At 58.7% G+C, this 56,918-nt stretch carries 52 protein-coding genes and 1 pseudogene (1 of these 53 running past the window's edge); 28 read left to right on the forward strand and 25 right to left on the reverse strand.

Annotated features, from left to right (window positions below; translation table 11 throughout):
• Together AC1D1M_RS27105 and AC1D1M_RS27110 are read right to left on the reverse strand one after the other, a co-directional pair.
• The coding region (locus AC1D1M_RS27105; RefSeq protein ID WP_477778049.1) for a VCBS domain-containing protein at positions 1-1,740 on the reverse strand (1,740 nt) is incomplete at its 3' end.
• An 89-nt stretch (positions 1,741-1,829) separates the two neighbouring features.
• Positions 1,830-2,117: a PilZ domain-containing protein gene (locus tag AC1D1M_RS27110; protein WP_477778050.1), complete on the reverse strand. Its 288-nt coding sequence runs from the start codon at positions 2,115-2,117 to the stop codon at positions 1,830-1,832.
• A 204-nt stretch (positions 2,118-2,321) separates the two neighbouring features.
• On the opposite strand from AC1D1M_RS27110, the gene AC1D1M_RS27115 reads away from it, so the two are divergent.
• From AC1D1M_RS27115 to AC1D1M_RS27125, 3 genes are all read left to right on the forward strand, one after another.
• Positions 2,322-2,987: a LuxR C-terminal-related transcriptional regulator gene (locus AC1D1M_RS27115; protein WP_477778051.1), complete on the forward strand. Its 666-nt coding sequence runs from the start codon at positions 2,322-2,324 to the stop codon at positions 2,985-2,987.
• 229 nt (positions 2,988-3,216) lie between these two features.
• Complete coding sequence (locus tag AC1D1M_RS27120) at positions 3,217-3,702, forward strand: adenosine-specific kinase (RefSeq protein ID WP_477778052.1); 486 nt, start codon at positions 3,217-3,219, stop codon at positions 3,700-3,702.
• Complete coding sequence (locus AC1D1M_RS27125) at positions 3,660-4,097, forward strand: hypothetical protein (RefSeq protein WP_477778053.1); 438 nt, start codon at positions 3,660-3,662, stop codon at positions 4,095-4,097. Before AC1D1M_RS27120 ends, AC1D1M_RS27125 begins: the two co-directional genes overlap by 43 nt.
• Before the next feature lie 106 nt (positions 4,098-4,203).
• On the opposite strand, the gene AC1D1M_RS27130 is transcribed toward AC1D1M_RS27125, so the two are convergent.
• From AC1D1M_RS27130 to kynU, 3 genes are all read right to left on the reverse strand, one after another.
• Positions 4,204-5,613, reverse strand: a complete 1,410-nt coding sequence (locus tag AC1D1M_RS27130; protein ID WP_477778054.1) for an amino acid permease — start codon at positions 5,611-5,613, stop codon at positions 4,204-4,206.
• Positions 5,614-5,698: 85 nt separating this feature from the next.
• Positions 5,699-7,012, reverse strand: coding sequence for an OprD family porin (locus tag AC1D1M_RS27135; protein ID WP_477778055.1), 1,314 nt, complete (start codon positions 7,010-7,012; stop codon positions 5,699-5,701).
• Between the two features lie 102 nt (positions 7,013-7,114).
• Entirely contained in the window at positions 7,115-8,365 is a 1,251-nt protein-coding gene (gene kynU, locus AC1D1M_RS27140) for a kynureninase (RefSeq protein WP_477778056.1), read from the reverse strand.
• A 208-nt stretch (positions 8,366-8,573) separates the two neighbouring features.
• On the opposite strand from kynU, the gene AC1D1M_RS27145 reads away from it, so the two are divergent.
• A complete protein-coding gene (locus tag AC1D1M_RS27145; RefSeq protein WP_007971266.1) occupies positions 8,574-9,047 on the forward strand; it encodes an Lrp/AsnC family transcriptional regulator in 474 nt (157 codons plus the stop codon).
• Positions 9,048-9,059: 12 nt separating this feature from the next.
• Here the strand turns inward: AC1D1M_RS27145 and AC1D1M_RS27150 are convergent, their stop codons facing one another.
• Positions 9,060-10,073 (reverse strand): AraC family transcriptional regulator, encoded by a 1,014-nt coding sequence (locus AC1D1M_RS27150; protein WP_477778057.1) that lies wholly within the window; start codon positions 10,071-10,073, stop codon positions 9,060-9,062.
• A gap of 375 nt (positions 10,074-10,448) precedes the next feature.
• On the opposite strand from AC1D1M_RS27150, the gene antA reads away from it, so the two are divergent.
• The 3 genes from antA to antC are packed head-to-tail and all read left to right on the forward strand — an operon-like array spanning position 10,449 to position 13,372.
• Positions 10,449-11,840 carry an anthranilate 1,2-dioxygenase large subunit gene (antA, locus tag AC1D1M_RS27155; RefSeq protein ID WP_477778058.1) on the forward strand — a complete coding sequence of 464 codons (1,392 nt, stop codon included), beginning with the start codon at positions 10,449-10,451 and terminating at the stop codon, positions 11,838-11,840.
• A complete protein-coding gene (antB, locus tag AC1D1M_RS27160; protein ID WP_477778059.1) occupies positions 11,840-12,331 on the forward strand; it encodes an anthranilate 1,2-dioxygenase small subunit in 492 nt (163 codons plus the stop codon). The genes antA and antB overlap by 1 nt, the downstream gene beginning before the upstream one ends.
• A gap of 18 nt (positions 12,332-12,349) precedes the next feature.
• Entirely contained in the window at positions 12,350-13,372 is a 1,023-nt protein-coding gene (gene antC, locus AC1D1M_RS27165) for an anthranilate 1,2-dioxygenase electron transfer component AntC (protein ID WP_477778060.1), read from the forward strand.
• On the opposite strand, the gene AC1D1M_RS27170 is transcribed toward antC, so the two are convergent.
• Together AC1D1M_RS27170 and AC1D1M_RS27175 are read right to left on the reverse strand one after the other, a co-directional pair.
• Positions 13,353-13,928 carry a cyclase family protein gene (locus AC1D1M_RS27170; RefSeq protein WP_477778061.1) on the reverse strand — a complete coding sequence of 192 codons (576 nt, stop codon included), beginning with the start codon at positions 13,926-13,928 and terminating at the stop codon, positions 13,353-13,355. The genes antC and AC1D1M_RS27170 overlap by 20 nt on opposite strands.
• 215 nt (positions 13,929-14,143) lie before the next feature.
• Positions 14,144-14,305 (reverse strand): DUF2986 domain-containing protein, encoded by a 162-nt coding sequence (locus tag AC1D1M_RS27175; protein WP_477778062.1) that lies wholly within the window; start codon positions 14,303-14,305, stop codon positions 14,144-14,146.
• 400 nt (positions 14,306-14,705) lie between these two features.
• Here AC1D1M_RS27175 and AC1D1M_RS27180 point away from each other — a divergent pair.
• Together AC1D1M_RS27180 and AC1D1M_RS27185 are read left to right on the forward strand one after the other, a co-directional pair.
• Positions 14,706-14,876 (forward strand): annotated as a pseudogene (locus AC1D1M_RS27180) (GDCCVxC domain-containing (seleno)protein); the annotation flags it as partial.
• A gap of 240 nt (positions 14,877-15,116) precedes the next feature.
• Positions 15,117-15,257, forward strand: coding sequence for a hypothetical protein (locus AC1D1M_RS27185; protein WP_477778063.1), 141 nt, complete (start codon positions 15,117-15,119; stop codon positions 15,255-15,257).
• A 197-nt stretch (positions 15,258-15,454) separates the two neighbouring features.
• On the opposite strand, the gene AC1D1M_RS27190 is transcribed toward AC1D1M_RS27185, so the two are convergent.
• The 5 genes from AC1D1M_RS27190 to AC1D1M_RS27210 all read right to left on the reverse strand — a co-directional run bounded on the left by AC1D1M_RS27190 (position 15,455) and on the right by AC1D1M_RS27210 (position 27,229).
• Positions 15,455-16,306, reverse strand: coding sequence for an urea carboxylase-associated family protein (locus tag AC1D1M_RS27190; protein ID WP_477778064.1), 852 nt, complete (start codon positions 16,304-16,306; stop codon positions 15,455-15,457).
• 14 nt (positions 16,307-16,320) lie between these two features.
• Entirely contained in the window at positions 16,321-16,986 is a 666-nt protein-coding gene (locus AC1D1M_RS27195; protein ID WP_223456322.1) for a GntR family transcriptional regulator, read from the reverse strand.
• A gap of 17 nt (positions 16,987-17,003) precedes the next feature.
• The gene (locus AC1D1M_RS27200; protein ID WP_477778065.1) at positions 17,004-18,512 is read right to left on the reverse strand and encodes an amino acid ABC transporter permease/ATP-binding protein; all 1,509 of its coding nucleotides are present in this window, start codon (positions 18,510-18,512) and stop codon (positions 17,004-17,006) included.
• 83 nt (positions 18,513-18,595) lie between these two features.
• Entirely contained in the window at positions 18,596-19,450 is an 855-nt protein-coding gene (locus AC1D1M_RS27205) for an ABC transporter substrate-binding protein (protein WP_477778066.1), read from the reverse strand.
• 1,032 nt (positions 19,451-20,482) lie between these two features.
• On the reverse strand, positions 20,483-27,229 hold the full coding sequence (locus AC1D1M_RS27210) for a cadherin-like domain-containing protein (RefSeq protein ID WP_477778067.1): 6,747 nt from the start codon (positions 27,227-27,229) through the stop codon (positions 20,483-20,485).
• A gap of 236 nt (positions 27,230-27,465) precedes the next feature.
• Here AC1D1M_RS27210 and AC1D1M_RS27215 point away from each other — a divergent pair, with 236 nt between their 5' ends.
• The gene (locus tag AC1D1M_RS27215) at positions 27,466-28,569 is read left to right on the forward strand and encodes a helix-turn-helix transcriptional regulator (RefSeq protein WP_477778068.1); all 1,104 of its coding nucleotides are present in this window, start codon (positions 27,466-27,468) and stop codon (positions 28,567-28,569) included.
• Between the two features lie 478 nt (positions 28,570-29,047).
• On the opposite strand, the gene AC1D1M_RS27220 is transcribed toward AC1D1M_RS27215, so the two are convergent.
• Positions 29,048-29,389 (reverse strand): winged helix-turn-helix transcriptional regulator, encoded by a 342-nt coding sequence (locus AC1D1M_RS27220; protein ID WP_477778107.1) that lies wholly within the window; start codon positions 29,387-29,389, stop codon positions 29,048-29,050.
• 97 nt (positions 29,390-29,486) lie between these two features.
• Here AC1D1M_RS27220 and AC1D1M_RS27225 point away from each other — a divergent pair, with 97 nt between their 5' ends.
• On the forward strand, positions 29,487-29,813 hold the full coding sequence (locus AC1D1M_RS27225; protein ID WP_477778069.1) for a nuclear transport factor 2 family protein: 327 nt from the start codon (positions 29,487-29,489) through the stop codon (positions 29,811-29,813).
• A 273-nt stretch (positions 29,814-30,086) separates the two neighbouring features.
• Complete coding sequence (locus AC1D1M_RS27230; RefSeq protein WP_477778070.1) at positions 30,087-31,298, forward strand: patatin-like phospholipase family protein; 1,212 nt, start codon at positions 30,087-30,089, stop codon at positions 31,296-31,298.
• Positions 31,299-31,471: 173 nt separating this feature from the next.
• On the opposite strand, the gene merR is transcribed toward AC1D1M_RS27230, so the two are convergent.
• On the reverse strand, positions 31,472-31,867 hold the full coding sequence (merR, locus tag AC1D1M_RS27235; protein WP_477778071.1) for an Hg(II)-responsive transcriptional regulator: 396 nt from the start codon (positions 31,865-31,867) through the stop codon (positions 31,472-31,474).
• Between the two features lie 194 nt (positions 31,868-32,061).
• Between merR and AC1D1M_RS27240 the strand changes: the two genes are divergently transcribed.
• The 5 genes from AC1D1M_RS27240 to AC1D1M_RS27260 all read left to right on the forward strand — a co-directional run bounded on the left by AC1D1M_RS27240 (position 32,062) and on the right by AC1D1M_RS27260 (position 35,761).
• A complete protein-coding gene (locus AC1D1M_RS27240) occupies positions 32,062-32,256 on the forward strand; it encodes a GDCCVxC domain-containing (seleno)protein (RefSeq protein ID WP_477778108.1) in 195 nt (64 codons plus the stop codon).
• Positions 32,257-32,705: 449 nt separating this feature from the next.
• The gene (locus AC1D1M_RS27245) at positions 32,706-33,488 is read left to right on the forward strand and encodes a transporter substrate-binding domain-containing protein (RefSeq protein ID WP_477778072.1); all 783 of its coding nucleotides are present in this window, start codon (positions 32,706-32,708) and stop codon (positions 33,486-33,488) included.
• A gap of 56 nt (positions 33,489-33,544) precedes the next feature.
• Complete coding sequence (locus AC1D1M_RS27250) at positions 33,545-34,273, forward strand: ABC transporter permease (RefSeq protein ID WP_477778073.1); 729 nt, start codon at positions 33,545-33,547, stop codon at positions 34,271-34,273.
• Positions 34,270-34,980 carry an ABC transporter permease gene (locus AC1D1M_RS27255; protein WP_046031502.1) on the forward strand — a complete coding sequence of 237 codons (711 nt, stop codon included), beginning with the start codon at positions 34,270-34,272 and terminating at the stop codon, positions 34,978-34,980. The genes AC1D1M_RS27250 and AC1D1M_RS27255 overlap by 4 nt, the downstream gene beginning before the upstream one ends.
• Positions 34,981-34,996: 16 nt before the next feature.
• Complete coding sequence (locus tag AC1D1M_RS27260; RefSeq protein WP_477778074.1) at positions 34,997-35,761, forward strand: ABC transporter ATP-binding protein; 765 nt, start codon at positions 34,997-34,999, stop codon at positions 35,759-35,761.
• Positions 35,762-35,828: 67 nt separating this feature from the next.
• Here AC1D1M_RS27260 and AC1D1M_RS27265 read toward each other — a convergent pair whose 3' ends face one another.
• Entirely contained in the window at positions 35,829-36,317 is a 489-nt protein-coding gene (locus tag AC1D1M_RS27265) for a VOC family protein (RefSeq protein WP_477778075.1), read from the reverse strand.
• A 290-nt stretch (positions 36,318-36,607) separates the two neighbouring features.
• Between AC1D1M_RS27265 and AC1D1M_RS27270 the strand changes: the two genes are divergently transcribed.
• The 3 genes from AC1D1M_RS27270 (at position 36,608) to AC1D1M_RS27280 (ending at position 39,439) form a co-directional block, all read left to right on the forward strand.
• A complete protein-coding gene (locus AC1D1M_RS27270) occupies positions 36,608-37,552 on the forward strand; it encodes a chromate resistance protein ChrB domain-containing protein (RefSeq protein ID WP_477778076.1) in 945 nt (314 codons plus the stop codon).
• Positions 37,545-38,903, forward strand: coding sequence for a chromate efflux transporter (gene chrA / locus AC1D1M_RS27275; RefSeq protein WP_477778077.1), 1,359 nt, complete (start codon positions 37,545-37,547; stop codon positions 38,901-38,903). The genes AC1D1M_RS27270 and chrA overlap by 8 nt, the downstream gene beginning before the upstream one ends.
• A gap of 83 nt (positions 38,904-38,986) precedes the next feature.
• Positions 38,987-39,439: a chromate resistance protein ChrB domain-containing protein gene (locus AC1D1M_RS27280; protein WP_477778078.1), complete on the forward strand. Its 453-nt coding sequence runs from the start codon at positions 38,987-38,989 to the stop codon at positions 39,437-39,439.
• 115 nt (positions 39,440-39,554) lie between these two features.
• Here the strand turns inward: AC1D1M_RS27280 and AC1D1M_RS27285 are convergent, their stop codons facing one another.
• Together AC1D1M_RS27285 and AC1D1M_RS27290 are read right to left on the reverse strand one after the other, a co-directional pair.
• Positions 39,555-40,691 (reverse strand): nickel/cobalt efflux protein RcnA, encoded by a 1,137-nt coding sequence (locus AC1D1M_RS27285; protein ID WP_477778079.1) that lies wholly within the window; start codon positions 40,689-40,691, stop codon positions 39,555-39,557.
• A 7-nt stretch (positions 40,692-40,698) separates the two neighbouring features.
• Positions 40,699-40,992 (reverse strand): metal-sensing transcriptional repressor, encoded by a 294-nt coding sequence (locus AC1D1M_RS27290; protein WP_477778080.1) that lies wholly within the window; start codon positions 40,990-40,992, stop codon positions 40,699-40,701.
• A 411-nt stretch (positions 40,993-41,403) separates the two neighbouring features.
• On the opposite strand from AC1D1M_RS27290, the gene AC1D1M_RS27295 reads away from it, so the two are divergent.
• From AC1D1M_RS27295 to AC1D1M_RS27305, 3 genes are all read left to right on the forward strand, one after another.
• Positions 41,404-41,739, forward strand: a complete 336-nt coding sequence (locus AC1D1M_RS27295) for a hypothetical protein (RefSeq protein WP_477778081.1) — start codon at positions 41,404-41,406, stop codon at positions 41,737-41,739.
• A 255-nt stretch (positions 41,740-41,994) separates the two neighbouring features.
• On the forward strand, positions 41,995-42,627 hold the full coding sequence (locus AC1D1M_RS27300; RefSeq protein ID WP_477778082.1) for a dihydrofolate reductase family protein: 633 nt from the start codon (positions 41,995-41,997) through the stop codon (positions 42,625-42,627).
• Positions 42,628-42,756: 129 nt separating this feature from the next.
• Positions 42,757-43,554: a glycosyltransferase family 2 protein gene (locus AC1D1M_RS27305; RefSeq protein ID WP_477778083.1), complete on the forward strand. Its 798-nt coding sequence runs from the start codon at positions 42,757-42,759 to the stop codon at positions 43,552-43,554.
• 82 nt (positions 43,555-43,636) lie between these two features.
• On the opposite strand, the gene sorB is transcribed toward AC1D1M_RS27305, so the two are convergent.
• From sorB to mqo, 3 genes are all read right to left on the reverse strand, one after another.
• Complete coding sequence (gene sorB, locus AC1D1M_RS27310) at positions 43,637-44,281, reverse strand: SorB family sulfite dehydrogenase c-type cytochrome subunit (protein WP_477778084.1); 645 nt, start codon at positions 44,279-44,281, stop codon at positions 43,637-43,639.
• Between the two features lie 10 nt (positions 44,282-44,291).
• Positions 44,292-45,533, reverse strand: a complete 1,242-nt coding sequence (gene sorA / locus AC1D1M_RS27315) for a SorA family sulfite dehydrogenase catalytic subunit (RefSeq protein ID WP_477778085.1) — start codon at positions 45,531-45,533, stop codon at positions 44,292-44,294.
• A gap of 475 nt (positions 45,534-46,008) precedes the next feature.
• Positions 46,009-47,652 (reverse strand): malate dehydrogenase (quinone), encoded by a 1,644-nt coding sequence (gene mqo, locus AC1D1M_RS27320; RefSeq protein WP_477778086.1) that lies wholly within the window; start codon positions 47,650-47,652, stop codon positions 46,009-46,011.
• 429 nt (positions 47,653-48,081) lie between these two features.
• On the opposite strand from mqo, the gene ilvD reads away from it, so the two are divergent.
• Positions 48,082-49,764, forward strand: a complete 1,683-nt coding sequence (gene ilvD / locus AC1D1M_RS27325) for a dihydroxy-acid dehydratase (protein WP_477778087.1) — start codon at positions 48,082-48,084, stop codon at positions 49,762-49,764.
• A gap of 207 nt (positions 49,765-49,971) precedes the next feature.
• Here the strand turns inward: ilvD and AC1D1M_RS27330 are convergent, their stop codons facing one another.
• On the reverse strand, positions 49,972-50,622 hold the full coding sequence (locus AC1D1M_RS27330; RefSeq protein ID WP_477778088.1) for a DUF2238 domain-containing protein: 651 nt from the start codon (positions 50,620-50,622) through the stop codon (positions 49,972-49,974).
• Positions 50,623-50,780: 158 nt separating this feature from the next.
• Between AC1D1M_RS27330 and AC1D1M_RS27335 the strand changes: the two genes are divergently transcribed.
• Positions 50,781-51,212, forward strand: a complete 432-nt coding sequence (locus AC1D1M_RS27335) for a nuclear transport factor 2 family protein (RefSeq protein ID WP_477778089.1) — start codon at positions 50,781-50,783, stop codon at positions 51,210-51,212.
• Positions 51,213-51,343: 131 nt separating this feature from the next.
• Here the strand turns inward: AC1D1M_RS27335 and AC1D1M_RS27340 are convergent, their stop codons facing one another.
• Entirely contained in the window at positions 51,344-52,159 is an 816-nt protein-coding gene (locus tag AC1D1M_RS27340; protein WP_477778090.1) for a helix-turn-helix domain-containing protein, read from the reverse strand.
• 133 nt (positions 52,160-52,292) lie between these two features.
• On the opposite strand from AC1D1M_RS27340, the gene AC1D1M_RS27345 reads away from it, so the two are divergent.
• A complete protein-coding gene (locus AC1D1M_RS27345) occupies positions 52,293-52,811 on the forward strand; it encodes a carboxymuconolactone decarboxylase family protein (RefSeq protein WP_046040389.1) in 519 nt (172 codons plus the stop codon).
• Positions 52,812-52,989: 178 nt separating this feature from the next.
• On the opposite strand, the gene AC1D1M_RS27350 is transcribed toward AC1D1M_RS27345, so the two are convergent.
• Entirely contained in the window at positions 52,990-54,078 is a 1,089-nt protein-coding gene (locus AC1D1M_RS27350) for a polyamine ABC transporter substrate-binding protein (protein WP_477778091.1), read from the reverse strand.
• Between the two features lie 54 nt (positions 54,079-54,132).
• Positions 54,133-55,434 carry an NAD(P)/FAD-dependent oxidoreductase gene (locus AC1D1M_RS27355; protein WP_477778092.1) on the reverse strand — a complete coding sequence of 434 codons (1,302 nt, stop codon included), beginning with the start codon at positions 55,432-55,434 and terminating at the stop codon, positions 54,133-54,135.
• Positions 55,435-55,597: 163 nt separating this feature from the next.
• On the opposite strand from AC1D1M_RS27355, the gene AC1D1M_RS27360 reads away from it, so the two are divergent.
• Together AC1D1M_RS27360 and AC1D1M_RS27365 are read left to right on the forward strand one after the other, a co-directional pair.
• Positions 55,598-56,485, forward strand: a complete 888-nt coding sequence (locus tag AC1D1M_RS27360; protein WP_477778093.1) for a LysR substrate-binding domain-containing protein — start codon at positions 55,598-55,600, stop codon at positions 56,483-56,485.
• Between the two features lie 381 nt (positions 56,486-56,866).
• Positions 56,867-56,918: the 5' end (the start) of a DUF6531 domain-containing protein gene (locus AC1D1M_RS27365; RefSeq protein ID WP_477778094.1), read on the forward strand. Its footprint extends 1,529 nt past the window's final position; 52 of the gene's 1,581 nt are visible here — the first part of the coding sequence; it begins with the start codon at positions 56,867-56,869; its stop codon lies beyond the right edge, outside the window.

Genomic DNA, 56,918 nt, shown 5'->3' on the forward strand with positions numbered 1-56,918 from the left:
ATTGGCATTTACCGTCACGCTATAGGACGATTTCACCTCGAAATTGGGCGATGCGCCGACATAGCGCAGTTCGTTGCCGACTATCGCAAACGAAGCAGCATCGGCCCCACTCAGGCTGAGCGTTTCTGAACCCAGTGCATCGTCGGTAATGGCGATATCGGCAACCTTGATACCCACGCCAACCACGACGTTTTCATTGATCGCTGTTGTGGTGTTGCTGAAGCTGACTGCCGTGGGGGCTTCGTTGACGTCGTTGATATTCAAAGTCACGGCCTTGCTGTCGCTCAAATCACCGTCGTCAGTGACCACTACGTTGAAGCTATAGCTCGACTTGGTTTCATAGTCTGCCGAGGCATTTAACGTCACCTCACCCGTGCTGGAGTTGATGTGGAGTAACGATGCATCCGTGCCTGTCAGCGTCCAGGTCTTGCCGTCACCTGCATCCGGATCAGTCGCCGTTGCGGCGTACACCACAGTGCTGGCCAAGGCATTTTCCGCCACGCTTGCCGTCGCCCCAGAGGTTACCGTGGGGGCATCATTATCGCCGGTGATGGTGATGGTCACGTCCTGRGTGACGGTGTCGCCGTTCTGGTCATTGATGGTGATGGTGTGGACTTCATGCACCGTCTGGCCGGCGGCCAGCTGCTGCGCCGCCGCGTTGTCGATGGCATAGGTCCAGGTCACGACCCCGCCGAYGCCGGCGCCGGTGGTGTCGGTGGTTTCCACCACGCTGAAGGTACCCATCGCCGTGCTGTAGTCACTCGACTTSGGCGCCGCGGTCACCAGGTGATCGTCGGTCAGGTCGACATCGGTGAAGTCCACCGTGCCGCTGGCCTGCGCGGTGCCATCTTCTACCACCTCGCCGCTGTCGACCGCGCCACTGACCAGCACTTCGTCGTTGCTGCCGGTGATGGTGATGGTCACATTCTGCGTTGCCGACGATCCATGACCATCGCTGATGGTGACCAGGTAAGTTTCGGTTACTGTCTGTCCCTGGGCCAGGTACTGCGCCGCCGCGTTGTTTAGGTTGTACGTCCATTGCACCGAACCGTCGGCCGCGTTCGTTGCTTCGCTTACCTCCAAGAGCTCGAACGTACCAAGATGAGTAGCGTTGCCCTTCACCGGTGCGGACGTCGCCATGTGCGTGTCGCTCAGGTCGATGTCATTGAAGGTAATCGTGCCGCTGGTCGTCAGCGAGTCGGTCGCGCTCGCAGTGGTGTTGGCGTCTTCGGTCACCGTGCCGGCCTGCGCGCCGCTGCTGATCGCCACACCATCATTCACGCCCGAAAACTGCACCGTCGCGGTGGCCCAACTGAGCGTTCCGTTGCCGAGACGAATCGCATAGGTAAAGCTGTCCGTCAGGAACTCGCCAGTAGCAAGCGCCTGGATTTGTGCCTTTAAATCAGGCGAGAAAGAAGCGGCGTCATAGCCGACCTTACCGTCCGAGGTGATCCAGATCTTTGCACCTTTCAAACTGGTGTCAGAACTCAGCCCCTCAGCCCTCGCCGTATCCTGGGTCAGGAGGTCGGCCGGAGCATAAGCCTTGGTGGCAGTAGGATCGCTCACCGCATTGTCGAGTGACCAGAGTGTCTTCGCGCTACCGCCGAGGTCATTGGACATGACGTCCCAATACCTGACCCTCAACAGATTTTCAGTGATGGTAAAGACGTCATCCTTCGCCTGCGGCGTGTTGGAAAACGAGGTAACGGTTCCGCCGCCGGTAGTTGTAGTGCTAGCCATGTCTTTCTCCCTAAGAAGTCACCCTGAGCAAAAAACCGCTGTGGGCCGCTAACAGCCACAAGCCGATTCTTCCTCACCCCACGAACACCTCACTCCACCGGTACCAGCCGGCTGGCCAGCAGCTTCACGCCCGCCCCGATCCTGCCGCCCTGTGGCTCAATGCGCACGATTTGTCCTTGCGCCTTGAACTTCATGGGGCCGCCGGGGGTGTCGAGTTCGATCTCGAAGTCAATCAAGCTACCCACCTGCTGCTCGCTATCGGTTTCGAAATACAAACCGGAGGCGCTGATGTCACGGATGACACCACTGCCCCCGCCGATCAGTTGCAGCGACAGGGTGACTTGTTCTCGGGGCTCAATTCGGTGTGCGTCTTTCATGACTGCAGTCTAAAAACGGCCGCGGTTTTTTACATGAGTGCGCTATCCCTTTTTTTCTGGGAGTCAATCCCCCATGAAAACAGTGTTTTACGGGACAAATGTCATGGGAGGGGGTGCCTGAAGCGCCATAGAAAAAAGCTACGGGCTGCAACGATTGCTATCATGATCAGCTAACACAACCCGTCTAAAGAGGCAGCGGCCTGCATGCCAATTCAAGTCCTGTTAGTAGCACTACCGCTCGTGGCCTGGGGTCTTGAGCGTCTGGTGGAAAGCGCTCAACCGAGGTTGATGCTGGCGGGCTCGGTGTCGTCGGTGGCGCAATACCTGCTTTCACTGCACCAATACACACCAGATGTGGTGGTACTGGACCTGGACAGCGAGGACTGTATCGAGTCGCTGGCCGACTTGCACAGCCAGACCAAAGCCAAGATTCTGGTAGTGACAGGGTCAAGCGACGTGGCGCTGCATGACAGTGCGGTGCTGGCGGGCGCACGTGGCGTGGTGGATAAGCGGGAGTCGGCATCCGCATCGACATTGCTCAAAGCCATAGAAAAAGTGCATGAAGGCGAACTCTGGATTGACCGCAATGCGACCAGCCGTATCTTCCTTGAACTGGCGCGCAAGAAAGCCGAGCGCGATACAGACCCGGAGCAACACAAAATCGCCAAGCTGACGCGTCGCGAGCAGCAAACCATTGCATCACTGGCCAGCGACCCCTCAGCCCCTGGCAAGTTGGTGGCCGAGAAGCTGCATATCAGCGAGCACACGCTGCGCAACCATTTAACATCGATCTACAGCAAGCTGGGCCTGACGAACCGCGTAGATCTCTACGCCTACGCACACAAGCATGGGCTTTCCACAGTCGACTGAGGGCTCCTCTGACAGCCTGGTGAAACCAGAGAGGAATTCGTAGGCGTCCGATGAGCCGTGCCCAATAAGAGCAGATAGAGTCTGCCGCCTGCTTTCGGCTGCTATTGGTCCTTCCTGACAGGCAGCACCCGGCCAGAAACCGTCAGAGGACGAAGCAATAACCAATGAGTAGCTATGCTTGGTTTGTTGCCAGACTCTGGTAGCAACATCGTCAAAGGAGGCGTTTGAGATGCAACTCATCACGTTGAAAATCGATAAGCCGGATGTGACGAACTTCATTTTGGGTCAGACCCACTTCATCAAGTCTGTCGAGGACATCCACGAAGCGCTGGTTAATGCCGTGCCAGGTATCCAGTTTGGCGTGGCCTTTTGTGAAGCCTCTGGCAAATGCCTGGTGCGATGGTCCGGCACCGATACCTCAATGATTGAACTGGCACAGAAGAATGCGAAAGCCATCGCCGCAGGCCATAGCTTCATCATTTTCCTGGGCGACGGTTTCTATCCGCTGAATGTGTTAAACACCATCAAAATGGTTCCAGAGGTATGCCGTATTTTTTGTGCAACAGCCAATCCAACCGAAGTGATTCTCGCTGAGACGGAACAAGGGCGAGCAATCCTGGGCGTAGTGGACGGCTTCTGTGCCAATGACATTGAAGGCGATGAAGACATCCTGTGGCGCAAGAATTTTTTGCGGCAGATTGGCTACAAGCTGTGAATTGCGGAGCGAGCATTTCGTGGGAAAGGGGCTGGTTTGATTTCGTCTGGCTGAACATCTGCGAAGTGTCGATTGCAGCTGGTCTGCCAGCAAAAATGATTGATGTGCCACTGCCGTCCAAGGCCCGGCGCATTGCGAATGATTTCCACGGCGCAGATTGGCAACAAGCTGTACATCGGTGTGTTGGTCGAGGCCGCCGGCAGTGTCGGTATCCTCTACAACCTCAGTTGGGGGGGGGCTGGGACGCCAAGGCACCTGATGCGCTCAACCGCACCACCTTGCAGCTTCAGACCCTGAACGCGGCCTGGACCGGCAACGCCGACACCAACGTGGCCTTCATCCAGCCCAAGGCCATGGCCATTGTCAGCCAGCTGACCTTTACGACAGGGTCATAACGGCAAGGCTTGCCTGGCAGATTGAAGAATGCCCGTATCGTGAGATACGGGCATTCTTTATGGGGCCTGTATTTTTCGCTCTCGACGAGCAGACACGACCTTCATTCTAGAGTTTGGGCTGCGCACTCAGCACCGTGACCGCCCGGGGTTTCCTGAAGAAAATACCGTAGACAATCGACAGCACCAGCAGGAACGGCACCCCGAATACCAGGGTCATCTTGAAGGCCTCAGTGAAGTAGGTGGTGATCATCACCGCCCCCATCAGTACCAGCCCCAGCAATGTGCTGTAGGGAAACAGACGCATGCGGAACGACAGTTTGCGGTTGCCATTGCGTTCGTGAAAACGACGGAAACAGAAGTGCGTGAGGAAGATCATGAACCAGGTAAAGATCGCGCCGAACATCGAGATCGCCATCATCAGGGTGAACGAACTTTCCGGGTACAGGATGTTGAGCAGCGTCGCCAGGGCGATACCCGAACTCGAGAGCAACAGCGCGTTCAACGGGATCCCGGTCTTGCTCAATACACCCATGGATTTTGGCGCGTAGCCGGCACGGGACAGGCTGAACATCATGCGCGTGGTGATGTACAACTGGCTGTTCATCGCTGACAGCGCCGCAATCAGGATCACGAAATTCATCACACCGGTGGCGCCAGGAATGCCGATGGCTTGCATCACCGTGACGAACGGGCTCTGGGCATGACCGGCCTGGACCCAAGGCACGATTGCCAGCATCAACGCCAGGGTCAGCAGGTAGAACACCACCAATCGCACGATAGTCCCGCGAAAGGCTTTCTTCACCGCTTGCTCCGGGTCTTTTGCCTCACCGGCAGCCACCGCGATCATCTCCACGCTCAGGTAGCTGAAGATCGACACGATCACCGCGATCCACATCCCTTGCAGACCATTGGGGAAGAAACCGCCGTGAGCGGTGTAATTGTGCACGCCGTATTGCGGATTGCCCGAACCGAACACCACATACACCGCCAGGATGATGAAGCCGACAATCGCGCCGATCTTGATGGTCGAGAACCAGTACTCGAAGGTGCCGAAGGTCTTCACGCTGATGGCATTGAGCACGATCAGCACGCTGGAGAACGAGACGATCCAGATCCACTCCGGCACGTTGGCAAACCAGTACTTCATGTACATCGCCACCGCCGTCACTTCCGTGCCCACCGCCAGCACAATCGCCGCCCAATAGGCATAGCGCACCAGAAACCCGGCCAGCGGGCTGACATAAAATTCGGCGTAGGCACCGAACGAACCCGAGGTCGAATGGGCCACGGTCATTTCCGCCAGGCAGCCCATCAGCAGCAGCGTGATGATTGCGCCAATCGCATAGCTGAGTAATACGCTCGGCCCGGCATAACCGATGGCATAGGCGCTGCCCATGAACAGCCCGGTGCCAATTGCACCGCCAATGGCGATCATGCTCATCTGCCCCGACGTCAGCTGACGCCGCAAGCCGTGTTCACGGTTGGATATCGTTTCGAAACCGGAGTTATCGGTCATTTTTATGTCCTCTGGATTTTGTCTTTCTTGAAGAGCACGTCGTGGGTTTAACGGTGGGGATCAGCCACACACAGCAGGACACGGATCAGAAAATACTCAGTGGATACTCGATGATCACCCGGACTTCGTTGTTGTCCGTGGTGTCGGCACGGGCGACCTGCGCGGTGGAACGCACACTGGCCTGACGCACGCGGATTGAAAGATCCCTGGCCTTGCCCGATTGCACGACGTAGCGCGCCTCAATGTCGCGCTCCCAGCGCTTGCCGTCATCGCCATAACGTCCATAGGCGCCATTGGGTCCGCCGTCGTAATGGCTGTCATCGATGTGGTCACCACTGACGTAACGCGACATGAAGCTCAGGCCCGGCACACCGAAAGGCGCCATGTCCAGGTCATAACGCAGTTGCCAGGAACGTTCGTTGGGGGCGTTGAAGTCGAGGACCTGAATCGAGTTGGCGAGAAAAATCGAGGTGCCCGGTTGCTGATCGAATCCCAGGTAATCGAACGGCTCATCGCCATCGACCCGCTGGTACGCCAGGGTCAACCGATGGGCACCGAATTTGTACGCGGTGGACAGCGACCAGGTGGTGTTGTCGATCTTGCCGGCCAGGCTCTGGCCGCTGTCGTTGGTGCGGTAGAGATTGAAATCCAGGTTCAGCGACTGGCCTTCACCAAGGGCATAGGTGTAGTTGGTATTGGCGTAGTACTGCCGCCAGATGTCGGTGAACTGCGAACCGTAGAGGCTGACACTCAGTTGATCGCTCAGGGCGTAACTGCCGCCCAGATAATCGACGCTGCGGGTTTCCACACCGGCGTACAGCGCTTTAAGCGCGCCATCGGCATTGGTCGAATTACTGTCGTTGCCGGCGGTGAAGTGACCAATGTCCAGTTGCAAAGCCTTGAGTTCATTGCTGGTCAGCTGAAAGCCGGTGGCACTGCTGGTGAACAGTCGCGCATTGCCAGTGCCGAACACCGGGTTGAGCGGGGTCAGGTTGCCGTATTTGAGTTCGGTCTGGGAAATCCGCGCCTTCACCGCGCCGCCTGCTTCGGAGTACTCATCCTCGGGACGGCCATCGGCATCGACCGGCAGCAAACCCGTGCCCGTGCGTCCCTTGCCACTGTCGAGCTTGAGGCCTAATTGCGCATAGGCATCGACCCCGAACCCCACCGTTCCCTGGGTGTAGCCAGAGCGGTAATCAAGCATGATCCCGTGGGCCCACTCGTCCCGATAGTTCTGCCCGCCCGGGTTGTTGAGGTTATTGCGGTAGAAATAGAAGTTACGGTTAGTCAGGGTCAGGCTGCTGTCTTCGACAAATCCGTTGTCAGAAGCGGCACAGGCCATTTGGCCAAAGCAACTGGAGATGGCGAGCGGCAAGGCAGGCCAGAGGGACAGTTTCATTCTGCGTGCTCCTTATTATTGTGATTGCAGAACTGGTGATTACCGGCGACCGATACCCTGCCGCGGGGGAAATCCCGCAGCAGGACACGGACGCCGCAGGGTTCAGGTCACGCTGTGGCGAACCTGGAATTGCGCTTGCGACCAGGTGTTCTGATCGAGAATCTCGCCGAGAATCTGTACCGCATCCCAGACTTCGGTGAAGGTCGTGTACAGCGGGGTGAAACCGAAACGCATGATGCGTGGCTCGCGGTAATCACCAATCACGCCACGCTCGATCAGGGCCTGGATCACCGCATAACCTTCCGGGTGTTCGAAGCTGACGTGGCTGCCTCGCTTGGCGTGCTCACGGGGTGTGATCAACTTCAGTTCGTGAGCCGCGCAACGCTGCTCGACCAATTCGATGAACAGGTCCGTCAGGGCCAGGGATTTGCGGCGCAGGCTGGCCATGTCGGTCTGGGCGAACACGTCCAGGCCGCACTCGACCATCGCCAAAGAGGTAATTGGCTGGGTGCCGCACAGGTAGCGCGCGATGCCGCTGCTCGGCTCGTAATGCGACTCCATGGCGAACTGCCGCGAGTGGCCGAACCAGCCGGACAGTGGCTGCGGCACCAGATCGCACAACTGCGGCGAAACCCAGACAAAGGCCTGCGAGCCCGGCCCGCCGTTGAGGTACTTGTAGGTGCAGCCGATGGCGTAATCGGCACCCGCCTGGTGCAGATCGACCGGCACCGCGCCGGCGGAATGAGCCAGGTCCCAGATGGCCAGCGCGCCACACTCGTGGGTCAGCGCGGTCAGGGCCTGCATGTCGTGCATGTAGCCGGTCTTGTAATTGACGTGGGTGAGCATGACCACCGCCGTGTCCTGGTCGATCGCTTGCGGCAACGCTTCAGGACTGTCGACCAGGCGCAGGGTGTAACCCTGTTGCAGCATCTGCGCGAGGCCTTCGGCGATGTACAGGTCGGTAGGGAAATTACTCGATTCGCTGACGATCACCCGCCGCTGCGGCGACCTGGTGGCCTGTACGCGCAAGGCGGCGCTCAGCACCTTGAACAGGTTGATCGAGGTGGTATCGGTCACCACCACTTCACCCTCCCCCGCACCGATCAAGCCCGCCAGACGGTTGCCCAAACGCTCGGACAACTCGCGCCAGCCAGCGCTGTTCCAGCTGCGGATCAAGCCATTGCCCCACTCCTCTTCGACCACCGCTTGAGCCCGCGCCAAAGCAGCGACCGGCCGCGCGCCCAGGGAGTTGCCATCGAGATAGATAACGCCTTCGGGGAGCGCAAATTGCTGGCGCAGGGGTGCCAGCGCGTCCTGGGCATCAAGCGCCAGGCAACTGTTTCTTGTCGTCATCGGGTGTCCTGTTTTTTTTATGCGACGCCATCCGGGCAGGTTGCATCAGCCGGTTCAGGCGCCCTGATTCAAGGCGATTCGCTTGCCTTTCGGTGGAGAGATAATGAACGAACCTTTGAAGAATTTTCGTGCAAAGTAACCGGTCATGTAGTAGTTATTTCGCAGGATATTCGAATCAAACCACAATAAACGCGGATTTATTCAAACCATGAATCTTGACTCGACAGACCTGCGAATCCTGCATCAATTGCAACAGGATGGCCGTATCAGCAATCAGGAACTGGCGGAGAAAGTCGCCTTGTCACCGTCGGCTTGTCTGCGCCGGTTGCGCCTGCTGGAAAGCGAAGGAATCATCACCGGCTATCGCGCGGTGCTGAATGCCGAGCGGCTGGGCATTGAACTGGAAGCCATCGTTCATGTGTCGCTGCGACAGGATGTCGAGGACTGGCACGAGACTTTCATCAAGAAGGTTCAGCAGTGGCCGGAAGTGGTCACCGCGTATGTAATCACCGGGGCGAGCAACTATGTGTTGCGGGTCCAGGCCCGCAACCTCAAACACTTCTCGGATTTCATCGTCAACCACCTCAACCGCACCGCCGGCGTCACCGATATACGTTCGGAAATCGTCCTGCAAAAAATCAAGGAGCGCGAGCAATTGCTGGATCTGGTGGTACGCAAGTAATGACGCCGACCTTCAAAGCCCGTGCAGGCGCCGGGCTTCGTTGCGCTGCAAAGTCATGCTCGGGGTTTCGTCGAACAGCTTGCGGTACTCGGTGGAAAAACGCCCCAGGTGCATGAACCCCCAACCCATGGCGATCCCGGAAATATTGCGTGCCGAGCCGTGCTCAAGAATCTCCTGGCGCACGGCGTTCAAGCGGTACTTTTTCAGGTAGACCATCGGCGACATGGCGAAGTACTTCTTGAACGCATCGAACAATTTGAAGCGCGAAACGCCGGCAGCGGCCTCGATGTCCTCCAGGTGCAACGCTTCGCGGGCGTTGTCGTGAATGTACTGTCGAGCCCTGATCAGGTAGTGCGGCAACTTCACGCCCAGCACATCCCGCAGCTCCTGCGAATAGTTGTTGGGCTGGGCGAGGATCAGGCCTTTGATCAGCGAGCTTTCAATGTCCCGGGTGAAGGCCACCTGTTCGAAGAGTTCGCTGCTGCGCTCCAGCTCGTCGATGAAGTAACGCGCCATGCGCCACCACGACGCCGATGCGCCATCGATCGCATCCATTACCGGCTCGAAGCGCAGCGGCGCGTCCAGAGGCCGTTGCAACATCCCCTCCAGAGCTTCGCTCATCGCGATACGCGTAATCACCACCTGAACCTTTCGACAGTCACCGGAGATCGCCAGCAGCTGGTTTTCGTTGGGCGAAACGATGACCCCTTGATCGCGGTCGGACCTGACCACGCTGCCATCCTTGCTCAGCTCCTGTTGGCCCACCAACGGCAAGCTCAGGCTGTAGCTGCTGAAGTGCTCGGCGTCTTCGATATCGATGGTGACATCGGTTCCGTATTCGATAGTGCCCAGGGTGGTGGCCATCGATTTGAACATGTTGGCGTTGTGATGAAAACGGATGCGTTCGGGGGTCGCGCTCACCAGCCGATGGGGTCCGCAGATACCGGACATCCAGCTTCTGGCGGCCTCCAGGTCATCGCTGTCGACGCGTATGTCGCGAAACTGCGGATCCACTTTGCTGCTCATCACGGTGCACTCACAGGCAATTTTTTCGGCGCGCTCTGACGGCGCGTACCAGGCTGGAAAGGAGCAACTTCCACGCCATAAAACACCAGCGCCCACTTAATGGATAGTGATCGGCAACTAAGCGGATAAGGCATGGCTGGCGAAGCCGGAAAAACACTCGATTCGCACTCGACGTATTGCAAATACAGTATCTGATTGCCGCAAACAGGTGCAGCCGTTTATCACCTGGTGCGGGATTTGTGTCATCGCTGCCCAACCAACTGTTACCTGCCCCCCAATTTTACGGACTGCCTTCGTCAACTTATCGGATAGACCGCCACCCGCCCCGCTTCTCTAATGGGCACACCGATTAGCCCAATAAAAAAGGTGCACACCATGAGTGGCGAAAAAAACGTCGAGCAGTGGAAAGCGTTTATCCAAAGCTGCCTGGATTTCCGCCCGGCAGAAGGCGTATTCCGCATCGCCCGGGACATCTTCACCGAGCCGCAGTTGTTCGATCTGGAGATGGAACTGATCTTCGAAAAGAACTGGATCTACGCTTGCCACGAAAGTGAGCTGGCCAACAACCACGACTTCGTGACCATGCGCGCCGGCCGCCAGCCGATGATCATCACCCGCGATGGTGACGGTCAGCTCAATGCGCTGATCAATGCCTGCCAGCATCGCGGCACGACGCTGACCCGCGTCGGCAAGGGCAATCAGTCGACCTTCACTTGCCCGTTCCATGCCTGGTGCTACAAAAGCGATGGTCGCCTGGTCAAGGTCAAGGCACCCGGCGAGTACCCGGAAGGCTTCGACAAAGCCACCCGCGGCCTGAAGAAAGCGCGCATCCAGAGCTACAAGGGTTTCGTCTTCATCAGCCTGGATGTGCACGCCGACAACAGCCTGGAAGACTTCCTCGGCGACGCCAAAGTGTTCTTTGACATGATGGTTGCCCAATCACCCACCGGCGAACTGGAAGTGCTCCCCGGCAAGTCGGCCTACACCTACGACGGCAACTGGAAACTGCAGAACGAAAACGGCCTCGATGGTTATCACGTCAGCACGGTCCACTACAACTACGTGGCCACGGTGCAACATCGCCAGCAGGTCAACAGTGAGAGCGGCACTGCCGGTGGCAGCACCCTCGACTACAGCAAGCTCGGCGCCGGTGATGCCAATACCGATGACGGCTGGTTCGCCTTCAACAATGGCCACAGCGTGCTGTTCAGCGACATGCCGAACCCGTCGGTGCGCTCAGGCTACGCGACGATCATGCCGCGCCTGATCGAAGAACACGGTCAGCAAAAGGCTGAATGGATGATGCATCGCCTGCGCAACCTGAATATCTATCCGAGCCTGTTTTTCCTCGATCAGATCAGCTCGCAATTGCGCATCATCCGCCCGGTGGCATGGAACAAGACCGAAATCGTCAGCCAATGCATCGGCGTCAAGGGAGAGTCCGATGCCGACCGCGAAAACCGCATTCGCCAGTTCGAGGATTTCTTCAACGTCTCGGGCCTGGGCACACCGGATGACCTGGTGGAGTTCCGTGAAGCCCAGCGTGGCTTCCAGGCGCGCCTGGAACGCTGGAGCGATATTTCCCGCGGCAGCCACCGCTGGGCCACTGGCGCCACGCCCAACAGCGAGGCGATCGGCATTGCCCCGGCCATGACCGGCACCGAATTCACCCACGAAGGGCTTTACGTCAACCAGCACAGCAACTGGCAGAAATTCCTGCTCGATGGTCTGGACGCCAAATCCCTGAATCTCCGTGAGGTGCAATGATGAATGCGCAATTGCAGTACCAGATCGAACAGTTTTTCTATCGCAAATCCGAATTGTGCGATGCCCAGGATTGGGACGCCTACATCAAGCTGTTCGATGAGCACAGCGAGTTCCACTTGCCGCAATGGGACTCGGAACACGTCTACACCCGCGACCCCAAACGCGAAATGTCGCTGATCTATTACCCCAATCGTTCAGGCCTGGAAGACCGCGTGTTCCGCCTGCGCACAGGCAAGTCCGCATCCTCGACGCCGATGCCGCGCACCTTGCATCAGATCAACAACGTGCGGATCGGCGAGCTTGCAAACGGCGAGCTGGAGGTGCGGCTGAACTGGCACACGTTGTACTACCGCCTGGCGACATCCGAGCAGTTTTTCGGCCGCGCGACCTATCACCTCAAGCCCCACGCCGATAGCTGGCTGATCACCCGCAAGCATGTGCTGCTGCTCAACGACACCATCAACTCGGTACTCGATTTCTACCACCTCTGAATCCAAGGAGACCGGGGCATGAACCATAAGGTCGCGTTCAGCTTTGCCGACGGCAAAACGCTGTTCTTTCCCGTGCAACCCAACGAAATTCTGCTCGACGCCGCCCTGCGCAATGGCATCAACATTCCCCTGGATTGCCGCGAAGGCGTCTGCGGAACCTGCCAGGGGCGTTGCGAGTCAGGCGATTACAGCCAGGACTATGTGGACGAGGAAGCCCTCTCCAGCCAGGACCTGCAGCAACGCAAAATGCTCACCTGCCAGACACGGGTCAAATCCGACGCGGCGTTCTATTTCGACTTCGCCTCCAGCCTGTGCAATGCCGCTGGCCCCGATCAACTCACGGCAACGGTCAGCGACGTCAAACAGGTCTCGGCCAGCACCGCGATCCTGCATCTGGATCTGGGTCAGGTGGGGCAATCACTGGATTTCCTGCCGGGGCAATACGCCCGGTTGCGGATTCCGGGGACCGAGAACAAGCGTTCCTACTCGTTCGCCAATCGGCCGAGCGTCAACAATCAGCTGCAGTTTCTAATTCGTCTGCTTCCCGATGGGGTGATGAGCAACTACATCCGCGAACGCTGCCAGGTAGGCGACCAAATCGTTCTGGAGGCACCGCTGGGGGCATTTTATCTGCGACACGTCGCCAGGCCGCTGATCCTGGTGGCCGGTGGCACCGGGCTTTCTGCATTGCTGGGCATGCTCGACGAACTCGCCGAGCGCGGCTGCGAGCAGCCCGTGCACTTGTACTACGGTGTGCGTGATGCGGCCGACCTGTGCGAACAGGCGCGCATCCTGGCGTATGAACAACGCATCCCGGGGTTGCGCTACACCGAGGTGGTCAGCGAGCCGTCGCCACACTGGACCGGCAAGCGCGGCTACATTGCCGAGCATTTCGACATTGCTGAATTACGCGATGGCGAGGTCGATATGTACGTCTGCGGGCCTCCGCCGATGGTTGAGTCGATCAAAACCTGGCTGCAGGCACAAGCACTGGACAGCGTGCACCTGTACTACGAAAAATTCACCGAGAGTAATACCTGACACCGCTCACCCGACTTGAATGCCAGGCTGGTGCCCGGTTCCGGCGTGCAAGTCGGGTGAGCTGAATGGGTGACCCGCGTTGTGACGTACTCAAGGGCCGCAAAATCGCCCTGACCGAACTGGCGTCCAGATGAGCAAACCGCAACGGCAAGGCGATGGTTTCCTTGGCAACGGCCGTGAAACCCAAATCCCAGGTCGTCTGCGGAGCTTGTCGATAGGTTCGCAGCAGTACACGCTCAGGCACATTGTGCAAACGCCCTTGCAGTTGCCCGGGCTGTACCAGCTCGCCGCTGTCCAGACAATGCAAAACGCGGCAAGGCCCGATGTAGACATCCAGCGCTACATCGCCAATCGCCGCGCCGTCAGCGCTGTAATGCAGCGGCGCATCGACGTGGGCGCCGGTATGCGGCGACAGGGTGATGCGGCCGACATTCACCGGACACTCGGGACCGTAGGTCCAGACGCGCTCCTCCTGGAACGGCGTGTCACCCGGCCAGGTCGGCGTTTCGGTACTCAAGGGCGGACTGATGTCCCACAACGTTGTGTTTTTTGTCATCGCAATGCTCACCGTATTTTCCGAGTGAAATGATACGAGCGACAGCGGTGAAGATTCGTGCAAAACCTTGGGTCACCGTGCGGGCTTTCGCACAAACCGCCATGGATGAGCGCGATTGCGGCAGGAAATTTCAAAACGTGTGGCTTTCACAAAGTTCGGTACAGGGCTCTCTCAATCGCCATACCCGCCCTTCTTGTGGCGAACGACAATATGGATCAGTTCTCAGAGGAAATGCTGGAGTCCTGACTGGATTCAGCAGCCAGTTTCAATCGGTCCGCTTTACTAATGTATTTTGACTTGCTTTTCGGTGCCAATTTGGCACTGGCCTTTTTGGCGTGAGCCTTTAACAACTGCGTTATTTTTTTACGACGATTCATATTTTTCTACTCCTTTTGCAAGTTCTTGAATGATATCAGCTTAAAGTGTTGGGCCAGCTCCCTAAACTACGAACATTTGACAGACACCAGCCGTTGCAAATGTCACCTCCCTCATAATTACTGAATGAAACGCAGACGAGTCAGGACCAGTCATCGGCCTTACACGTCCGCGCGGGATAAGCGTTGTGTCATGAGCGTCCGCTCCGGGTCGATTCCACCCCTTCGCGACAGCCAGCAATCGGCCAGACGCCAGCAGCTTGCGCCAACTTGCCGATACTCATTCCCGTCGCCATCACACGCCCCTTGATTCTGTACCCAGGTACGGAGTGTAGAGTGACTCCAGGTTAGATCGCTTCAATGGAAAGGACTATGACCCCGATAAAGCCGATCCCATTGCAGGACTCTGTTACACCCAAATCCCGGTGACTGCTGTGTGTTCTGCTCGTTTGGCTCGATGAAGTGCCCGCCGATCCAGGAGCAGCGCGGATGCTGTGGCATCCGGACGAATGTTCCCCCACATGTGGAGAACCCCATTTCTGGGGGGGGAGATTTAGGGTCAGCTTTCGTCTGAAGGAAGTAGCCTGGAACGCAGCGCTAAAGGCCCAAGGCTTGCGGCCAAGCGTCTTTTACTCAAATGGCTTGATTATTGCTTTACTGCTCATACGAGCTCCCAATTTACCAGGCACCAATGTAAAAACAGCAGTTATGGGAGGTGTGTCATGTGGAATCAGCCTCTGATACTTGCGGTGATCTACCTTACTATCACCCTCAGCATCGGCTGGTTGTGGTCCTTTGCTATCCTGTATTGGCTTTGATCCAATGGGAAAAGTGGGTCAACACCTTCAAACCCAAGTGCACCCAGGTCGAGTTCATCGACGAAAACGTCGACCGGTTGAATCCACAGCCAAAAGCGGACTTTCCGGTGCCACAGTACCTGTTTGCCATTTGCTAAAACGTCAACAGCGCTAAGGCCCCATGACCAAGAGGACTCAACCTTCAAACCGGTGGCTCACTGTTTCCCTGGATCGACAGGAACGGCTCACTCAATTCTCACCTACCAACATCGCGCCTTCATGAACATTCGTCCGCCGACAGCTTGCGAAGACACCCGGGGCAGGCGGACATCCCGGGTGTCAATCGACTCGGTCTTTACTTTTCCCACTCGGCCTTGGGAATCAGCAAGCCGTGGTTACCGTTATAAGCGGCGCGCTCAGGCTGCTTCCAACCCTCCAGCAGCGAATCGTCGAGACGGTAGATTTCCACGCCCAGAGGACGGCAAACCTTCAGCGGATCCTCCGCGTCGGGGCCCCACATCGGCAATGACAGGTCACCGCCCGGACAGGTGGACAGTGCGCAGAGCAGGTCGATTTCCGCGAAGAACTCCAGGTAGTCGCCCTGCTTCGCCGGGCACGCCTTCATGAAGTACATGTCGTCGTGATTGAGGCCAGTGCACTGGAAAATGTTCAACACATCGTGCACGTCGAACTCGGTCAGGCCGTGCGGCAACACCGCGCGGGTCAGGTTGGAGTGGCAATGGTGATGGAAATCCTCGCCGGTGAGCATCTTGTTCACGTAAGGATCGCAGCGGGTGCCGAGCAGGTCGTGCAAACGGCCGCCATGTTCGTCGATGCCGTAGCCGGCCAGGCTGTCGTCGGTGATGGTGACCATCGGTCGCAGGAACGGCAGGTTCGACCACAAGCGGTCGTAGGTGGTGACGTGCGCGCCTTGCAACTGACGGGTGCGGGCCGCCCACATGCGTTCGCGGGGATCGTTGGCGCTCCACACGTTGAAGTCGCCGACCTGCGGCCCCACAGGCGTGGTCACGCGAAACACATGCCCCGCCGGCACCTTCCAGGCGCGGCCGGTGCGAATCGGCACTTCGAATTGCTCGACCAGCGTGCGGCCTTCCTTGCTTTCGCGCACGCGGTCATAGAACGCTTTGTCTACCTGCAATGCGGCGCCCTTGCTGACTTGGTAGGCCGCTGGATAATCCTTGTACATGATGGATCCTCTCTTCAGTGTTTTGGTCGGCTGCTCAGAATATCCAGCAGCACGAGTTCGGAGTCGTTGAGATAGCTGCTCATGGCTTCCTCGGCTTCCTTCTTGCGGCCATCGCCCAGCAGGTCGTGAATATGCCGGTCGCGTTCAAGCCAGGGTTTCTGGAACGTTTCCTCGCTGGGGGCGTTGGAAAACACCAGGCGCATCTGGGCCGCCACGTGGGTGAAGAATTCGTCGAACAGCGGGCTGCGCATCAGGCCGACGATGTGTTGGTGAAAACGCAGGCTGTGGGTACCGAAGGCTTGCCAGTTCTCGCGATCCTGGGCCAGTTGCGCCGCCTCGATGGCATCGAGCATCAGATCGGACTGGTACTCGCGTAACGGCTTGCTCGCGGCGATCGCCTGCAATTCGAGAGTGCGGCGGACCTTGAAGATGTCGCGCACATCGTCGATACCCATTCGGCGCACCATCACGCCTTTGTTGCGCACATAGCTGGTCAGGCCTTCGCGACCCAACTGGTGCAGCGCCTCGCGTACGGTGTTGCGCGAGGCGTTGTAGGCGTTGACCAGCTCGCTTTCCACCAGTGGCATGCCCGGTAACAGGCGCCCGCCAATGATGTCTTCGCGCAGCTCGATGGCGACCTGGTCCGGCAGCGACAGGCTTTTTTCCTTGGGTTGACTCACCGTTGCACTCCCTCCGTTCACGCCAGTTGTACGTCTTTGAGAAACCTGGTCATGCGCTCGCTTCGCTGTTCCAGCATCTCGCGCGGCGCGGCGTTCTGGATAATCTCGCCACCTTCCATAAACACCACCCGGTCGGAGAGCCTGAAGGCGAAGTTCATTTCATGGGTCACGATCACCATGGTCATGCCTTCGCGCGCCAGTTCCTCGATCACCGCCAGGACATCGCCGACCAGTTCCGGGTCGAGGGCCGAAGTCGGCTCGTCGAACAGCATCACCGAAGGTCGCATGGCCAGCGCCCGGGCAATCGCCACCCGCTGTTGCTGGCCGCCGGACAGTTGGTGCGGGTATTTGCCGGCATGCTCCAACATGCCCACTTTGCGCAACAGCGCCAGGCTCAACAAGCGCAAATCATCGCCGCCACCATGGGCGTGATAGACCGGTGCAAGCATGACGTTTTCCAGGGCCGTCTTGTGCGGGAACAGGTTGAAGCCCTGGAAGACCATCCCGACCTGCACGATGCCCTGCATATGCACCTTGTGACCCAAGGCGCCTTGCGGTTCTTTGCTGCCCCGCAGAAAGGGTTGGCCTTGCAGAGTGATTTCGCCATGGTCGAGGCTTTCCAGGCCGTTCATGGTGCGGATCAGCGTGGTCTTGCCTGAGCCGGATGGGCCGATGATCGACACCACCTCGCCCCAACGCACATTCAGCTCGACGCCCTTGAGCACCTCCAGTTCGCCATACGACTTGCGCACGCCCCGCGCCTGAAGGGCAAACTCACCAGGCTCGGCCTGGCCGACAGCACGCCGGGTCGCCACCTGCCCGAGTTCGACGGGGGCGATGCACTTCGGTTTGCGCCGGGTCACGTCCAGATGGTTTTCCAGCAGACGCAACAGGCGGCTGAACACCGTGACGATAAACACGTAGTAGAAGGCCACCGCGAACATGGTCTCCATGACCAGGAAGTTCTGGGTGTAGAGCTGCTGGCCGACCAGCAGGATTTCCGACAGCGAAATCACCGAAACCAGCGAGGTCAGCTTGACGATGGTGATGTATTCGTTGGCCAGGGTCGGCAACGCGACGCGCAGCGCCTGAGGCACCACGATCAGTCGCTGTACGCCGCGATAGCCGACGCCCAGGGCCTTGCCCGCTTCCAGTTGCCCCTTGGCCACAGCCAGCAGGCCGCCCCGGTGGATCTCTGCGATATACGCCGCTTCACTGAGTACCAAAGCGATAAGGCCTGCCGAGTAGGGATTGGAAAGCAGCGCACTGGTGGAAGGAAACGCCTGGGGCAGGTTGTAGACGAAGATCAACAGAACCAGTAACGGCAGACTGCGGAAAAACCAGATATAGAGGCTGGCCGCGTCCCGCAGAAAACGCCGTTGCGACTGTCGCGCCAGCGCCAGGAAGAAACCGAAGACGATACCCAGCAGCCAGGTTTCCAGGCTCAGCTCGACCACAGTCGCCACGGCTCGCCAGAAGTCGCCGTTCCACAATAGGCCCAAGGTGTAGTGCCAATCGAATTGCATGTACTTACTCCGCGTTGCTGTGATTTTTCCACAGACTGGAAAGAATCGATGAATCGGCTGCCGGGTGCGCTCGGCGCAATGTCTCAGTGTGTGGTGGTGCCCAGCGCCGCGTTGACCTCCTCGGCATTCGGTTCGTCCAGGTTGTAGCGGGCGAGCAATTCACCGTAGCTGCCGTTCTGTTTGATCTGGCCAAGTGCCGTGGTCAGCTCTCCCAATAACGCCTGGTTGCCTTTGCGCACGGCCAGCCCGATGACCACCGGATAGATCAGTTCGCGGGAGCTGATAACCGTTTTGCCCTGCAGTTTTTGTACGGTGATCTTGGCTACTGCGGGATCCTCCATCTGCACATCGACCGCCTTGGCCAGCAGGGCCTGAGCTGCTTCGGGCGAGGTAGGGAATTCACGAGACTCGATCGCCGGCTTGCCCGAGGCCAGGCAGTATTCGGTGGAAACCTTGTTGAGCTTGGGAACCCAGGACGCGCCCTTGATCGAGCCCACGCGCTTGCCGCAAAGGTCTTCCGGCCGCTGTGGCCTGAAGTCGCTGGCGGTGAGCACCATCAGCGAAGAGCCGGTCTTCAGGTAGCTGAGGAAATCTACCTGCCTGGAGCGTTCCGGGGTGACATACAGTGCCGAGGCGACCACGTCGAAACGCTGGGCATTGACACCCAGTATCAGGTTGGCAAAACGAGTGTCGAGGAAGCGCGGCTCCAGCCCCAGTTGTTTGCCTATCAACTGCATGAACTCGGGGTCGAAGCCGGTTGGCTGCTTTTGCTCCAGATAGGTGTAGGGCGGATAAGTCAGGTCGGAACCGACCGACAGCTCTCCCTGCTTGAGCGTGCCCTTGATCTCTGCGGCAGACAGTAGCGGCGCCACGCAAGCCAGGGCGATCGTCAACGCGAGGTTGCGCGTGGTTTTCTTGCCCATCAGACCTTTTTGCATGTTCGTATCCTCGGTAGGTGGAAGCAGTAAGGGCGGCCATGATTGTTCAACAATCACTTTAGTTCTTATATGCTCATACCGTGCCAATTACCGAATTTAAGGCCTGCTTGAAAGTTTTTTGTCTGGAGAACGCCTTTTATGGACAGGCAGGTACGCCAACACGGTGCGATTCGTTACCGAACGCTACGTTACAGAGCAAAAAACAGGTTTTACGCAGCTGAAATTCCGAGTGATTACCGAACGCGCACGATTCCCGTATAGCTCGTAAGCTGCAATGGATTGATCGTCATTGTGGAGGGGCAGCTTCACTATTTGGTGACCCTGCGCTCCGTAGTGGCTCGGTAAGTCGCGCGCTCATCTCGATGGATTCCTGTACCCAATCGAACGGCAGCCAATGACTTCAACGTTGGATTGGCAGCGCCCAGGCAGGCGTCGATTTCACGGCCCTCCGGACATTTTCAGACAGAAAGGGACCTGGTCCCCCTCATTACATCGATCTCTATTTCGAGGTAATGAGGGTCGACGTCAGCGTTTATAAGCAATGGCGCGATCGAGGTGCATTTTGAAGCCAAGCTTTTGCCTCATTAAGAGCCCCAGTGTTTGTCTGCATGGTGTGTAGCGATAGGCCGCTTCACGTCCCGAAGAAGTCAGTCAACCTAAATCAAGACTCTTGAGGATGCGACGCCCTTGGGTGCCGCAAGCAAGAATTTCAGTGCAGCCAGGCAATGTTCAAGGGCGTTAAGAGCAGAGCCTGGGATCATGACCACTCGCTCAATGAGAAATGACCGCAACCTCCACCTTTCGGTTATTCCTGTACCGCAGGCTCATGGCGTACAAACAGAAGCCGCCCTGGTGAGGCTGATGACGTCCCTGCCGGCAACCGGAATCGTCGGTAGCTGAACGGCCTTGATGTGCCGTCATCAGGAATCCATATGTAAACTTCAACGCGCCCTCGCCCTCCTGACCTTCAGATCAGCCTGCCCAACTGCCCCATCTCCTCACCCGACTGATCGGCGGGTGAAGAGCGGGTTGTCAGCCATATACCGCCATATCACTCGCCGTCAGGGTCGTCACACCGACCAGCGTCACCAGCGCGATGGCGTTGCCGTTGGCGGCGCCGTCGGCATCGTAATAGAGCGTATGGTCATCCTGATTGAACACGAGGTTCGCCCCTGCCGCCTCGTTTTGCCCGCCACTGACATTGGCCAGCGCCTCGGCGACAGTCTGGCCCTGCAGATTGAACACCCCAGTATTGAGCGCCAGCAAATCGCTGCCCTGGGTGAAGTCGGTGATCAGATCGGCACGTGCGCCAGGCAACTGGGTGAACTGGAAGGTGTCGGCACCGGCGTCGCCGTTGAACCAATCGGTTTCGAGGGTGCCGCGGATCACGTTGGCCGAGGCGTCGCCGGTCCATTCAAGGTGGTCGGCCAGTACCTGCAGCTGCACACCGTCGCCAAACTGCAGCGTTTCAAAGTCATGCAGGGTATCGGCGCCTTCATTACCATCAGCAACATTCAGATCGTTGACGCTGATCAGGCCAACCGCCTGCACAGCAAATGCAAAGTCGTGCTGATTGCCCTGATACTGCGCCGTATCGTGGCCTTCTCCACCGAACAAGGTATCGTTGCCGCCGCCTCCGACAATGCGCTCGTCGCCGTTGCCCAGCTGGACCAGGTTGTCGCCAGCATCACCCACCAGCGTCAGCGTATTGACGACCGCCTGGCCGCTGGCGTCGTATCGCTGCGTGTACACGCCGTAACCGCTGCCGTCCTGCCCGTTAGAGGCCCAGCTCATCACATAACCGCCGTCACTGAGCGCGCTGATCGTCGGGGCTTGCTGACTGTCGGAAGTGGTGCTGTTGACCCGCACTTCGCCGCCCACCGCTGCGCCGCTGGCATCGTAATGCTGCGTGTACACGCCGTGGCCGCTGCCGTCCTGACCAAGAGACGTCCAGCTCACCACATAACTGCCATCGCTGAGCGCGCCGATCACCGGACTTGTCTGATCGCTAACGGTTGTGCTGTTCACCCGCACCTCGCCCCCCACAGCGGCACCACTGGCATTGTAACGCTGTGTGTACACACCGTAGCCGCTACCATCCTGGCCATTCGACATCCAGCTCACCACATAGCCACCGTTGACCAGTGCCGCCACGCTCGGGGAGGCTTGGTCATTCGCGGTGAAGGTGTTGACGGGCACTTCGCCGCTCACGGCTGCGCCGCTGGCATTGTAGCGCTGGGAATAGATGCCCCAACCGCTGCCGTCCCCGCTAGACATCCAGGTCACCACATAACCACCGTCGCTGAGCGCAGCAATCGCCGGTTGTTCCTGGCTGCCGAAAGTATTGCTGTTGACCCGCACTTCGCCGCCCGCGGCTGCGCCGCTGGCCGTGTAGCGCTGCACATAGATACCCCAGCTGTTGCCATCCTGGCCCATGGACATCCAGCTCACTACATAGCCGCCGTTGGTCAGAGCCGCCACGCTCGAGCTTATCTGGTCATTGCCAATGAAAGTGTTGACCCGCACTTCGCCACCCTGCGCCACACCACTGGCGTCGTAACGCTGCGCATAGACACCCGAAAGGTTGCCGTCCTGACCGAACGACTCCCAAGTCACCACGTAGCCGCCTCCGGCCAAGCCCGCGACGCTGGGGTTAGTCTGATCATTCGCAAGAAAGCCATTGACCAGTACTTCCTCGCCAAGCTTGTTGCCGCTGGCGTCATAGCGCTGCGCGTAGATGTCGAGACCACCGATAATCAAATTGGCCGAATGCCAGATCGCCACATAACCGCCGCCAGCCAGCGCCGCCACACTCGGGCTAGACTGGTCACCGGCCGTGACGGTGTTGACCAGCACCTCCCCTCCCGGGGAGCCGGTGACCGTGATCGTGCCATTGGCAAAACGCAATTGCTCGACAGCATTGATCTGATCCCGCCCGGCCTCGCCACTCCCTGCGCCCGCCTCGACCGCCAGATAGCCATGCGGGTCGAAGGTAACGGTGTACTGGTTCATGCTGGCGCTGTAGACCGCACTGTCGTTGCCCGCTCCACCTTCAAGCCGATCGTTGCCAGCACCACCTTCGAGTTCGTCGTCGCCTGCGAGGCCGAGCAGCGTGTCGTTACCTCCGTGGCCGAGCAGGCGATCAGCCGCCGCTGTACCGGTCAGCAGGTCGTTGCCGGGACCGCCTTCGATCAGGTTCAACTGCACTGCCACCGGCGTGGTGGCAGCGCTTGCCACCACCTCAGTCGTACCACCGTCATCAATGTAGCGCGCCTCGACGCGAACCTGCTGGCCGACTTCAGCAGCACTCAGCGTGTAGGTGTTGCCAGTGGCGCTGGTAATAGCGCTCCAACTGTTGCCGTCACTCGAGTGTTGCCACTGATAGCCGATGATTCCCAGCCCATCGACATCGACCAGCGAATGACTCGCACTGAGTATCTGCCCTGCGGTAGCGCTGCCGCTTATTGCAACCGTGCCTGTCGGTGCGTCATTAATCGCCGTCAGACTGAAGCCCTGGTTGGTGGCGACCGAACCGCCGTTACCATCGTTCACCTCATAGTTGAGCGTGACCGCACCGTTGTAGTTGGCATCCGGCGTGAAGGTCCAGCTGCCGTCGCCGTTATCGACCAGCGTGCCGTGGTTGGTGCTCAGATTGGCGACGGACAAGGCGTCGCCATCCGGATCGCTGACGTTGGCCAGCAACTGCGCGGCGGTAATGTTATACGTCGTGTCTTCGAAACCCGAAGGTAAAGCGCCCGGGACGCTGACGACTGGCGCATCGTTGGTGTTGGCAATGGTCAGGTTGAAACTGCTGCTCGCCGTGGCATTGCTGGCATCGGTGGTTGTCACTCTCACACTCAGGCTGCCCACATCGCCATTGCCCGGTGTACCGCTGAAGCTGCGGCTGACCGGGTCGAAACTCAGCCAGCTCGGCAACGGGTCACCGCTGGCCAGGCTGGCGCTGTAGTCGAGGGTATCGCCATCGACATCGACGAAGGTATCGGCCGGGACGCTGAAGCTGAAGGAACTGTCCTGGCTGGCATTCTGATCGGTGAGCGGGTTGGCCAGGGTCGGCGCGTCGTTGACCGGTGCAAGGTTGAGGTTGGCAGAGGTCGCCACGTCGTTGCCGCCGTCGGTGACTACCACGTTGAACGTCACTGCACCATTGCGGTTGGCGACCGGTGTAAAGGTCCAGCTTCCGTCGCCATGGTCGGTGAGCGTGCCGTCGTTCGGACTGACGTTGACGCTCTTCACGCTCGGCGTGTTGACGATGTTGCTGGTATTGGCCAACAGTTGCGCGGTGGTGAAGGTATAGGCGGAGTCTTCACTGCCATCGGCCAAGGTCACCGGGCCGCTCACCAGCGGCGCGATGGTATCGAGGGTGAGCGTAGTGCCGGTGCCGCTGGCGGTGTTGCCAGCCGTGTCGCTGGCCGTTACCGACACATTGATCGGGCCATCGCTCAGGTTGGACAGGTCGGCGCTGCCGTTGACGCCGACGACGCTTTGGCTGCCATCGCTGAAGCTGACGATGGCGCTGGCGTCCGCGTCGAGGCCGGTAACCGTGTAGGCGACCGCCGTTTTCTCGGCGTTGTTGATAAGGGAATCGGCCAGCGACACCGTCAGGTCACCGCCCGTGTCGGCGGTGGTGTCCAGTGTGAGCCCGCCGGTGCTTGTGAAGGTAAGGTCATCCATCGCGAAGCTTGCGCCCCCATCGTGGATGTCCAGCCGCGCAATCGGGTCGCCCTGGGAGGTCACCGTCAGCAGGGTATTAAATGCCGCAGATGGCAAAACCGTTTGCCCTATCAGCACGCCCGAGGCGTTGTAAGCAAAAAGACCGGTAAACGGTTCACCCGAAACATAGGCCGACACCGATTGGATATTGCCGGTAATGGCCAAATTGAAAGTGAAGCTCATCAAGCCCAGTTCAGAATAAGAGAGGTTAGCTCCTGAGTGAGCATTCCATCCGGTCCCAAGAGCACCAACGACTGTGGCGCCAGAAACAGTGACGCCCGCGTACGGGGAGGGCAACGGGCCAATTTGAACATCATCGAATGTCAGAGTTTTAGTCGGGCTGCTGGGGCTGTTGCCGGCGCTGTTGCCAGCGACATCGGTGGCGACGATCGACACGTTGATCGGGCCATCGCTCAGACTCGACAGGTCGGCGCTGCCGTTAACGCCGAGCACGTGGTTATTGGTCGAGTCGCTGAAGGTGACGACGGCGCTGGCGTCTGCGTCGAGGCCCGTCACGCTGTAGGCGACTGCAGTCTTCTCGACATTGTTGATCAGTCTGTCGGTAAGCACGACCCTCAGGTCGTTACCGACATCGGCGCTGGTATCGAGGGTGTAGCTGTGGCCGGTGCCGGCTTGGCTGTTGCTGGCGGTATTGATGGTCTGGACCAGCAAGCCGGTGCCGCTGCTGATGAGGGTGACGCCGCTGGCGCTCCAGTTATGGGTGGCGTTATTGGCCACCGCATTCACCCAGGTGGTGCCACCATCGGCGGAGACCTGGATGGTCTCGCCAGAATTCAGGGTGCCGGTGTAAGTGCCGCTCACGGTCTGGCTGGCGACGTTGGTGAGGAAGTCGCCAACGCTACCGCTGTCATCGCTCAGCGCAGTCACCGTGGCCACTGCGGCGGGAGCATCATCAACCGCTGCGAGACTCAGGGTGGCCGAAGTGGCGACCGTCGCGCCAGCACTGTCGGCAATCACTAGCGCAAAATTCACCAGGCCATTGCGATCCAGCGCTGGGGTGAAGGTCCAGCTGCCGTTGGGGTTGGCTGTGATCGAGCCGTCAGCCGGGTCGACGCTGATACTCTGCACACTCAGACTGTCGCCGACATCCACGTCGCTGGCATTGGTCAGCAGCTGTGCGGCTGTAATCGTATAAGCAGTATCTTCTGTGCCACCGGGCAAAGTGACCGGGCCGCTGACCGTTGGCGCATCGTTGACCGGGGTGACATCGACACTCAAGGTATTGGCATTGATCGAGAAGGCCGTGCCGTCGCTGACCTTGAAACCGATGCTGGCATAGCCGCTACCATTACCGTTGGGGGCCGGCACGAATTGCAGCTTGCCGGCGTCGAGGTCGGCCTTGCTGATGACCTGGTCCTGAACCACTGCGACCCAGGCACTGCCATTGTTGTACTGCAGGCTGCCGAGCGTTGGCAGGCCGGTGATTTTCACCGCTGCAAGCGGGCTGTTTTCCGGGTCGCTGTAGGTGCCGAAGTCGGCACTGCCCAGGATGACCGGCGTGTCCTCAAGGGTGGTCTGGCTGTCATTGGTGGAGCTCGGCGCGACATTGACCGGGCTGGTCGCCGCGGCCTTGAGGGCGGCGGTGTTCCAGACCACGTTGTTGCCGAAACGAAGCTGGTCGATCTCGTAATCGGCGCCCAGATAAAAGTTTTTCAGGGTCAGGGTCTGTGAGGTAGCCAGCACCACCATCTGCAGGTCGTTGCCGGTGTGCACGAAGCGCACGTTGTTACTGTTGAGCCCGACCAGTTGCACGGTATCGACGTCGGCGCTGGCACCGCCACTGTTATCGATCACATCGTTGCCATAGTTGGTGCCATAGAAGTAGGTGTCGTTGCCGCGGCGGCCAATCAGAAAATCATCACCGGTACCACCATCGAGGAGGTTATTGCCGGTGTTGCCGGTCAGTCGGTTGGCCAGGGCATTGCCGGTGCCATTGAGATTACTGTTGCCGGTGAGTTCGAGATTTTCCAGGTTGGCGCCCAGAATGCAGTTCAGCGAAGCGCGGACGGTATCGTTACCACCACCTGCCAGTTCGAACAAGCTATCGCCACTCTGATCGACGATATAGATATCGTCACCGCTGCCGCCCGCCATGCTGTCGGTGCCAGCGCCACCGTCAAGCAGGTCATTGCCTGCGTCGCCGTTCAGGCTGTCATTACCAGCACCACCTTGCAAAGTGTCATTGCCATCACCGCCCTGGATCAGGTCGTTACCGGCACCGCCGTCAAGCAGGTTATTACCGGCGTTGCCGATCAGAGTGTTGGCCAGCGAGTTGCCGGTGCCATTGATGTTGGCGCCGCCGGTCAGGGTAAGGCGCTCGACATTGCTGCCCAGGTTGTAGTTGATGCTGGCCTGAACCAGATCATCGCCGGCGTTGTTCGCTTCCACCACCACATCTGCGGCGGCATCGACCACGTAGGTGTCATTGCCCACGCCGCCTTCCATACGGTCATTGCCGCTGCCCCCGTCAAGCGTGTCGTTGCCGCCATTACCCAACAATGTATCGTTGCCACCCAAGCCCAGGAGGATGTCATCACCGGGATTGCCGTTGATCACGTCAGCGCCATTGGTTGGCACGACGGGCGGGTAAAAAAGATTGGCCAGGATATCGCTGGCGCTCCAGCGGCTGCCGTCTGCGAACTGAATTCGGTCGATCGCATGGTCTGCATCGAGGAAGTGCTGGCTCACGGTGAGGGTTTCGCCAGTGGTCAGAATACTGAGCACCAGATCGTTACCGATCCGGGTCAGGCGGATCTGGTTGGCGTTGAGATTGGTCAACCGAATGGTGTCGATGTCGCTGTTGACGCCACCGGAATTGTCGATCACATCGAAGCCATAACCCTGGCCGAAACGGTAAGTATCGCTGCCGCGTCCGCCTATGAGCAGGTCATTGCCGGTACCACCATCCAAAGTGTCGTTATCACCGTTGCCCAAGAGTGTGTCATTGCCGCCCAGACCGTTGAGGGTGTCGGCCGCTGACCCGCCCGTCAGCGTATTGGCGCTTTCATTACCATTGATGATTGCCATGACCTAACCCCTTATACGTCTGAGATTTTTACGGTGTCATGACTTTAGTTCGCAGCCCCCCACTTCTCCCTCATCCGTTTGAATGATCAGACAAACCTTTCGTCTGATAATCGAACCACGCACAAGCCCCTTTCCCGACCACCGGTATTGCAGAAAGCTCGACCATGCGCCATATGAAGACGTAGCGCCCGCAGGTTCGACGGCGCTACGCCAACCGCTAGCAGGGAGGCTTGCCCTTGCCACGACTGGATGATCAGAAGGCCTACGACGAATTGGTCGTCCTTTGTTATGAGTGCGTGCTGGACAACTCCGCCTGGCGGCCACTGCTCGAACTACTGGTCGCGGCCAGCGGGCGACAGCAGGGCTTGTTGCTCTTCACCGATTACCTCAAGAGCGGCACTCACGCCTCCACCACGCTCAACCTGTGCGACCCCGCCGCGATCGACGTCTACAACCGCCACTACTGCAATCTGGATCCGGGCCTTGTCCTCATCCGCTCCCACAAAGTGGGTGACTGGTACAACGACCTCATGGATTTCGGTCCCGAACGCATTCGGCGCGACCCTTATTATCAGGAGTTCTACATCCCCTTCGGGCTGCATAACCTCTCCTGCGTCAAGCTGGAGGAACAGGCCGATTCGGGCATCTACCTGACCGTGCTCAACGAGGTCGGCGCGCCCTTGCCAACCGCCCAACAGCAGGCCTTGCTGCTGCGGGTTAGCCCGCACCTGCTCAAGGCCGCCAAACTGTCCAACAAGGTCAACCGCCTGGAACTGGAGTTGGCCACACGCGACCTGCTGCTGGACCACCATCCCGCCCCGCTCTGGCTGCTGGACGGCGACGGTCATGTACTCTATTGCAACCAGATGGCGGCGCGACACATGGGCCAGAGCACTTTCCCGCTCTATGAACACTTCAATCGCCTGCACAGCAAGAGTCAGGACACCCACCTGCTAGCGCTGATACGCCGCGCCGCCGGCAAGGACGGTAGGCGCCGCGCCGGTTGGCTGTGCCTCAACCCCATCCAGCCGCAGGAGCTGCTGGTCACGCCGGTCCCGGCCGAAATGGCCTTCAACCGCCACTTCCAACAACCCTTGGTGTTGCTGGCACTGCTGGAAAACCAGCCACAATCTCAGCTGCTGTCCGAGCTCTTCCAACTCACGCCGGCCGAACAGCGCCTGGCTGAACTACTGGCTCAGGGACTCACTCCGGAAAACTGTGCGACTCGTTTGAGCGTGTCCATCAACACCGTGCGCACGCAACTGCGCGCTCTGTTTCGCAAGACCGACACTAGCCGCCAGGCCGACCTGGTCAATCTGATCGGTCGCTTGCACGTCTAAGCACCAGGCCTTGTCCCCTCATCGGTCATGTTGCCATTTCACCCGCCACTGTTTCGTCTGGAGCAACCGAGTAGCGAAGATCGCGATTTAATACCGGGCACCCTTATGGGCTACCGGTTTGTCCTACTGACCAGGTAGCGCGCTGAGAGGCCTGCTGTTCTCCCTCTCCAGAATAATTCCATGCGTCATTAGCACAACCACTTGGTGTACTGATGACTGTGATTTGCCTACCCGCTTTGTCGATTACGTTCACTAGCCACAGGCAGCTTTGGGCCCAGAGTGTGTAAAAACGCATGCGCCGTTTTGAAGTCTGCGTTGCTACGTAAAATCTGCTGGTGCATGTGTAATCAGCAGACCAGAAATTTGCGTAGGAGCGCGATTTTTGTTCCAGCCCCGACTGTCAAACGTGTTCTAAAACGTTTTTACACAGCCTCGGCCAGGAGCAGCCTCTCATGTGAGGCTGCGAAACCACGGGGGCTCAAGCATCTGGATTGAGCGTCTCCCTGAGTTCCGCCCATTGCAATAGTGCATCCAATGCCGGACACAGCGCCTGGCCCCACTCTGTCATGCGATATTCAACTTTAGGCGGTACTTGCGGATAGGCGGTGCGATGCACGATGCCATCCGCTTCCAACTGGCGTAACTGCTGAGCGAGCATCTTCTGGGATATCTCGGGGATTAGCTTTTCCAGCTCGGAAAAGCGTTGCACCTGGCCACCGAAAAGGTGGAACAGGATCACCAGTTTCCAGCGGCCTTCGAGTTGCCGGAGCACTGCTTCCACGCTGCAGGCGGCGGTCGACGGGGTGTAAATCGCTCTCATATTTACCTGACTTACTTTTTCGTGCGTTCTTGCCATTTGGTAACCCTATAGCGAGTATTTGGGTGAAGCAACTCTCACATCAGCGAGGTAATGCACCATGAAAATCGAACTGCCTGAAGCGCTCGCCAGCTACCTTGCGGGCGAAAAGGGTACCGACATCGAGGTGTTAGCGCGCTGTTTCGCCACAGACGCCACCGTGCGCGACGAAAGCCACACCTACAAGGGACTGGAGGCTATCAAAGCCTGGAAGCAAGCCTCGCAGGCCAAGTACCAATACAGTATCGAACCTTTGAGCAGCTCGCAGGAAGGACAGACCGTCACCCTGCTCGCTCGGCTGAGCGGGAACTTTCCTGGTAGCCCCGTCGAGCTCACCTACACCTTTGTACTCGACAACGGCAAGATCGCATCCTTGGAGATCAGCTGATGTGTCGGCGCTGATTCATCACGACAGCGCGCGCGTTGATGGAGAAACTCGTCAGAGAAACTCCGAAAATTTTGTGCAAACACTGTTCTTTTTGAGATGTGACCCGTCCTGAATATCACGTTCTGCCCCTTAACCTGGAGATTTCAAGGGCTTTCGTATGGAATCTGGAGCGCGCGGCCAATGAGTTTTTTTATCATGTAAAGGAGCGCAAAATGAGCTGCCTGGCGTTCGAATGACGTGTCGCAGTCGGCTGCAGGGGCCGGAGGAGGCGTTTTGAAACCATTCCCGCTCAGACCTGGCGCCGCAACTCTGAACATGTTCCTGCAAGGGGGCTTGCCACGCCGTGATGCTGTGCCGCAAACGTTAACGGAAAAAGCGGTCATCCCAGGCATTCCCAATGCTCGCTACTGGTTGGACCACGACCTGACTCTGTTCATTCAGGATGCAACTGAGGGCAACAAACGCGAGAGCGAGGCGCTCGCCAAGGCAGGGAAACCGAACAACATCCTGCCGCTGGCAAATATGCTGGCAGTTTCGGGAGGCGGTGACGCAGGCACATTCGCAGCAGGACTCATTACGGGGTGGACCACGCATGGGACTCGCCCCATGTTCAAGGTCGTCACGGGCATTAGCGCGGGCGCCCTGGTCGCCCCGTTCGCTTACCTGGGATCCGGGTACGACGAGGTCATTCGGTATATCGCCAACGCCATCGGTCCAAAAGACGTTTTTCGTTCGCGAAACGTGTTAACCCGTCTTGCTAGCGACGGTATAGCGGACAGCAAGCCACTGTCGCGGCTCATTACAAAGTACGTCACTGCGGAGATTCTTGCGGCGATTGCGGCGGAATACGCCAAAGGACGAATCCTGCTGATCGGCACAACCGACCTTGATTCAGGGCGGCCAGTCACTTGGAACATGGGCACTATTGCCTCAAGCGAAGCACCGGGAGCGCTCGACCTCTTCCGCAACATCATGATCGCGTCGATGAGTATTCCCGGCGCAGTCTCACCCGTCATGATCGATGTGGACGTTGACGGCAAACAGTTTCAGGAAATGCACGTGGACGGAGGGGTAATCACTCAGGTGTTCCTTTACCCACCTGGCACCAAGATGGCGCTGAACAGAGCCACCGGAGCACCTTTGCGACTCGAACGTCATTTCTATGTCATTCGGAATGGGACACTGGAGCCGCAGTGGTCCGGGACGAAACGCCGTACATTGAGCATCGGCGGTCGAGCCATCAGCGCATTGATTCAAACTCAGGGGATCAGTGACCTGGAGCGAATTTACCGTATGGCGCAGCAGGATGGAGCGGATTTCAATCTTGCGTACATTGGCTCCGACTTTTACTTTCCGCACAATCATAAATTCGATGGCGAGTACATGAAGCGTTTATTCGATTACGCCTTTCAACTCAGCGCGAAGGGCTATCCGTGGCATAAATCACCGCCCTCGGAAAACACTAAGCTACGAAACACCCGCTGAAAGATTGAGCCAATCTGTTGCATCGATCGGTTGAATCCACAGTCGATTGCAGCCCTTCGTGACGGGCAGCTATCGGCTGAAGCAGTCATTCCTGACCGCTAGCAAGCAGCCTTACTATTACACTGTACGGGTTGCTGGCCTGACGCCTGTGCATGATGCCCTGCAGCCAGGCATCACTCCCCGTTCAGCGCATCGATGATAGGGCATGCGACCCCGCCGCCTGCATCGCATTGCCGCACCAGTGCGCCCAGCACCTGCTGCATTGCTGCAAGGTGGGCCATCTTTTGCTCGGTCAGGGCCAGCTTGCGCACGGCCAGAGCCCGAGTCTCGCTACAAGCGCAGGCCGCATCCAGTGTCAGCAGTGCGCCTACCTCATCCAGCGTGAATCCCAGCGCCTGTGCCCGCTTGATAAAGCGCAACCGTTTGACCTGCTCTGGTAGATAGCACCGATAACCAGCGAGCGGCTTTGGCGGCTCATCCAGCAAGCCGCGTCGCTGGTAATAGCGAATAGTCTCGATGTTCACGCCGGCAGCTTGCGCCAACTTGCCGATACTCATTCCTGTCGCCATCACATGCCTCTTGATTCTGTACCTAGGTACGGAGTGTAGAGTGACTCTAGGTTAGATCGATTCAATGGAGAAGACGATGGTTCAACAACTCGGCAAAGGTTCGCTGGTCGCGGGCGCATTGGCCGCTATTAGTGCGTCGGTGTGTTGCACCGTGCACAAGTGAGGCAACCGTGAGCGCCGTCATCCTCGAATCCGTGTTGACCTGCCCACATTGCGGTTTCGCCAAGCAGGAAACCATGCCCACGGACGCCTGCCAGTTCTTCTACGAGTGTGGCAGTTGTAAAACTCTGCTACGCCCGAACCCCGGTGACTGCTGTGTGTTCTGTTCGTTTGGAACGGTGAAATGCCCGCCGCTCCAGGAGCAGCGCGGATGCTGTGGTACGGCTTAACCTGTGTTTATTCGGTTTATTAGACGCCCCTAAAGCGCCTCAAACGGTGGTTATGGGAGGTTAGTGTCATGTGGAATCACTCTCTGATGCTCGTGGTTATCTACCTGACGATCACCCTCAGCATCGGCTGGCTGTATACCATTGCTCTCCTATATTGGCTTTGATCCAATGTCGCCCTTGATCTCACACTTTGTTACCGCATACCCCAGCCGGGTGTAAAAACCTGCTTCGGTAACAGCCTCGCAGGCTGCCTCCCCCCTGCGCTCACCTGCCTGCCAAGCCCATCCCAGAGCGCTGTACGCGCTTTCTCAAACGCCCAATCCGCGAATTGGCCGGGTGATTGCATATGCTTGTCTGTACAAGTATTTGCGTGTGCATAAGACATTTCGCCACGCAGTACACGCGCTCTTGCGGCACAAGCGCTTTCGATGGTCCTTGGGAATAAAATAATGAAAAAAGCATTTCTCACCCTTTCTGCATTGGCTTTGTGTGTGGCTGCCGGTTCTGCGCTGGCCAAGGAGTACAAGGAGTTGCGTTTTGGCGTCGACCCCTCTTATGCGCCGTTCGAATCCAAGGCCGCCGATGGCAGCCTGGTGGGCTTCGATATCGACCTGGGCAACGCGATCTGCGCTGAGCTGAAGGTCAAGTGCAAATGGGTCGAAAGTGACTTCGACGGCATGATTCCCGGCCTCAAGGCCAACAAGTTCGACGGCGTGATCTCTTCCATGACCGCCACGCCAGCGCGTGAGAAAGTCATCGATTTCTCAAACGAGCTGTTCTCTGGCCCGACCGCGCTGGTATTCAAGAAAGGTGCGGCCATCGGCACCGATCCGGCCTCCCTCAAGGGCAAGAAAGTCGGCTACGAGCAAGGCACCATCCAGGAAGCCTACGCCAAGGCCGTGCTGGACAAGGCCGGGGTAGAGACCCAAGCCTACGCCAACCAGGACCAGGTGTACGCCGACCTGATCTCCGGACGCCTCGATGCCTCAATCCAGGACCTGCTGCAAGCTGAACTGGGCTTCCTGAAATCGCCACCAGGCGCCGACTTCCAAGTCAGCGAGCCGGTCGAAAGCCCGCTACTGCCAGCCAAAACCGCCGTGGGTCTCACCAAAGGCAACGCCGAGCTCCAGGCCTTACTGAACAAAGGCATCCAGGCGCTGCACGACAATGGCACCTATGCGGCCGTCCAGCAGAAGCACTTTGGCGATCTGAATCTCTACAGCGGCAAATAATGCCCGGTGCCCATCTCGCGATGGGCGCTTTTTTCTTCCGATCAGGTTGCTGATTTATGTTCGAAAACCTATTACAAAATCTGGGGCTGTCAGGCTTCAGCCTTAAGGGCTTCGGCCCGCTGTTGCTGCAAGGCTCCTGGATGACTGTCAAATTATCCCTTCTGTGCTTGCTGGTGAGCGTTGGCCTGGGCCTGATCGGCGCCAGCGCCAAGCTTTCGAAATCAGCGCTGCTGCGCGTCCCTGCGCAGGCCTACACCACGCTGATCCGCGGAGTGCCTGACCTGGTGCTGATGCTGCTGATTTTCTACAGCCTGCAAACCTGGCTGACCAACCTGACCGAAGCACTGGGCTGGGACTATATCGAAATCAATCCCTTTAGCGCCGGGGTCATTACCCTGGGCTTCATCTACGGGGCGTATTTCACTGAAACCTTCCGCGGCGCCATCCTCGCCGTACCGCGAGGGCAGATGGAGGCGGCTACCGCCTACGGTCTGACCCGAGCTCAGCGCTTTCGCTTCGTGGTGTTCCCGCAAATGATGCGTTTTGCCCTGCCGGGCATCGGTAATAACTGGATGGTGATCCTCAAGGCCACCGCGCTGGTGTCGATCATTGGCCTGGCCGATCTGGTCAAAGTGGCCCAGGACGCGGGCAAGAGTTCCTATCAGTTGTTCTTCTTCCTGATGTTGGCCGCCTTGATCTATCTGGTGATAACCACCGTTTCGAACTACGTCTTGCGCCGGATGGAAATCTTCTACGCCGCAGGCACCCGGGAGGCCGTGCGATGATCGAGCTACTGCAGGAATACTGGAAACCTTTCCTGTTCCAGGACGGCAATCACATCACCGGGCTGGCCATGACCCTCTGGCTGCTCAGTGCCTCGATCTTCTTCGGCTTCGTGATGTCGATCCCGCTGTCGATTGCCCGGGTCTCAACCAATGTCTGGGTGCGCTGGCCGGTGCAGTTCTACACCTATCTGTTTCGGGGTACGCCTCTCTATATTCAGCTGCTGATTTGTTACACCGGCATTTACAGCCTGGCCGCCGTGCGCGCTCAGCCAGTACTGGATGCGTTCTTTCGCGATGCGATGAACTGCACCATCCTGGCCTTCGCCCTGAACACCTGCGCCTACACCACGGAGATCTTCGCCGGGGCCATTCGCAGCATGAACCACGGTGAAGTCGAAGCGGCCAAGGCCTACGGCCTGACGGGCTGGAAGCTGTACACCTACGTGATCATGCCGTCAGCCCTGCGTCGTTCGTTGCCTTACTACAGCAACGAAGTGATTCTGATGCTGCACTCGACCACCGTGGCCTTCACCGCGACCATCCCGGACATTCTGAAAGTCGCACGGGACGCCAACTCGGCGACCTTCCTGACCTTCCAGTCGTTCGGCATCGCCGCGTTGATCTACCTGGCAGTCACTTTCTCTCTGGTTGGCCTGTTCCGCCTGGCTGAACGTCGTTGGTTGTCCTTCCTCGGCCCGGCTCACTAATTCAGGATGCTTGCTCATGTACAAACTGACCGTTGAAAACCTGCACAAAAGTTACGGTAACCATGAAGTCCTCAAGGGCGTTTCGCTGAGCGCCAAGACCGGCGATGTGATCAGCCTGATTGGCGCCAGTGGTTCGGGCAAGAGCACCTTTCTGCGTTGCATCAACTTCCTGGAAACGCCCAATGACGGGGCCATGAGCCTGGACAACCAGCCAATTCGCATGGTCCATGACCGTCACGGCATGCGCGTGGCCGACGCCGACGAACTGCAACGCCTGCGTACCCGACTGGCGATGGTGTTCCAGCACTTCAACCTGTGGAGCCACATGACCGTGCTCGACAACATCACCATGGCCCCTCGCCGGGTGCTGGGCGTTAGCAAGAAGGATGCTGAGGAACGCGCCCGGCGCTACCTGGACAAGGTGGGCCTGCCGTCGCGGGTGGCCGATCAATACCCGGCGTTCCTCTCAGGTGGCCAGCAACAGCGGGTCGCCATTGCCCGTGCCTTGACCATGGAACCCGAGATCATGCTGTTCGACGAGCCGACTTCGGCACTGGACCCGGAACTGGTGGGCGAAGTACTCAAGGTGATCCAGGGCCTGGCCGAAGAAGGCCGTACCATGATCATGGTGACCCACGAAATGAGCTTTGCGCGCAAAGTGTCGAACCAGGTGCTGTTCCTGCACCAGGGGCGGGTCGAAGAACAGGGCGCGCCCGAGGACGTATTGGGCAACCCCAAAAGTGAGCGCCTGCAGCAGTTCCTCAGCGGCAACCTGAAGTAACAAGAGCCCCTTTGAGCGACCGCAGGGTCGCTCAAAGGGGCTGGCTCAACCCTCAAAACGCCCACGCTCAATCTGAGCAATTGAATCGACCTCGGTTTCGTAGGCGCTTCTGACCACGCACAGTGAGCTCCTGGGCAAGCCCGATGAGAATTCCTTCGGGGCCCCGAATGTAGCAGAGCCTATACGTGTCTTCGTACTGGACCACTTTGCCGACGAGCTCCGCACCGCGTTTGTGGAGCCTGGCGAGCGTGTCGTCGATGTCCTCCACGGTGAACATGACGCGCAGGTAACCGAGAGCGTTCACCGGGGCACTGCGGTGATCGGCGACCACAGGTGGTGCGAGGAATCGGGATATCTCGAGCCGGCTGTGACCGTCCGGCGTACGCATCATGGCAATCTCGACGCGCATGTCGCGCAATCCAGTGACGCCATCTGCCCAGTCTCCTTCGATGGGGGCGCGCCCCTCGAGCTCGAGGCCAAGTTCAGTGAAGAACTCAATGGCGGCGTCTATGTCTTCTACAACGATGCCGACGTTGTCCATACGCTTGACCGTCATGATGTCTCCTTGGCACCTAACGTCATGTAGCCGAGCCCGTATCTTGGCATTTCCAGGCTAGACGACGAAATAAATGGACCAGCGGGACCGATAGAAACAGCGAGAAGCGGTGCCAGGACGCTTGATGGGGACTTTGCTTAATGACACTGTCCACATCGCACCGCACCTATTGGCCCTGCTTGCGCAATCCCCCCCAACCTCACCAAAACCCTAGCGCTGAATGGCAGCTTTCCAAACGCCAAGACCAAGAGTAGTGTAGTTACTACTACATAATAAATATCTTACTCTACATGAATAATTGGCTAACTCTGATTCTCGGCTTACCCACGGCAAATGCCACCGAGCGCATGCGAGCCTGGCGTGCTCTCAAAGCATCAGGTGCGGCGGTTTTGCGCGATGGTGCCTATTTGTTGCCTGATACCGGCGTCTGTCGTGAAGCACTGGCGTCTGTCGAACGCGACATTCTGGCCATCAATGGCACCGCTTACATCTTGCCCGTCGTCGATCCTAACGGTGCGCGCTTTATCGAGTTGTTCGACCGTAGCGATGACTACAGCAAGCTGCATGCAGAGGTCGAAGAATGCCGTGGGCACCTGAACACTGAAAATGCGCTGGCGAAGACCAAACAGATTCGCAAGCTGCGCAAAGCTTACGATCAGCTGGCCAGCATCGATTACTTTCCAGCAAAGCCGAAGCAACAGGTTGATTCGGCTTTACTGGAGCTAGAGTCGGCGGTCAGCAAAGCCCTGTCTCCAGATGAGCCACACAGCTGCAATCAACCAATTACGACACTCCATCTTGGTGACTATCAGGGGCGTATCTGGGCAACCCGCAAGCGTCCTTGGGTTGACCGCCTGGCTTGTGCCTGGCTGATCCGCCGCTTCATTGACCCCACTGCTCGGATTCTCTGGCTGAACAGCCCGCTGGACTGTCCGGCTGATGCTCTGGGCTTCGATTTTGATGAGGCGACTTTCAGTCATGTGGGCAACCGGGTGACTTTCGAAACGTTGCAAGCCAGCTTTGAACTTCAAGAGCCCGGCCTGAACCGTATCGCGGCCTTGGTGCACTACCTGGATATTGGAGGCATTCAGCCGGTGGAGGCTGCCGGTGTCGAGCGCGTGCTGGCAGGACTGCGCGAAACCATTACCCACGACGACCATTTGCTGGCTGCTGCGAGCGCCATTTTCGACGGTCTGCTTGCCGGGTTTGTGAAAGAGGAACAACCCAATGAGTAAGGTTTTGGCGCCAATGGCTGAAGAAGAACGGTCGAGGCCGGAAGCGATCAGTTTGCGTGAGGCGTTCCGATTTTGGTTGAAGCTCGGCTTCATCAGCTTCGGCGGGCCTGCGGGACAGATTTCGATCATGCACCAAGAGTTGGTAGAGCGACGGCGCTGGATATCCGAGCGCAGATTCCTGCATGCCCTCAACTACTGCATGTTGCTTCCCGGGCCAGAGGCTCAACAGCTGGCAACCTATATCGGCTGGCTGATGCATCGAACCTGGGGCGGGGTGATTGCTGGCGTGCTGTTTGTGCTGCCCTCTTTGTTCATCCTGATCGCTCTGTCGTGGATGTACATCGCCTTCGGCGAAGTGCCTGTGGTGGCTGGGCTCTTCTATGGGATCAAGCCCGCCGTGACCGCCATCGTAGTGCAGGCGGCCCATCGAATCGGCACTCGGGCATTGAAGAACAATTGGCTATGGGCGATAGCGGCAGCTTCATTCACCGCAATCTTCGCGTTCAATATTCCGTTCCCGTTGATCGTTCTGGGTGCCGCGCTGATCGGTTATGTCGGTGGACGCCTGGCGCCCGAGAAGTTCAGAGCAGGAGGCCATAGCGCCGCCAAAAAATCCTTCGGCCCGGCTTTGATCGATGACGACACTCCGTCCCCGGAGCATGCCCGGTTCAGCTGGTTGAAATTGGCATCGCTTGCACTGATTGGCGCCGCACTATGGGCATTGCCGATGGGGATTTTGACCGCACTATTTGGCTGGGAAGGCACCTTGACCCAGATGGGCTGGTTCTTTACCAAGGCGGCGCTGTTGACCTTTGGCGGGGCCTACGCGGTGCTCCCGTATGTGTACCAAGGCGCGGTCGGTCACTATGGCTGGCTGACCCCGACACAGATGATCGATGGCCTGGCGTTGGGCGAAACCACACCTGGGCCGTTGATCATGGTCGTGGCCTTCGTCAGCTTTATCGGGGCGTATGTCGCACAAGTGTTCGGTAGCGATCACGTGTTTCTGGCTGGCGCTGTCGCGGCAGCCTTGGTGACCTGGTTCACCTTCCTGCCCTCGTTCCTGTTCATCCTCGCGGGCGGCCCGCTGGTGGAATCGACCCACAACGAACTCAAGTTCACCGCACCACTCACCGCCATTACGGCGGCAGTCGTCGGTGTGATCCTCAATCTGGCGTGCTTCTTCGGCTATCACGTGCTGTGGCCGAAGGGCTTCGGCGGCAACCTTGATTGGCCCTCTGCCCTGATCGCCATTGCAGCGGCGATTGCCTTGTTCCGCTTCAAGCGGGGCGTCATTCAGGTGCTTATGGCCTGCGCATTCATCGGCCTGGCGGTGCATCTGTTGCGCTGAAAAACACGAGCTGATTAACAGTCTATGGCGGGCACCCGGCCCGCCAGATCACCCAGCCTACTGAACCAGGCAGGAGGTGTTCCATGAGGTGGATTACCCGTGAACGACCCAAGATCGACCGCATTGCCTGCCCTTGGCTGATCGCTCGTTTTATCGATCCGCAACCCGAGTTTTTGTATGTGCCCAGCGGTGATGTACTGCGGATAGCAGCAGAGAAAGATGCTGCACCTTACGACATTCCCGGCGTTGAGCTGACCCATGAGGGCGCGCTGTGCAGCTTCGATGCCTTTCTAAAGAAATACCAGCTCAGTGAACCCGCCTTGCAGCATCTGGCCAGGATCGTGCGTGGAGCTGATACCTCCCGCCTGGATCTAACGCCGCAATCGGCTGGGTTGTACGCAATCTCACTGGGACTGTCGCAGTGCTTTGCAAATGACCATGAAATGCTGGTACACGGCCTGATCCTGTATGACGCACTCTACGCATGGTGCAAGGAATGCCAAGGTGAAACGCATAACTGGCCTCCGCAAATGTGAAGAGTCCCGGTTACACAGAAGCCCAGCCTGGTGCTGGGCTTCTGCCGTTTAGTGGGAGTGGTAGACGTTCCTTTGTGGTCGCGATGGCAACCTCTATCCAGCACTCAACACCGCGTTATGCGCTCAGGCCGATCCAGCCATGGAAGCCCACGTAGAGGCCAACACCGATGATCAACACGCTGGACAGGTATGGCGCACGACGAGCAACGGTGCCCAGCCATGGCCAACGATTGGACGCCTGTTTAGCCCCAATAGCCGCAGCAGCACCCACAGCTACCAAGGTAATCGCCAAGCCAATGCTGAAACACAGAACGAGCATGCCTCCTAGCGCTACCTCTTTAACCTGAAGACACAGCAACAAGACGGTAATGGCGGCAGGGCATGGAATCAGCCCCCCAGTAAGACCGAACATGACGATCTGGCCTGTGGTGACGTCGCGGTTGGTGAAGCGCTTACGGATGTCGTTGGCATGCGCACGTTCATGCGCATCCTGATAGCCATCAATCGACAACTCCAGACCTTCCAGCTCGGAATGCGCATGCCCGTGATCATGCTCCTGGTACTCCAGATCGTAATCGTGGGCGTGGCCCGCATGCCCAAGACTCAAGCGAGCACTGAACTCATGCGGCTCCGGGATATCGACTGCTGACTCCAGGAAGCCTTCGCGCTCGACAAAAGAGAACGATTGCGTGCTGCCGTCTGGACGAGTAGTCATCAGGCGAACATCTGAGGCAGCCCAGGCATGTCCGGTCAATGTCTTCAGGCGCCAATGCGGCGGCATGCCTTCTTCGAATATCGACAGTTCGACACGGCCATGGCCGGTATCGATTCTGTGGGTTTCATCATGATGGCCATGGTCATGTTCGCCGTGGTGGTGGTCATCACCTTGCTCGAACTTGAACATCTGCCCACCGCGCCAGGTACGCCACAGCATCCAAAGCGCAATTACGATAATCAGTGCAGAGGACGCAAGCTGGAAGTACGGCTCAGTGGTTTGAGCGTCGAGGCCTTTGCCCAGGTACATGCCGCCGATGGCGACCAACCACACCACAGCGGTGTGCGACAGCGTCGCGGCCAAGCCCAACAAAACGGCCTGTTTGACCGAGCCACGGATGGCCACGATAAAGGCCGCCATCATGGTTTTTGAATGACCTGGTTCCAGGCCATGCAAGGCACCCAGCAAAATAGCGCTCGGGAAATACAGCCAGGCGTGAGTCCCGCCTTGTTGTAACAGTTCAGCGAAGTTGGGCATGTCAGACCTAGAGGTACTTGGTGATTTGCTTGAAGGCTTCCAGTGGTGCGCGCTCGCCATTGTTCAAGGCCGAAACGGTGTCCTCCAGGCAGTGATCAATGTGATCCTGGATGAGCGTGCGCTTGGCCTGGCATATGGCTTTTTCGACAGCATGGAGTTGCTGGGCAATGTCTACGCACTCACGCCCCTCTTCGATCATGGAGATGATTCCACGTAAATGGCCGTCTGCCCGCTTGAGGCGTTTGATGATCGCCTCATGACTTTGGTGGACGTGTGGGTGCGTGTGTTCGTGTTCACTCATAATTTGAGTCATCGCGATTAATGAATTACGCGAATATTATCCCCCCCAGGGGGATACAAGCAATCCAGAATCCGCCTGCACCCGGGTATTGGTCTGGGTGGTCAATTTTTCGCTACTGCGACAGGCAGCTTCATGCCCTTCGTGACAGGCATCAATCGGCTGTGGATTCAACCGGTCGATGCAACAGGGAGAAATCGACCAGAAGCACTCATTCAATATTGGACTTTGTTTTGCCGGACCTACTGGGAGCGATTCAGGCTGGTGTGACATCGCGAACCCGGAAGATCTTTTAGTGGAAAACAGCGACGCGTCCCTCGCCCCTCAGGCCCAATGATAGAATCTCGTTTTGAAAAAGGAGTTTCATCTGTGGAGGCTGGAAAAAAGAGTTGCCCCTATTGCGCGGAAGTCATCATGGCTGAAGCCATTTTATGCAAACACTGCCAATCTGACCTCAGGCAAAAAATACGAATCCCACCTGGGTGGCCGCTACCGTCAGAAAAGAGAATTGGCCTGGTCAGCAAGATCGTCGTCGGAATCATTATCGCCATTACCTTGTACTTGGCTTTCGGCTTTTATGTCAGCAACACATCGCAAGGCAAGGAAAGAAAGCAGGCCCGAGAGGCCGCCGAACGATGCCGCGAGGAAGTAGACAGCTACTCCGGCCCGGCAGTCGGGAAAAGCGTAATCGCAGAGGTTTGTCGAAAGCTGGAGGACGAATTCCGCAAGAGCCTGGACCACGCGCTATAGGACAAGCCGATTACAAAGCCCGCCATTAAGCGGGCTTTTTTTGCCTTTGGCATCAGGCAGAAATCGGCCATCAAGCGCTAAGCACTTAGCTGCTTGATCCAATCAAGGCTCGCAACGGTGGAGCCGGAAGGACGGTATTCACACCCGATTGTCGATTTCACAGCGTCCGGTTCGACTATCTTTCAGGGAATGGTCCCAAGGGATCGCAGACTTCCCTGCCTAAACACATTCACCAGGATGAATCAGGAGAAGAACATGCGCACACTCACCGTTGCCGCGTTCGTGAGTCTGGACGGCGTCATGCAAGCGCCCGGCGGGCCTGAGGAGGACACCAGTGGAGGATTCCGCTTCGGTGGCTGGATAGTCCCCTACGCCGACAAAACCACCGGTCAGGCCGTACAGGACCTGTTCTCCCAGCCGTTCGAATTGCTGCTGGGGCGTCGTACCTACGACATCTTCGCCGCCTATTGGCCGCACATTCAGGCCGACTCCACCCACCACACCATTGCTGACCTGTTCAACGGCGTAGCCAAGCATGTGGCCACCCATCGCGCCGACTCGCTGGATTGGCAGAACAGTCATGCGCTGGAGGGCAACCTGATCGACGCGATCAGTGCGCTCAAGCGCCAGGACGGTCCTCAGCTACTGACACAAGGCAGCGGCGATCTGGTGCGCCAACTGCTTGCCGCCGGCCTGGTGGACGAGTTGCGGCTGATGATTCACCCCATCCTGCTGGGCCGCGGCAAGCGCCTGTTCGACGACAACGCACAAGCGTCGGCCTTCACCTTGCTGAACTCGATCGGCTCGCCCAGGGGGGTGCTGATCGCCCGTTACATCCGCAGTGGCGAGGTGCGCACAGGCACGTTCGAGGCCATCAGGCAGCAATAGCCTGCGCCCCTGGCAACCGGCTCAAGCCGTGCACCCGCCTCGACACCAACCCGCCCAGGTGAAATTAAGCTTGGGCTAAGATTACCTCTGTTAATCTTCGACGCTTTTGGGTCGTCGAGCATTTCGAAGATGGGTAGTGTCGATACAAACGCCAAACCACCGTTCAGCATCGTTCTGGTTAATTACAAAACCCTTGATTTGACCAGGATCTGCCTGGACCTTTTGCGCGAGCCTGCACTAAAAGCCGGAATTGCGGTCTGGGTGGTCGATAACGATTCGGCGGACGCCAGCGTCGAGTATTTGCGCTCACTCGACTGGATCAATCTGATCGAGCGCGATGCCCCCACCAAAGAGCCGGGGCACATCGCCCATGGCAAGGCGCTGGACATGGCGCTGGCCAGGGTTGATACCGACTATCTGTTCCTGATGCACACCGACACGTTCGTCTTCGATGCAAACGTCTTTGCGATGATGATGGACCACTGCACAAAAGATCGAAACGTCGCAGCGGTCGGTTGCACGGAGCAACTCAACCGCGGACTGCCAAGGACCGTGTGGCGCTTCACTTCACGCCTGCTCAAGCACCATTACCGGCGCCTGAAGCAATCGCTCGGCCTGCGCTCGAAAGACCCGAAACCCTACAAGGAAACCCACCTGAAAAGCTTTTGCACGCTATGGAATTGCAGGCTGATGAAGCAGCAGGGTCTGCATTTTCAGATCGATGATCGGGTGCCCGGTTATGAGCTGCAAGACCGGGTGATCGGGCTTGGCTACAAGGTCGTGTTTCTTTCGCCGGGCAAAATCTTCAAGTACCTGGACCACGTCCAGGCCGGCACCGTCGCTGCCGCAGGCGGATATGGCCTGGATCACCGGCGGACCAAAATGTACCAGGACATTCTCAAGCGCTTCAGTGCAGCCAACACCTAGTCTTGAACAAACCTGCGCCCCCAAAAAAGCCCACTGACCGTTGCCGGTTCAGTGGGCTTTTTCGCATCAGGCTAACGATGATTCACTGGTTCATGATGAACGTCGCCAGGCTTTTCAAGTCGTCCGAGCTCAACTGCGCGAACGGTGGCATGGGCACATCCCCCCACTTGCCGCTACCGCCGTGCTGAATGCTGGACATTACCCGGGCCAGGGCCTGCGGGTCATTGGCATATTTGGCCGCCACATCGTGATAGGCCGGGCCGACGACTTTATGGTCGACCGCGTGACAGGACAGGCAGGCGTTGTCCTTGAGCAAGGCCGAGGCGACTTTCGCTACCGACACCGTCGGTGGCTGATCCGCCGGCGGGTTCGAGGCCGCCTGAACATCGGCATCGCTCGCCTGGGCACTGCCGTAGGTCACCGCCAGGTAGGCGCCGATCACATTCACCTCCTGGTCGCTGATCGGCGCGCCGTACACGTGTTGCATCTTGCCCGCTTCGGCGGTCCACTGCGCCAGGCTCATGCCCGGAGGCTGGAAGTTGATGTAGTCGGCCGAATGGCAGATCGAACACTTCTGCTGCGCCAATGGGTAGCCAGGCAGCGTACTGGGCTTGAGCGCCGCCGTTTCGGGCGGCAACGTGATCGACAGTGGCGCTGCACCCGCCATGCTGGCCAGACCAACCTGAGCCGCACACAGCAAGGTGGTCATGAGTTTCACAAGTTTCATGCAGTCCTCCTCAGGCGACGGTCACGTGGCTGGTTTCGACGACGTGGCGGCGGTAGCCACCGGGGTTCCAGTCGGCTTGCAGCGGCTGCGTCTCGCCCGCACTGTTGCTGGCCCGCACCATCAACTGCGTGGCGCCCTTGCTGGTAAAAGTGATCGGCAGTGTCCACTCACGAAAGGAGAAACGGCCAAGGTCCTGCCCGAGTGTGGTTTCACGCCAGGTTTTTCCGCCGTCGATCGACACCTCCACCTTGTTGACCCCAACGCCGCCGTCGAACGCGATGCCCTTGAGCACCACGCTTTTGTTCAGTGGCAATACATCGCCGCGTTTAACGCTGGTGATGAAACTGCGTACCGGCAGCTTGGAAATCGGCTGGGTTTTCGCCGCCGTGGTGCCAGGGGCAATGCAGAAACAATCGTTATCCGGAACCCGATAACCCTTGGCCATGAAGAAACCGTCGTAGGTATGGTCGACGACCTCGATCTCACTCAGGTGCTTGACCCAATACGTGCCGAAGTAGCCCGGCACCACCAGGCGAATCGGGTAACCATTGAGAAATGGCAGGTCGGTGCCATTCATCGACCAGGCGATCATCGGCTCGCCGTCCATGGCATGGCTGATGTCCAGCGCCTTGATGTACTCCGGCGTACTCGGCAGCACGGGTTTGTCGAGCCCACGGAAAGTCACTTGCCGGGCCTCGGCTTTTACCCCCGCCTTTTCCAGCACAGCCTTGAGCGGTACCCCCACCCAGCGCGCATTGCCCATGGAGCCATTGCCCAACTGAGCGCCGAACACCCGCGGCATCGAGAAGCCACGGCTGTTACCCGAACACTGATTGACGGCCACCACTTCCACCGGTTCGGCGAGGGCCTTGAGCTCGGCAAGGGAAAGCGACAACGGCGTATCGACCGAGCCCTTGATCGTCAGGCGGTAGCTGTCCGGATCGATGCTGGTCGGGAAATTGGCCAGGTGGTAACGCACAAAAAAGGCGTCATTGGGCGTGATCGGCCCTTCGTTGAAGACCGGGAACGGCGTCTCCAGGTGCGGCGGTCGCGTGGTCACCAGGGTCAACGGGCGTTTTTGCGGGTATTGCACCAACGGTCGCGGGCCAGCGGCAAAGGTCACTTCTTCGGCGTTTTCGTCGGCTGCCTTGGCGAGGTTTGCCAACGGCGAGGCCGCCACAGCCAAAGTGAATGCATCGCGTAAAACCCGCCGGCGGCTCGGCTGGTTGCTGTCTAAAAAACTGAACTTCATTCTGCGCTCTCTCTGATTGTTTTATTGAGATGCAACTGACAGTCCCTCGTCAGAATAGTGGGGCAGGACTTCATGTGCCAATGCGGTTTCGCTTTACTGTTCGAGGTCGGTAAACCAACCAGTATCGTCCCGTGCAAGCGGGCTGCTTCACATTGAGCGTCAGTGACTTGGCAATTGATGACAGGGGCTGCCGAAGCGTGCGGCATAGAGAGCAATGCTGTTCAGTTAAGCGAATGTGGTCCTCTGTAGGAGCGAGCTTGCTCGCGATGGTCGTTAACGATAACGCGTATTTACTGGCTAAACGCGGCGCTCTTGAGTCCATCGCGAGCAGGCTCGCTCCTACAACTAACTTCCTTAACTGAACAGCATTGGCGGCATAGAGAGGCCTTGTTCGAAACGATGTCTTTGTTGTCGCCCACAAAAAAGCCCACTGACCGTCGCCGGTTCAGTGGGCTTTGTTTGATTGGGCCTCTAATTACAGAGCCATATCACTCGCAGCATTAGCCTTCGGCGCTTTCGCATCAGTATCGACAGTCACTGGAGTCACAGCCGGTGCAATCACCGGTGGCGGAGTCAGCTGCAGCACCCTGGCGGTGTAGGCCCACTCTTCAGCGACTTTCTCAGGGTTGTTGTTCAGCTGAGTGCCGTAGCTCGGCACGATCTGGTGCAGTTTTGCCTGCCACTCAGGGGTCGCGACCTTGTCCTTGAACACTTTCTGCAGCACGGTCAGCATGATCGGTGCGGCGGTCGATGCGCCTGGGGAGGCGCCCAGCAGGCCGGCGATGGTGCCGTCTTGCGAAGCGACGATTTCGGTGCCCAGTTTCAGCACGCCACCGGCGGCTTCATCACGCTTGATGATCTGCACGCGCTGGCCGGCTTGCCACAGGCGCCAGTCTTCAGCCTTGGCGTTCGGGAAGTATTCTTTCAGGGCGTTCATGCGGTCTTCGTCAGACAGCATCAGCTGGCCTGCCAGGTACTCGACCAGCGGGTATTCCTTGATGCCGACCTTGGTCATTGGCCACACGTTGTGCGTGGTCGTGGTGGTCAGCAGGTCCAGGTACGAACCTTCTTTCAGGAACTTGGTGCTGAAGGTCGCGAATGGGCCAAACAGGATCACGCGCTTGCCGTCCAGTACGCGGGTGTCCAGGTGCGGAACCGACATCGGCGGGGCGCCCACCGAAGCCTTGCCGTAGGCCTTGGCCAGGTGTTGCTCGGCGATGGTCGGGTTCTCGGTCACCAGGAACGAGCCGCCTACCGGGAAGCCTGCGTATTCCTTGGCTTCAGGAATGCCGGACTTCTGCAGCAGGTGCAGGGCACCGCCGCCGGCGCCGATGAACACGAACTTGGCGTCGGTTTCGGTCTTGCTGCCGTCTTTCAGGTTTTTGTAGCTGACGCGCCAGCTGCCGTCTGCGTTCTTGGTGATGTCCTGCACTTCGCTGGACAGCTTCAAGTCGAACTTCGGCGTGGTTTGCAGGTGCGTAACGAACTGACGGGTGATTTCGCCGAAGTTCATGTCGGTGCCGAGCGGGCTCCAGGTGGCGGCGATTTTCTGGTTCGGGTCACGCCCTTCCATCATCAGCGGCACCCACTGCTTGATCACAGCCGGGTCTTCGGAGTACTGCATGCCGGCGAACAGCGGGCTCGCTTGCAGGGCTTCGTAGCGTTTTTTCAGGAACTTGATGTTGTCATCGCCCCACACAAAGCTCATGTGCGGAGTGGAGTTGATGAACGAACGCGGGTTCTTCAGCACGCCTTGCTGAACCTGCCAGGCCCAGAACTGACGGGAGATCTGGAACGCTTCGTTGATTTCAACGGCCTTCGGGATCGAGACCTTGCCGTTCTCGTCTTCCGGGGTGTAGTTCAGCTCGGCCAGGGCGGAGTGACCGGTACCGGCGTTGTTCCAGCCGTTGGAGCTTTCCTCGGCGACGCCGTCGAGGCGCTCGACCATTTCCATCGACATGCCAGGTTCCAGCTCATTGAGCCACACACCCAGGRTGGCGCTCATGATGCCGCCGCCAATCAGCAGTACATCGACTTTCTTGGCCTCTTGCGCGTGGACGGATGACATCCCCATCGACAAAGCCAGCCCCAGCAGGGCCGTGTTTACTTTCTTAAACATCTGTAGCACCTATGATAAAACGCCATCCGCCCTTCCATCCTCACGCGCACAGCCCCATGTTTCACGGCAGTCACGGGTGCGGCACTCAAGGATTGCAGGGTGGGCACACAAGGCCGATGAACCGCATCGACCCCACTTTAATGTCCCTTCTGAACTGACTTTTTATCTTTATTGGCTTCAGCTACTTGAGCGACAGTGATTCCGTCGGCACGTCTTGCGGACATGCAAACTGAATAGGTCAAACCAAGTTGGCGCGCAGAATATCACGACAAGGCTTACCCGCGCGTCTGTTCCCGACCGGATAGTCCGGGCCCGGGCGCCCGGCCTTCTATACTCATCCTGTTTTTCTCCATAAGTGTGAGAGGAACAGCCACGAGCGATAGGAACAGCCACGAGCGATAGGAACAGCCATGAGCGAAAGGAGCAGTCATGAGCGACAAAGACGATCTGCGCAAGTACTCCTCTCAAGTGATCGACGGCGTGGAAGCCGCACCGGCACGTGCCATGCTGCGGGCGGTGGGCTTTACCGATGCTGACTTCCAGAAGCCGCAGGTCGGCATCGCCTCGACCTGGGCCATGGTCACGCCCTGCAACATGCACATCGACAAGCTGGCGCGCGAAGCCGAAAAAGGCGCGAACGCTGCGGGCGCCAAGGGCGTGATCTTCAACACCATCACCATTTCCGACGGCATCGCCAACGGCACCGAAGGCATGAAGTATTCGCTGGTGTCCCGCGAGGTGATCGCCGACTCCATTGAAGTGGTGGCCGGTTGCGAGGGTTTCGACGGCCTGGTGACCATCGGCGGCTGCGACAAGAACATGCCGGGTTGCCTGATCGGCATGGCGCGGCTCAATCGCCCGTCGATCTTTGTCTATGGCGGCACCATCCAGCCGGGCGCCGGCCACACCGACATCATTTCCGTGTTCGAGGCCGTGGGCCAGCACGCACGGGGCGATATCAGCGAGATCCAGGTTAAGCAGATCGAGGAAGTGGCGATTCCCGGCCCCGGTTCCTGTGGCGGCATGTACACCGCCAACACCATGGCCTCGGCCATTGAAGCATTGGGCATGAGCCTGCCCGGGTCCAGTTCCCAGGAGGCCATTGGCGGCGACAAGGCCTCGGACAGCTTCCGCGCCGGCCAGCAGGTCATGGAGCTGCTCAAGCTCGACCTCAAGCCGCGCGACATCATGACCCGCAAAGCCTTCGAGAATGCGATCCGCGTGGTGATCGCCCTCGCCGGCTCGACCAACGCCGTGCTGCATCTGCTGGCCATGGCCAACGCCGTGGATGTCGAGCTGACCCTGGATGACTTCGTCGAGTTGGGCAAGATTTCCCCGGTGGTCGCCGACCTGCGCCCAAGCGGCCAGTACATGATGAGCGAACTGGTGGCCATCGGCGGCATTCAACCGCTGATGAAGCGCATGCTCGATGCCGGCATGCTGCACGGCGATGTGCTGACCGTCACCGGCAAGACCCTGGCGGAAAACCTCGCCGACGTACCGGACTACCCCGCCGGCCAGGACGTGATCCGGCCTTTCGACCAGCCGATCAAAAAGGACTCCCACCTGGTCATTCTGCGCGGCAACCTCTCGCCCAGCGGTGCCGTGGCCAAGATCACCGGCAAGGAAGGCTTGCGCTTCGAAGGCACGGCCCGGGTCTATCACGGCGAGGAAGGTGCGCTGGCCGGCATTCTCAATGGCGAAGTGCAGCCCGGCGAAGTGATCGTGATCCGCTACGAAGGGCCCAAGGGCGGCCCGGGCATGCGCGAAATGCTGTCGCCGACATCGGCGGTCATGGGCAAGGGGCTGGGCAAGGACGTGGCGCTGATCACCGACGGGCGTTTCTCCGGCGGCTCCCACGGTTTCGTGGTCGGTCACATCACACCGGAAGCCTTTGAAGGCGGGCCGATTGCGCTGGTCGAGAATGGCGACAGAATCATCATCGATGCTGAAACCCGGCAAATCACGGTGGATGTCTCCGATGCCGTGCTGGCCGAGCGCAAGTCGCGCTGGGTGCGGCCGCCATCCAAGTACACGCGCGGGGTGTTGGCCAAGTATGCGAAGACGGTGTCCAGTGCTTCGGAGGGGGCGGTGACGGATAAGTATCTTTAGGCCGCTGGTCCAGCGTTGTCTGGGCTATTGCCATCGCGAGCAAGCTCGCTCCCACAGTGGGTTGGATGTACTCAGCATTTGTGTACACCCCCCTGTCCCTGTGGGAGCGAGCTTGCTCGCGATGGCGTCCTGTCAGACAACCTCTACCTCAAAGCCTGAACCGAACCACCGACTGCGACAGCTGCCCCGCCGAAGCCATCTGCCCGATCACCTTGCCGTCGTCACCGCTTGCTTTTGCGCCATGCCACGCAAAGACACCAGCAACAGGCTGACAAACGCACCGGCGAGCGCGATAGCCATGTCCTTTTGCGAATCCCACGGATCGTTTTGCGCGCCGACAAAGGCATTCGCCGTGTCATTGCCCAGAAAGGCCCCGCCGATCCACTCCACCAGCTCATACAGGGCGGAGGTCGACAACATGACGTTCAGGGTCACGAAAAACAGCCAGAACCCGCGCAGCGGCGTCAGGCGCCACAGGACTTCACGCACCGGATAAACCAGCAGCAGCCCGTAGCTCAGATGCACCAGTCGGTCGTAGTGATTGCGGTGAATGCCTGACGCTTGCTCGAAGCTGAACCCGAGCCACGCCGAAGACCAGTGTTCGTAAGGCACCAGGGAATAGGTGTAGTGGGCGCCCAGTTCATGGACGCAGAGAAACGCAAACACCAGCGTGATCGACGTCGCAGACAAGCGGAACCAGCGAGAAACCGCCACCAGCGTCCCCACCAACAACAGCACCAGCAGGTTTTCCAGCGCCCAGTCCACCCGGCTGCGCGGAGAAAACCCCGACACCACGACAATCGCCAGAAACACCATGAGCAACGTCAGGTCGTGCCGTAAACGCTGGTTCGGCTGCATGACTGCAATACCTCGAAGTCAGGGCATCGCCCCTTTAACTTCGAGGCAAGGCTGCCAGGCAAGTTCGCTTTTTTCCTCCAGCGCATGATACGTTGTACGATGACTGACAAATATTCGCCCAGTCGTCGCGCTACCCCTACAACAACAAGGAAACACCCATGAAAAAAGCAAAAATGCTGATCGGTTTTCTGTGCCTGTTCAGCGGCTACGTCGCCGCCACCCCGGCTGCCGCGGACAAGGACGTGGCCCAGGCGGTCGACCATCTGACCCAGGCCATGCTGCACAAAGACATTCCGGAGCTGAACGCCTTGACCGCCGAGAACCTGACCTACGGGCATTCCAGCGGCAAGATCCAGGACAAGCAGACCTTCATCGCCGATATCGAAACCGGCAAAAGCGCGTTCAAGACCCTGGAGATGCAAAACCAGACCATTACCGTCTCCGGCGATGTCGCGCTGGTCCGTCACCACTTCTCGGCGCAAGCGCTGAAAGGCACTGAAGTGGTGCCAACCGAAATCGAGAACTTCCAGATCTGGCAAAAGCAGGACGGTAAATGGTTGTTGGTGGGACGGCAGGCGTTCAAGTTCTGATGCACAGCTAAAACCATCACTGTATCTGTGGGAGCGAGCTTGCTCGCGATGACGGAGTGTCAGTCGCCATATTAGGTGTCTGACACACCGCTATCGCGAGCAAGCTCGCTCCCACAGGGTTTTCGGGTGAATCAACTACCTTTCCACTCCCTGGGACTGAGCCCGGTCTTGCGCCGAAACGCCCGGGCCAGCGCCGAGGGACTTTCGTAGCCGACCTCCTCGGCGATCAACGCAATCGGTCGACCTTCGCGCAGGCGTTTCTGCGCCAGGCTGATGCGCCAGCTCACCAGGTAATCCACCGGCGTCTGCCCGACCACCCGGCGAAAGTGCTCGGCGAAACTGGCCCGCGACATGTTGGCGGCGACCGAGAGCTCGGCCACGCTCCAGGCCTTGGCCGGGTTTTCGTGCATCAGGCTCAGGGGCCGCGCCAGGCGCGCATCGGCGAGGCCGGCCATCATGCCCGGTTGCTGGCCAGTGGTGCTCAAGATGTGCCGCAGTAACAGAATCACCAGCAGCTCGAACAGGCGATCCATCACCGCTTCGCGTCCGCACGTACCGTCAAACGCCTCGTTGAACAGCCATTCCAGGGTCCCGGCCAGGGTCGGGATTTCATCGAGCTTGAGCACCAGATAATCCGGCAGCGCCGCCGCCAGGGCATTGCCCGCTCCGCCGTCGAAATCCAGGGTCGCGCACACCAGTTGCGTGCCGGACGCTTCAGACGCGAACAGGCGATGTCGATAGGGCCGGGGGAAAAAGATCAGGCTCGGTTCGGTCAGTTGCAGGTCCGGCTGGTCGCCCATCTTGAGCAGCAACTCGCCCGCCTGAAGCAGATGCAAATGGCCGCTGGCCTGTTGGCCGTCGTAGGCCGCGGTGCCGCAGAACGTACCGCTATGGAAGGTGCCGGCATTGACGCCGAAGTGTGTGAGCAACGTAGACAAGCGATCCATGACAGGCTCCCGGAAGCAGTTCTGGACGATCTGTCGCATATCCTCGACGATTTGCACCCAATACGCCAGACCTTCTCCCTAACATGAGCTCCGTACCCAGCGCATTCCGCGCCTTACACCACGGAGTATCACCATGACCCGCATTGCCCCGATCAGCCTGGAACACGCCACCGATGCCACCCGCCCGCTGCTGGAAGGCGTGCAGAAGAAAATCGGCTTTCTGCCCAACCTGTTCAAGGTACTGGCCCACGCCCCGGCGGTGCTGGCCTCGTACTTGCAAAACTCGGCCGCACTGGGCAAGACATCCTTGAGCGCCACGGAAAAAGAAGCGGTGTTCCTTGCCACCTCGCAGGTCAACGGCTGCGACTACTGCCTGGCCGCTCACACGCTGTTCGCCAGCAAGGCCGGGCTGTCGGGCCAGGACATTCTCAGCGCACGTCAGGGTGAGCTCAACGCCTATGCCACCCTCGCCCGCCAAGTCACCGAAAGCCGTGGTCACCTGACGGTCGAACAGATCGCCACAGCCCGTGCTGCCGGCATCGATGACGGCAAGATCATCGAAGTGATCGCCCACGTGGCCTCGCAGACATTGACCAACTACCTGAACAACGCAGCGTTGACCGACATCGACTTCCCGGCCATCGACGCCTGAGCCGATCCAGCGAAAAACCTTCCTGAAACAACCTGCTGAAGCGCATCGAAACCTGTGGGAGCGAGCTTGCTCGCGATGACGGAGTGTCAGTCGACATTTTAGGTGTCTGACACACCGCTATCGCGAGCAAGCTCGCTCCCACAGTGATTGTGCTCAAGTGACAGATGTACGCACGACGTTAGGTATTGGTTTTCAGCTTCGTCCACAGCCGCGTGCTGAGGCGTGCAATAGCCGCGGGCAAGTCCTCGACGGTAAACAGCTTGTCCATCAAGGTTTTCGGCGGATAGATCGCCAGGTCCTGCTTCACCGCCGGGTCGACATAGGCATCCGCCGCACTGTTGGGGTTGGCGTAGTGGATGCTGTTGCTGATGTTGGCAATCACCTTCGGCTCCAGCAGGTAGTTCATGTAGGCGTAACCGTTCTTCTCATGCGGCGCGCTCTTGGGCATGACCACCATGTCCAGCCACAAGGTGGAACCTTCGTCCGGGATCGAGTAGGCAATATCGATCCCGTTTTTCGCCTCCTTTGCACTGGCGGCGGCCTGCACGATGTCGCCGTTGAAACCGATCACCGCGCAGACGTTGCCGTTGGCCAGGTCGCTGATGTACTTGGACGCGTGGAAATACTGGACGTAAGGCCGGATCTTCAGCAGCGCCTGCTCGGCTTTCTTGTAGTCGGCAGGCTCATGGCTGTGGGGCGGCAGGCCCAGGTAATTGAGGGTGATCGGCAGGATCTGTGTCGGGTTGTCGATGATCGCCACGCCACACTCGCTGAGTTTCTTGATGTTGTTCTCGTCGAAAAACAGGCTCCAGGAACGGGTGACATCGGTATTGCCGAAGATCGCCTTGATCTTCTCCACGTTGTAGCCGATGCCCGCCGTGCCCCACATGTAGGGGTAGCCGTACTGGTTGCCCGGATCGTTGACCTCAAGTTTCTTCATCAGCGCCGGGTCGAGGTTTTTCCAGTTGGGTAACTGGCCCCTGTCGAGTTTCTGGATGGCGCCGGCCTTGATCAGGCGCGACAGGAAATGGTTCGACGGGCTGACCACGTCATACCCGGTGTTGCCGGTCATCAGCTTCGATTCCAGCACTTCGTTGCTGTCGTGGATGTCGTAGGTCGCCTTGATCCCGGTGTCCTTGTTGAAGTTGACCAGGGTGTCGTCGGCGATGTAGCCGTTCCAGTTGGAAATGTTGACGGTTTCGTCGGCATAAGTGGCGACGGAAAAGGTCGAGATCAGGGCCACAAGGGAAAGCGTATTGACGCGCATGTTGAATCACCTTCGATGGGAAGTGCTTTTGTTCTTGTTGAGAAACGGGTGTTTTCAGATTTCGCTTCTGGCCCGGACCGTTTCCACGCGCATACGCAGCATGGCACCGATGTCGAGCAAGGGCTTGGGCGGCAGCCAGCCGGGGTGCGCCCGTTGAATGACCGAGTGCATCAGCGGCGACTCATGACCCGAGGCCAGCTCCGCCAGCAAGCGGCCCCACAGCGTGCCCCGCGCCACGCCGGAACCATTGCACCCGGCCACAGCGAAAACGCCCTCCTCGACTTTGCCGAAATACGGCTGCCCGGAACGCGAAGCGCTGAGATGGCCGGTCCAGGTGTATTCGATGTCCTGCTCGCCAAGCATCGGGAAACGCCGTTGCAACCCCAGCACATGGTGTTGGCGGCGGGTCGACAATTCGCTCAATGACAGATCCCGCGAGCGGTATTCCGCAGTATTGCGGATCATCACCCGGCGATCCGGGGTCAGGCGCACGGTGGCGCCCAACGGGCGGGTCGACAGCACGCCCCAGGGCGCCGGCGCACCGAGGGCCTTAAACTCTTGATCGCTGAGCGGCCGCGTGAGGCTGGCGCTGAGCTCCATCGCAAATGTGCCGCTGTCATCGATGCCCGAGCGAGGGATAAAGGCGTTCAGGCAGACCAATACCTGTTTGGCCTCGACACAACCGTTTTGGCCCCGGGCGCGAATTTGGCCGTTGCCCAGGCGCTCAAGCCCTGTGATATCGGTGTTCTCGTAGACCGTCACTTTCGCCGGCAGGGCATCGAGCAAGCCCCGAACGTACTTCGCCGGTTGCAGCAGCGCATTGCCGTTGCCGCACCAGATCGCGGCGCGGTAGTGCCGGCTGCCGAGTTTCTCGATCAACGACTCGCCCTGCAGAAACTGCGCGCTGGCGCCAACGGCACGCAAGGTCTGCAACTTGGCCTCGACCTGGGTCAGCTTGCGTGGATCGCTGACGGCAAAGAAATAGCCCGACTCCCTGAAATCGCATTCGATGCCATGGCGGGCAATCTGCTTGCGGACTTCGTCGGCGGCTGCGCGGCCGATAGCCGTATCCACTTGATACCCGGCGAACCCGTCGCTACCCAGTAGCTCGCCAGCGGCGGGATGCTCATGGGCCACCACGAAACCGGAGTTGCGCGCCGATGCCCCCTGCGCAGCCCGCTGGCGGTCAACGACCACGATGCGTGCCTGGGGGTGCATTTGCGCGAGAGCGTGCGCCGCACTGAGACCGGTGATGCCGGCACCGATCACCAGCCAGTCGGCTTGCTGCGTGCCTTTGAGCGGGTCGCGCAAGGGGGAACTCCCCGCTTGCGCAATCCAGCCACAGATATTTTCCATGTGTCACCTCAGATTCTTGTTCTGCGAACCGCCTCGACCCAAAGCAGCACTGCATGCAAAATTTGCATAAGCTGTTTTCGAGGACGGTGGCAATGACTAGAATCTAAAGGCTCCAAACACGGGCAACCAACGTTATTAAATCATCGAGGCATTCTGAAAACGCATGAGTAAGATTCGCCACGTGCCCTCGCTGCAGGGCTTGCAAGCCTTGATCGAGGTTGCCGGGTCGGGTAGCTTCACCCAGGCGGCGCAAAAGCTCTGCCTGACCCAAAGCGCCGTGAGCCGACAGATCCAGCAACTGGAGAGCCACTTTGGAGTGGCGCTGTTTGTCAGGAGCAGCCGCAGCCTTCAACTGACCGCCGAGGGCGAACAGGTACTGGCCAGCGCCCGCAGCATCCTCGAACAGTTGCGCAGCCTCGAAGACCGGCTTGCGCCGCAAAAGCGCCCGTTCCGCATTCGCATGCACGTGTCACTGGCGGTGCGCTGGTTGCTGCCCAGGCTGAGCGAGTTCTACCGGCATCACCCGGACGTATCCCTGGCAATCGAAACCGTGGCCACCGAAGTGGTCGAGCCGGCCAGTGACAGCGACGCCTACATTCTCTATCTGCCCGAGCCGGTCACGGCGCCCGATTGCCTGACCCTGTTCGAAGAGGCATTGGTGCCTGTATGTGCGCCAGGGCTGGGCACCCCGACCCGGCCATTGGCTTCACTGGAGGATCTGTCGGGGTTCGCCTTGCTGCACCGCTCTTCCGATCAACATGACTGGCAGGTCTGGCTGTCAGCCCATGGCGGCAAGGCGCTGCATGACTATCGGCACATTCCCTTCAACCTCGACGAACTGGCGCTCGATGCCGCCGCCCGTGGCCTGGGCGTGGCGATGACCGACATGACCCTGGCGGGAGAGTCGATTCAACGGGGAGAACTGGTGATTCCGTTCGGTGAGCCGTTGAAGACTCGGGGGATTTACTCGTTGTGTCTGCAACCTTCGGCGGTATCGCATCCGGCGTGCGCACCGGTGATGCAATGGTTCACCGCACAAGCCACTGCATGACCCTGTAGGAGCGAGCCTGCTCCAGGTGGCGCTCCGACGATTGCGGTGTGATCAGACAACAGTTTGATGTTGAAGCGGCCACCCCTTTCGCTCTCCACCCGCAAAACTGCACTTAATACAGCTGAACTTCATCTCACGCACCCGCGTTGGAAGTTACTATTTAAAAAAGCACCACTCGAATACCTACACACTTAAAATACACTCACTCTTTCCAACCGTACTTTCACCCCTACCAGACATCACCATTAAATATATTGAATCGATTAATCGAAGATTTTTATCGACCTTTTTAAATACAATCCACTCACATAAAAACCCTACAATACATACCGCAACAAAACATCAAACCCAATGAAAACTTGTGCCGCAAGGAGTGCTAGCATGCACCGAAACATTTTTCGACTTTCAACCACGCTACTTACAATATATGCTT

The organism is Pseudomonas sp. P1_F7 (genome assembly GCF_056405655.1).

What these genes read in the sequence shown, in the direction of transcription:
- AC1D1M_RS27360 (WP_477778093.1), top strand. Translation starts at nt 55,598, where the DNA reads ATGAGTAAGATTCGCCACGTGCCCTCGCTGCAGGGCTTGCAAGCCTTG.
- AC1D1M_RS27355 (WP_477778092.1), bottom strand. Translation starts at nt 55,434, where the DNA reads ATGGAAAATATCTGTGGCTGGATTGCGCAAGCGGGGAGTTCCCCCTTG.
- AC1D1M_RS27145 (WP_007971266.1), top strand. Translation starts at nt 8,574, where the DNA reads ATGAATCTTGACTCGACAGACCTGCGAATCCTGCATCAATTGCAACAG.
- AC1D1M_RS27135 (WP_477778055.1), bottom strand. Translation starts at nt 7,012, where the DNA reads ATGAAACTGTCCCTCTGGCCTGCCTTGCCGCTCGCCATCTCCAGTTGC.
- merR (WP_477778071.1), bottom strand. Translation starts at nt 31,867, where the DNA reads ATGGCGACAGGAATGAGTATCGGCAAGTTGGCGCAAGCTGCCGGCGTG.
- AC1D1M_RS27340 (WP_477778090.1), bottom strand. Translation starts at nt 52,159, where the DNA reads ATGGATCGCTTGTCTACGTTGCTCACACACTTCGGCGTCAATGCCGGC.
- ilvD (WP_477778087.1), top strand. Translation starts at nt 48,082, where the DNA reads ATGAGCGACAAAGACGATCTGCGCAAGTACTCCTCTCAAGTGATCGAC.
- AC1D1M_RS27260 (WP_477778074.1), top strand. Translation starts at nt 34,997, where the DNA reads ATGTACAAACTGACCGTTGAAAACCTGCACAAAAGTTACGGTAACCAT.
- AC1D1M_RS27270 (WP_477778076.1), top strand. Translation starts at nt 36,608, where the DNA reads ATGAATAATTGGCTAACTCTGATTCTCGGCTTACCCACGGCAAATGCC.
- AC1D1M_RS27345 (WP_046040389.1), top strand. Translation starts at nt 52,293, where the DNA reads ATGACCCGCATTGCCCCGATCAGCCTGGAACACGCCACCGATGCCACC.
- AC1D1M_RS27350 (WP_477778091.1), bottom strand. Translation starts at nt 54,078, where the DNA reads ATGCGCGTCAATACGCTTTCCCTTGTGGCCCTGATCTCGACCTTTTCC.
- kynU (WP_477778056.1), bottom strand. Translation starts at nt 8,365, where the DNA reads ATGACGACAAGAAACAGTTGCCTGGCGCTTGATGCCCAGGACGCGCTG.
- AC1D1M_RS27295 (WP_477778081.1), top strand. Translation starts at nt 41,404, where the DNA reads ATGGCTGAAGCCATTTTATGCAAACACTGCCAATCTGACCTCAGGCAA.
- antA (WP_477778058.1), top strand. Translation starts at nt 10,449, where the DNA reads ATGAGTGGCGAAAAAAACGTCGAGCAGTGGAAAGCGTTTATCCAAAGC.
- AC1D1M_RS27265 (WP_477778075.1), bottom strand. Translation starts at nt 36,317, where the DNA reads ATGACGGTCAAGCGTATGGACAACGTCGGCATCGTTGTAGAAGACATA.
- AC1D1M_RS27120 (WP_477778052.1), top strand. Translation starts at nt 3,217, where the DNA reads ATGCAACTCATCACGTTGAAAATCGATAAGCCGGATGTGACGAACTTC.
- antC (WP_477778060.1), top strand. Translation starts at nt 12,350, where the DNA reads ATGAACCATAAGGTCGCGTTCAGCTTTGCCGACGGCAAAACGCTGTTC.
- AC1D1M_RS27175 (WP_477778062.1), bottom strand. Translation starts at nt 14,305, where the DNA reads ATGAATCGTCGTAAAAAAATAACGCAGTTGTTAAAGGCTCACGCCAAA.
- AC1D1M_RS27225 (WP_477778069.1), top strand. Translation starts at nt 29,487, where the DNA reads ATGAAAATCGAACTGCCTGAAGCGCTCGCCAGCTACCTTGCGGGCGAA.
- chrA (WP_477778077.1), top strand. Translation starts at nt 37,545, where the DNA reads ATGAGTAAGGTTTTGGCGCCAATGGCTGAAGAAGAACGGTCGAGGCCG.
- AC1D1M_RS27335 (WP_477778089.1), top strand. Translation starts at nt 50,781, where the DNA reads ATGAAAAAAGCAAAAATGCTGATCGGTTTTCTGTGCCTGTTCAGCGGC.
- AC1D1M_RS27285 (WP_477778079.1), bottom strand. Translation starts at nt 40,691, where the DNA reads ATGCCCAACTTCGCTGAACTGTTACAACAAGGCGGGACTCACGCCTGG.
- AC1D1M_RS27110 (WP_477778050.1), bottom strand. Translation starts at nt 2,117, where the DNA reads ATGAAAGACGCACACCGAATTGAGCCCCGAGAACAAGTCACCCTGTCG.
- AC1D1M_RS27170 (WP_477778061.1), bottom strand. Translation starts at nt 13,928, where the DNA reads ATGACAAAAAACACAACGTTGTGGGACATCAGTCCGCCCTTGAGTACC.
- AC1D1M_RS27280 (WP_477778078.1), top strand. Translation starts at nt 38,987, where the DNA reads ATGAGGTGGATTACCCGTGAACGACCCAAGATCGACCGCATTGCCTGC.
- AC1D1M_RS27130 (WP_477778054.1), bottom strand. Translation starts at nt 5,613, where the DNA reads ATGACCGATAACTCCGGTTTCGAAACGATATCCAACCGTGAACACGGC.
- AC1D1M_RS27300 (WP_477778082.1), top strand. Translation starts at nt 41,995, where the DNA reads ATGCGCACACTCACCGTTGCCGCGTTCGTGAGTCTGGACGGCGTCATG.
- AC1D1M_RS27220 (WP_477778107.1), bottom strand. Translation starts at nt 29,389, where the DNA reads ATGAGAGCGATTTACACCCCGTCGACCGCCGCCTGCAGCGTGGAAGCA.
- AC1D1M_RS27330 (WP_477778088.1), bottom strand. Translation starts at nt 50,622, where the DNA reads ATGCAGCCGAACCAGCGTTTACGGCACGACCTGACGTTGCTCATGGTG.
- AC1D1M_RS27255 (WP_046031502.1), top strand. Translation starts at nt 34,270, where the DNA reads ATGATCGAGCTACTGCAGGAATACTGGAAACCTTTCCTGTTCCAGGAC.
- AC1D1M_RS27150 (WP_477778057.1), bottom strand. Translation starts at nt 10,073, where the DNA reads ATGAGCAGCAAAGTGGATCCGCAGTTTCGCGACATACGCGTCGACAGC.
- AC1D1M_RS27245 (WP_477778072.1), top strand. Translation starts at nt 32,706, where the DNA reads ATGAAAAAAGCATTTCTCACCCTTTCTGCATTGGCTTTGTGTGTGGCT.
- AC1D1M_RS27200 (WP_477778065.1), bottom strand. Translation starts at nt 18,512, where the DNA reads ATGCAATTCGATTGGCACTACACCTTGGGCCTATTGTGGAACGGCGAC.
- AC1D1M_RS27210 (WP_477778067.1), bottom strand. Translation starts at nt 27,229, where the DNA reads ATGGCAATCATCAATGGTAATGAAAGCGCCAATACGCTGACGGGCGGG.
- sorB (WP_477778084.1), bottom strand. Translation starts at nt 44,281, where the DNA reads ATGAAACTTGTGAAACTCATGACCACCTTGCTGTGTGCGGCTCAGGTT.
- AC1D1M_RS27115 (WP_477778051.1), top strand. Translation starts at nt 2,322, where the DNA reads ATGCCAATTCAAGTCCTGTTAGTAGCACTACCGCTCGTGGCCTGGGGT.
- AC1D1M_RS27250 (WP_477778073.1), top strand. Translation starts at nt 33,545, where the DNA reads ATGTTCGAAAACCTATTACAAAATCTGGGGCTGTCAGGCTTCAGCCTT.
- AC1D1M_RS27290 (WP_477778080.1), bottom strand. Translation starts at nt 40,992, where the DNA reads ATGAGTGAACACGAACACACGCACCCACACGTCCACCAAAGTCATGAG.
- antB (WP_477778059.1), top strand. Translation starts at nt 11,840, where the DNA reads ATGAATGCGCAATTGCAGTACCAGATCGAACAGTTTTTCTATCGCAAA.
- AC1D1M_RS27190 (WP_477778064.1), bottom strand. Translation starts at nt 16,306, where the DNA reads ATGTACAAGGATTATCCAGCGGCCTACCAAGTCAGCAAGGGCGCCGCA.
- AC1D1M_RS27205 (WP_477778066.1), bottom strand. Translation starts at nt 19,450, where the DNA reads ATGCAAAAAGGTCTGATGGGCAAGAAAACCACGCGCAACCTCGCGTTG.
- sorA (WP_477778085.1), bottom strand. Translation starts at nt 45,533, where the DNA reads ATGAAGTTCAGTTTTTTAGACAGCAACCAGCCGAGCCGCCGGCGGGTT.
- AC1D1M_RS27305 (WP_477778083.1), top strand. Translation starts at nt 42,757, where the DNA reads ATGGGTAGTGTCGATACAAACGCCAAACCACCGTTCAGCATCGTTCTG.